The sequence below is a fragment of the Shewanella sp. M-Br genome (assembly GCF_036245925.1).
Lineage (GTDB): Bacteria > Pseudomonadota > Gammaproteobacteria > Enterobacterales > Shewanellaceae > Shewanella > Shewanella oncorhynchi.
In genome coordinates this window covers 115,344-173,014 of record NZ_BJBV01000002.1, presented here as the reverse complement: position 1 = coordinate 173,014, position 57,671 = coordinate 115,344, and the positions used below count along the sequence as shown (strand labels likewise).

The window sequence follows — 57,671 nt, the reverse complement described above, 5'->3', positions numbered from 1 at the left end:
ATTGAACGCTTTCTCAATTTCAGAAGCACGGTCAAAACCAAAGACATAGGTCACTAAGGGGAAACGCGCTAAATCTTCGATACTAATCAAGCTGCCTTGATTGCGGGTCGCAAGAGGATGGTCTTTGGGCACAACGATAGAGCGGTTCCAGTGGTAACAAGGCAACATGATCAGATCTGAATATAAATGCATTGCTTCGGTCGCAATGGCAAAATCTGCATCACCGCGAGCCGCCTGTTCGCTGATCTGCGACGGTGTCCCTTGGTGCATATGCAAGTTCACTTTAGGATAGCGATCAATAAACTGACGAATTATCGTCGGTAATGCATAGCGTGCCTGAGTATCTGTTGTGGAAATATTTAACTCACCTTGATCTGGCTTAGTATATTCTTCAGACACTTTTTTGATACTTTCAACTTTACCTAAAATATCATTGGCAATGCTGATCACTTGCAAACCCGCAGGTGTGACATGGGTTAAATGCTTACCGCTACGACCAAATATTTGGATCCCCAACTCATCTTCAAGCATACGAACTTGTTTACTGATCCCAGGTTGAGAGGTATACAAGTTTTCAGCTGTCGCCGATACATTGAGGTTATGTTTTACGACCTCAGCAATATACCTGAGTTGTTGCAGTTTCATCTTATTTCCTTGTCTCAAACACGCAAAATGCCATTAACAACTGAGCCCTCAAAGCACTCTCAGCTATAATCAATCGTTATAGTATATAGTAAAAATTAAAGCAAATAGGAATATAGAGCACAAGTCTACAGATTCATACGACAGAAATGATAACCTAGGCTAAGATAACTATGCTAGTTTATTGATTTATTGTAGCATTAGCTCAATTGGATAAATAATGGAACATCTATGTCATTCACCTTGGTTCTGATCCTCATCGGTGCGCTTTTACTGCTTGTTATCGGAATTAACGTATTACAGCAACAAAAAGAACGTGTAGAGGCTGAGCGTCGCATTGAATTTGCCCGTCAAAGAGCAATTATCGATGAAACTGAAACTGTGTTATCAAACACAGGAATGATGCCTTGTAGCACGAATATAGTGTTGGTTTTGTACCGGCGTGTACAAGATGCCTTGCAATCTGCAACAGCGATCAGTAATGGCCAACAACAGTCAGACTACCAACGCCGCTTAGCCGATATTAATAATCAAATAACAAGCTTACAGTCTGGACAACCTCAAACTCCTCCAATTGAGAATTTCAGACTACCCGATAATGACAAACAAATTTTAGCGCTTGTTCAAACCTTAAAAAAATTAAAGGCGATACTCAGAGCCGAGCATAATAAAGGTAAAGTTGATCCGAGCATTTTTGCTCAAGAAGAAAGCCGCATCGACAGTTTACAGCTCAGAATTAATGTCGATTCTATGCTTTCTCGTGCCCGCGCGGCCAGCTTTATGAAGCAATATGGCTCATCAAAACAAATGGTAACCAAAGCCCTATCAACATTACACGCCATTAAGGCACAAACGCCTAATGATCCCTTCATTGGGCGTAAAGTCGATGAGGCTAAACAATTACTTGATGAAATTATGGGTGCACAGAAACAATCTGAGCCCAGTGCGCCTAGACCTAAAAATGAAGAAGATGATATCGATATGCTGTTTCAACCTAAAAAGAAATGGTGATCAGTCTCTATTTGCTTACCGTTAAGTTGAATTAGCGACACATTTGCCACTCATGCTATCGCGTCATTGTTAGTCAGTTTGTATCTGTACGTAAAGTACTCAACATGTTTGAATTATTATCTATAGCAACAAATTAATATCGAAAAAACGCAAACAAAAAAGCCAAGTCAAATATGACTTGGCTTTTTGTTGTTCTCTTAGCGTTAAGCTAGCTTAATCCGTCGCTATGCGCCTTTCTTGGCCTTCTTGGTAGATTCACTCACCCACTTACCATTGACGTAATGCGCAGACCAACCCGTGGCTTTACCATCGACTTCAGTTGCAACGTATTGCTCTTTCGTCTTACGGCTAAACTTCACCGCAGCCTTATTGCCTTCATCATCAGTGACTGGCGCATCCGCTAAATACTGATACTTAGGCCACAGCAGCTCGCGGTATTGAACCAGCTCCTCAACCAGAGGCGCACGGGTTTCACGTGATTTAGGGAAAGTACTGGCCGCTAAGAAGATACCCGCAGCACCATCACGTAATACGAAATGGGCATCCGATTTACTGCATTTCAGTTCGGGTAAATAAATAGGATCTTCTTTTGGCGGCGCCGCCTCACCATTTTTCAGTAATTTACGGGTATTCTTACACTCTTCATTGGTACAGCCAAAGTACTTACCAAAACGACCATTTTTCAGTTCCATATCGTGACCACAGCGATCACACTCAATCAGTGGACCTTCATAGCCTTTGATCTTGAATTGGCCTTCTTCGACTTCATAGCCTTCACAGATTGGATTGTTACCGCAGACGTGTAACTTACGCTTCTCATCGATCAGATAACTGTCCATTGCCGTGCCACAAATACTACAACGGTGCTTCGCACGCAGTGCATCTGTTTCGGCATCTTCACTGTTTTCGCTAATCGCCTCAACGCCAGGCGTGAGGTTCATCGTCGTCTTACAGCGTTCTTTAGGGGGTAATTCATAACCAGAGCAACCAAGGAAAACCCCAGTCGTTCCCGTACGGATCCCCATAGGACGACCACAAGTTGGGCACTTGATATCCGTCATCACCATTTGGTTAAGACGCATGCCACCTTCTTCGGGATCCAGCTCCGCTTTTTCTAATTGCTTAGTAAAGTCAGCATAGAAACCATCGAGTACTTTTTTCCAGTCTAACTCGCCCCGAGCCACATCATCTAATGTTTGCTCCATGCTGGCGGTAAAGTCATAGCTCATCAAATCAGCAAAACTGCTCACCAATCGTTCGCTGACAATTTCACCCATTTTTTCGGCATAGAAACGACGATTCTCAACTTTTACATAACCACGATCTTGAATCGTTGAAATGATGGTTGCGTAAGTTGATGGGCGGCCAATGCCGCGTTTTTCTAATTCTTTTACTAAAGAAGCTTCGCTGTATCGTGCTGGCGGCTTAGTAAAATGTTGTTTAGGCAGCAATTCTTTTAATGCTAATACATCGCCCTGTGCCACGAATGGTAAAGTATTGTCTTCTTCGTTTTTCTTCTTAAGCGCTGTTTGTACGCGAGTCCAACCATCAAAACGTAAGGTACGTCCCGTGGCTTTGAGCTCATAATCACCCGCTTTTACGGTCAACTTAGTGGCATCATATTGTGCAGGTGTCATTTGACATGAGACAAACTGGCGCCAAATAAGCTCATATAAGCGCTGAGCATCACGCTCCATGTCAGATAAGGTCGCTGCTTGCACTTGAACGTTTGATGGGCGAATCGCTTCGTGAGCTTCTTGTGCGCCTTCTTTTGATCCGTATCGAATCGGTTCGGCGGGTAGATACTTATCACCAAATTCTTTGGCAATCATATCGCGCAAGTTTTCAACGGCTTCTTGACTCAAATTGGTCGAGTCGGTACGCATATAAGTGATATGACCGGCTTCGTAAAGTCGCTGCGCCATCATCATGGTCTTCTTCACACCAAAACCTAAGCGTGTACTCGCGGCCTGTTGCAGTGTCGACGTAATAAAAGGAGCCGATGGTTTACTTTGAGTCGCTTTATCTTCGCGGGCCAGCACAGTAAAACTTGCCGCAGATAACGCTTGAACCGCAGCCATCGCTTGCTGTTCATTGATAGGATTAAAGGCAGCATCTAAATGCTTAACCACTTCCATCCGCAAAGCTTCTTGAGCGGGCGTATTGAGCTCTGCGTGTACATCCCAAAATTCTTCAGGCACAAAGGCTTTGATTTCGCTTTCGCGTTCGACCACTAAACGCACGGCAACCGACTGCACTCGCCCAGCGGATAAACCACGAGCGACTTTTTTCCACAGCAGAGGCGACACCATAAAACCGACAACTCTGTCTAAGAAGCGGCGCGCTTGTTGGGCATTAACCATGTTAGTGTCGAGTGTCGACGGTTTACTAAAAGCATCTTGAATCGCAGACTTAGTAATTTCGTTGAAAACAACACGTTGATACCGTGAAGGATCACCACCAATCACCTCTTGCAAATGCCAGGCGATAGCTTCTCCCTCACGGTCTAAGTCGGTTGCGAGATAGATTTGGTCAGCAGAATCGGCAAGTGCCTGTAACTCTTTAACGACTTTTTCTTTACCCGGCAAAATTTGGTACTTAGCCGCCCAGCCCTTTTCAGGGTTTACGCCCATACGAGACACTAGCGCTTGCTGATCTTTCACCTTTTTATATTGAGCTTTTTCTTCTGGCGACATCTTCTTAACTTCGGCAGCGGATTTAACCTTTTCATTGCCTTCTGAAGTCGATGATGTCGGCAGATCACGGATGTGACCTACGCTCGATTTAACGATGAATTCTTTGCCAAGATATTTATTAATAGTCTTAGCTTTGGCCGGTGATTCGACAATAACTAGCGATTTACCCATAGTTTAATTTGCGCCAAAAAATCTCAAGAAGGTGGAAATTGGCACCATATATAGAGGGTTGTACTGATAGTTTCAAGTTAATCCCTCTTTTATATGTACCAGCGAGTCACTTTTTAATCAAAGTTGAAAAAATGTAAAAATATAATATGCGTAATTAAAAACTAATATTTCATTATTTGCCAGCAAGCAAGAAATAGTTATGCATTTATCGTGAAAAAGTCGCTTTGAGCACAAAACCGTCCGCTTGTGCACTCGAAAAGCTTCAGTATACTGGGTTCCCTCAGGGACCATATGAACAAATAATAACTTTCCCTATCACAAGGATAAGCAATGAAGCACTTTGAAGCGAATTTTGATGGACTCGTTGGACCAACACACAATTACGCAGGGTTGTCTTTTGGCAATGTAGCCTCACTTAGCAATGCCGCCTTAGTTTCCAACCCCAAAGCTGCAGCAAAACAAGGACTCCAAAAAGCCAAAGCACTAGCCGATATGGGCATGGTTCAAGGAATATTAGCTCCTCAAGAGCGCCCAGATCTCTATACATTGCGCCGAATTGGATTTTCTGGCTCTGATGCTAATGTATTAAAACAAGCGGCAAAAGAAGCGCCCATATTACTTAATGCCTGTTGCAGTGCTTCCAGTATGTGGACAGCCAATGCCGCTACAGTCTCACCAAGTGCAGATACTCGTGACGGCAAACTGCATTTTACCCCAGCAAATTTAGTCGATAAACTGCATCGCAGCATCGAGCCTTTGACAACGGGGCGCATATTAACAGCAACTTTCAGTGATCCCCACTATTTTCATCACCATAGTCACTTACCTGAGCATAATAGCTTCGGTGATGAAGGTGCCGCTAACCACACTCGTCTCTGCAATGAATACGGCCATGCTGGTGTTGAGCTGTTTGTTTATGGACAAGAAGCCACCAATCCCAACGCACCTAAACCGCAAAAATATCCAGCAAGACAAACCTTAGAAGCGTCGATGGCAGTCGCACGCTTACATCAGCTGGAAGACGATAATTGCGTCTTCATCCAACAGAATCCTGATGTGATTGATCAAGGTGTATTCCATAACGATGTTATCGCAGTAGGTAATCAAAATGTCCTGTTCTACCACGAACAAGCCTTCTTAAATACCCAGAATAAGATCGATGAAATTAAACGTAAACTCGACACTGAGCTGTATTTCATTGAAGTGCCAACCGCGAAAGTAGCAATTAACGACGCAGTCAAAAGCTATTTATTCAATACTCAAATTATTACGTTGCCATCCGGTGAAATGGCGATTATTGCCCCAACAGATAGCCAAGAAAATCCCGCGGTATTTGCCTATTTGAACGAATTACTCACGTTAAACACGCCGATTAAGCAAGTGCTTTATTTCGACGTAAAACAAAGCATGCAAAACGGTGGCGGTCCTGCTTGTCTTCGTTTACGTGTCGCCATGAATGAAGTGGAAGTCGCAGCGGTAAATCAACACACTCTGATGAATGATGCTTTATTTAATCGTTTAAACCTTTGGGTAGACAAACATTATCGTGACAGATTAACCACCCAAGATCTTGCAGACCCTCAGCTAATCATCGAATCTCGAACAGCTCTAGATGAACTGACACAGATCATGAAACTAGGTAGCGTTTATCAGTTCCAGCGTTAGGAATTATTCCTAACGCTGGAACTACATCATTATAAAATTCGACAGACCTACAATAGAAAAGAGCACCTTAGATGCTCTTTTTATTTGGATAAGGTCCTTAAAACTAGCTGATTCTAATCGGAATAGATAGAACCTGAGTCACTGAGCCATTAGGGGTTTCAACCTCAACAATAAGAGTACCTGCATTAGGTTGCTCTTCACCTTTCAGTGTCACACTAAACTCACGTCCCGCGTTATAGTTACTACTTGGCCAAATATATTGAGCACTACTAGCAACAGAACCTGCGCTTGCTTTAAATCTAACAATACTACCAGCAGGCATTTGTTGGTTATGTAAGTCAGATATAGTGAAATAAACAGTAGCGGCATCTTTACCTATTAAGTCAATACGTTGGTCTTTGCTGATGCTGTAACTATCGTCGATAAGCACATCAGCAATCGGAGTCGCATAAGCAGTACTTCCTGACATGACAATCACTAAACTGCCTCTCACATATAGTGATTTTGAATCTGTAATACCATCAGCACAAGCAGCATGTGCAGGCTCAGAGCAGAGTACACCGTTATATTTACTATCTTTTATATCAAAAACACCATTAGAATTAAAATCAATTAACTCTTCTAATTCCCCACCAATTTGTCCACCCACTTGCTGAGGATTAAAAATGCCATCTTCATTATAATCATTGAAAGCATCATCCAAATCAAATGGCTTACCACTTACATCCTTTTGAGTTAAAAATGCTGTTGCTTCAGAAGAATCAAAGCGACCATTGCCATTAAGATCTGGGAAGGATTCTTCGCCAATCGCAGTTGCAGTAATAGTTGCTCGACCACCATATTTCTGGCCATAATAATTACCTAAATTAGGCGCAAGTATCGCAATAGGATTGCGAATTAATGCGCCTGTTGCGTCAATAAGAGACTGCCCTTCAGGCCTAGTTAACTGACTCGTCCAAACAACACTACATGTACCTTTAACAGTCTGACAAGCATCTTCAATAGAGCCACCTTCAGTGGTAAAAGATACTGTTGTGCCATCTGGAACAGGGTTATTGAATGCATCGGCTAGGCGTGCAGTAACGGTCACTTTGGTGCCATCAACGTTCCAACCTTCAGCATTGAGTACTGTTGCAGAAAGTGAAAAACTGTCTTGATCGGGTATCCCTGTCGAGATGATGAGCTGACTTGATTGACTTGAAATAACTGGCGAAGAGCCAGCAATAGTGCCTGTTACTCTTACCGAAGTAGCAACAGTCCCTGTTCTTACAACTGTCTGAACAATGCCTTGATTGTTAGTCGTTGCACTTGATGGGTCAAGCACTATGCCTCCCGTCGTAGTGTTCAAACTAAAGTTAACTAACTGGTTACTTACCGGATTACTATTTGTGTCAAGTACCTTAAATTTAACTTCAGAAGATTCTGAGCCACCTGTACCTAAAATGGCGATATTTTGCGGTGTCGCAGACATAAATATAATGCTTCCCACGTTAGCAGGAAGTACTTTAATAGTGCCCGTAGCTGAAAGATTTAATCCACCTGCGTTAGCAGTAACATTAATAGGATCATCTCCAACGCAGCCCTTTGCAAGGTAAGTCGTTGTAGCTACGCCATTCACAGAGGGTACGGGTGAACTTATTATGGCTTCTGGTGATGATTTAGTTGAACAGGCCGATGAAAACTTAACATCCACAGGTTGGGTAAAAGGCTTACCTTGATCGTCCTGGATAACGACAGAAATAGTCGCGGTGCCACCTGCAGTTAAATCACTTGAACTAACACTTGCTTTACCAGCAACAAAAGGACTTCCACTACCCATGACTACATTTGTAGCACCAACCACCACTACTGTATTACCTTTTTCACCACTAGCTAAAGAGGCAACGATAGTTCCTGCACCTAACGTATTACCAGCATAAATATCAACACTAGCCTTTCCCTGACTATTTGTTACAGCAGTTTTGATAGGAAGGTCCCCAATATCATTGTCAAAGGTCACTATCGTGGGTTTATTAATGCCGGTGATAGTAGCAGTTAACTTACCTGGATTTAAGGATGTGATAGTTTGAATAGGTAAACCTGTAATATCAGTTAAGGCTAAATTAACTTGTGCACCGCCACCCGCTTCACCGCCATCACCTTTCATCACAAAACCGATTTTCCCAGACTCCCCAGTATCAACTTTGCCAGTGACAGTACCTGCACCCGCAATAGTTGCTGTATTTAAAACAATAGTAGCAACACCTTCGGTATTCGTTAATGCCGTTGCCGTACTAGGATCAAAAGACCCAATATTAGAATTACTCAGAGTAAAAGTAACTAATTCACCAGCCAAGGAACCGAGTTTCGAATCAACAACTTTAGCTGATACTGTGGCAGGTGCTAAAGCAGAAATATCCGTATTAGTAATACTCAGAGTGACACTAATGACACTTGGCGTCGGCGGAGTACCGGAACCATCATCAGAGATACTGCCTCCACCACCACATGCTAATAATAAAAGCGAACACAATCCTGCGAGAAAAACCTTATACGCTGACTTCATTGTCAGGCTCCCTGTTACTCTGATGATAATACCTAAGCGAGACGCTTATTACTTATAGGCTAACATTACACAATTTTCACGCAACTTTCCCATAACTATCTTATTTTATTTCGCAAATCTGATAAATACTTTAACATTAATTGTCATTTCATCTTCGCGCTTTTCTTGCTAGTCTTGTGAGCGCCAAAAAATAGAATGTATAAAAAACACACAGGACTCTCTATGGCAATTTCTATAAAAAATAAACTCGGCCTTACAAGTAAAATTCTGATCGGTATGGGAACAGGTATTGCTTTAGGCCTCTTTCTCCGCAATGCCTTTCCAGAAAGCGATATAGTAAAAGATTATATTACCGAAGGTTTCTTGCATGTTATCGGTACTATCTTCATCTCCAGCTTAAAAATGTTAGTCGTTCCTTTAGTCTTTATTTCATTAGTTTGCGGAACTTGCTCACTGAGTGAACCTTCAAAATTAGGCCGCTTAGGGGGGAAAACCCTCGCCTTCTATTTATTCACAACCGCCATTGCCTTAGTGATTGCGATTGTCAGCGCAGTCCTTATACATCCTGGAAACGCCTCACTGGCGTCAGAAAAAATGGAGTACGTCGCAAAAGAAGCCCCAAGTCTTGCTGATGTGCTGATAAACATAGTGCCCACCAATCCAATGCAGGCATTGAGCGAAGGTAATATGCTGCAAATTATTATTTTTGCAGTGATTTTTGGCTTTGCTATTGCCCATATTGGTGAGCGCGGCAAACGTATTGCGGCGTTGTTTGAAGATTTAAATGAAGTCATCATGCGTGTAGTGACACTGATAATGCAACTCGCGCCCTATGGTGTGTTTGCGCTGATGGCAAAACTTGCATTAACACTCGGTTTAGAGACCTTTGGTAGTGTGGTTCAATATTTCTTCGTGGTCTTAGGTGTATTACTGATCCATGCGTTTGTTGTTTACCCTACACTTCTAAAACTTTTCTCAGGCCTCAATCCCTTAATATTTATTCGTAAAATGCGTGATGTGCAGTTGTTTGCTTTTTCAACCGCCAGTTCAAATGCCACTTTACCCATTACCATAGAAGCGTCTGAACATAGATTAGGTGTCGATAATAAAATCGCCGCTTTTACGCTACCGTTAGGCGCTACGATTAACATGGATGGCACAGCAATCATGCAAGGCGTTGCCACTGTGTTTATTGCGCAGGTTTTTGGCATTGAGCTCTCACTAACCGATTATGCCGTTGTTGTTGTGACTGCCACGTTAGCCTCAATTGGTACAGCGGGTGTTCCAGGTGTCGGACTTATCATGCTGGCCATGGTGTTAAATCAAGTTGGCTTGCCAGTGGAAGGGATTGCCCTGATTATCGGTGTCGATCGCTTACTCGACATGGTACGCACTGCTGTAAACGTCACAGGTGATTGCGTAGCAACTGTAATTATTGCTAAATCAGAGGGCGAATTTAACGAGCAAGTGTTTAACAACACTCAAGCGGGTAAGGTTGCTAGAAGTTTTGATGAGCAAGTTCATCATTTAGATAAATCCAACTAAACCTCAGGAAGACCAAAATGACGCCCGGCTTCAGTGTTGGGCGTTTTTGTTTGAACGCAATACAGTTAACATGTCTATTGTTAGCAAAATGTGAACGCACCAATAGTACGGAAGTTTGTTTTTAGATACATTATGTTTACTATTTTAATACGTTTAATGGGAGGGTTATAAATGTGGTGGAGAAGTCTTTGGATCCTGATTGCATGCTGGCTATTGAGTGCCCACTTCGTACGTTACGAACAAATTAACTTTGCCATTCCTTTTGCACTTGCGCCTTTAGTCTTATTTTTTAACTCAGTTTACTTACTCCGTTTATTACAAATTTTATTATTTATAAGTGTCTTTGCCGTCTGGGGCGTCACAACCATTGAAGCGGTACATCTGCGATTAGCGCAAGAAATGCCTTGGTTGAGATTATCTTTTATCATGATGGCGGTGATGTTATTTACCTTAGGCGCGATTATGTGTGGCAACGGCATTTTGCGGATCAGAAAACAAAAATCGCCTTGGGGAAATTCCCCAATACGCTAACACTTTAACGGCAAAACCTTCTTATTCAACAATAAATTAGTACTTATTTTGACCACAAGTTCAACTCGGTCAGCAAAGGTTAAGTTCAACTAAGATATGCTGTTCCTCTATTTGGTTATCAGTGTGATTTTGCGTAGACTAGTTTGCTAAAGCTTAGCTCATACACTTTAAGGCATTATATTATGAGAATTTTGGTTGTTGAAGACGATCCTATTTTATCCCACCACTTAAAAGTGCAATTAAGCGATCTCGGCAATCAAGTTCAAGTGGCACTGACTGCCAAAGAAGGTTTTTATCAAGCCACTAATTATCCCATCGATGTCGCCATTGTCGATTTAGGGCTACCCGATCAAGATGGTATTAGCTTAATTCAACAACTCCGTGAAGCGGGTCTTAAAGCACCAATATTAATTCTCACGGCACGAGTTAATTGGCAGGATAAAGTTGAAGGCCTAAACGCCGGAGCCGATGACTATTTAGTGAAACCCTTTCAAAAAGAAGAGCTTGTCGCAAGGCTTGATGCCTTAGTGCGCCGTAGCGCAGGTTTTGTTAAACCCGTGATTTGCAGTGGAGAATTGAAACTCGATCTCGCCGCCAAACAAGTCACTCTGGGTGACGAAGTCATGGAGGTCACTGCCTTTGAATATTTAATCCTCGAATATTTGATGCGCCATTGTCATGAGGTTGTCGCCAAGCAACGTTTACTCGATGTGATTTATGGTGATAAGGAAGGCGATCCCAATACGATTGAAGTCATGGTCAGCCGCCTGCGTAAAAAACTGACCCGAGATGGTATCGATAACCCCATAGTGACCATCCGCGGCCAAGGATATAAATTTAACCTACCATGCAATTAAGATTAAAATTCAAGAAACGTCTGCTGACACGGATGTTTCTCACCTCACTATCAATTATTACCTTAGTGGGTTTTGGTCTCGCATGGATGGTTAATATTCTGCATGCGCAAAATAGTTATAACGAAGAAACTGCCCAACTCATTGCCGAAATTCCCCAAGTCGCCGCCGAATTACGGGAGCACGATCTTATCCCCGATACCAGTGCTTGGCTGGAAGAAAATAATAAACAAGAGCGTTATGTAATAGCGAGCTGCGATGACAAATTTAAGCAGGTTTGGACCTCATCCCTCGCAGTAGATCGTGGCTTATTTGATACCTGTGAGCGTTTTAACGAAATCCGTAACGACTCCCCGCCCTACTACCTCACCATGGCTGACGACAGAGGATATTTCGTCTATTTGCTCGCGGTAGAAATTGCCAGTGTGCATTACAACCTCCTTGTCATGAAAGATGCCGCCAAACTGGAGCAAGAATACAGTAAGTTCAGTAAACGTACTTATATTCGTTTAGCCATGGTATTGGCCTTAGCCTTAATTCTATTGGTCAGCGCCGCCTATTGGGGCATGCGTCCCTTGGTACGGATGCAAAATGAACTGCAATCAATTAACCAAGGGAAGAGTAAATCACTTTCTGAGGGCTATCCTGTTGAACTTGAAGGCGTAACGCAAGCACTCAACCAGATGTTGCAACAATCGAGTGCCCAACAACAGCGCTATCAAAATGCGATGAATGACTTGGCACACAGTCTTAAAACCCGCTTAGCCGCCGTGCATGCCATTACAGATGACGCCAGTTTGAGTAAACAATCGGCAAGCGAAAAGATCATGGAACAAGTCAGCCAGATGGATCAGCTGGTCAAATACCAATTAAAACGGGCTATGTTGGGTCGCCAAGGCCTGAAGCAAGAACAAACTGTTATTGCGCCCTTAGTCGATCAATTAGCACAAATGTTGTTTAAAATTTATCGAGAAAAACAAGTACAGTTCTCGGCCAACATCTCCCCTTCCTTGATGTTCCCCGGCAACAAGGGTGACTTAATGGAGCTGTGTGGCAACCTTATGGAAAATGCTTTCCGCCTGTGTATCAGCCAAGTGCATGTATCGGCTAAAATTAACTCACAAGGTGAGTTTGAACTTATTGTCGAAGATGATGGCCCTGGTGTTGAAGAAAGCTTAAGACAAAAGATTATCCAACGTGGCGTGCGTGCCGATACTCAGTCCCCAGGGCAAGGGATCGGATTAGCTGTCTGTGATGAAATCGTTCACAGCTACGGTGGCAGCTTAAAAATTGAAGAAAGTCGCTTAGAAGGGGCGCTCTTTAGGATCCGTATCCCAGTGTAAGAAACTGGGATACTATCAGGCAATCACCGCATATAACTGTTCGGCTCGATTAAACATGATCCAAGAAGTGGCAATATATTTGTCACCACTCACAGGTTTATTTCCCCGATGTGAATGAGTAAATCCCGCAGGCGCGATCACCATAGTGCCTTTTTTGGGGGAGATTTTACGCTGTTGATAATAAAATTCGGTTTCGCCGCCCTCTTCCACATCATTTAAATAAAACATATAGAGCACGACGCGATGCAGAGCTTCATTGTGGCCATTCTGCGGGAATTGCTCCGAATGCCAATGGGGATAACCGCCTTTATTTTGCTGATACTTTTGAATATTAATACTGCCACTGCGATACAAATACTTCACTAAGCCATCGGCCCTAGGCGCACCCAGCGTCGCAAAATTAGTCGGAGTTAGCGTTACAGGTTGGCCCTGCTCATCACTCACTGACACAGCAACCGCACCCATTAATGCCATTGAATATTTTGTAAAATAATCTACCGCGCCCTTTAAGGTATAACCTAAGAGTTCGTTTCTAATGGGCTGCAGGTCGACGAAACTATCTAAGGTCAAATCGCGGCTGATCTTCTTCTCCAGATCGACGCCATTGCCCGTGTGTCCATCAACAACGCCAGCATGTTGCTCAAATGCCAGAATGAGACGGTCACACAAGTCATTCGGCAACGCATTAGGGTATACTTCAATAAAGTCCATACTTCCTCAATGGAGTGGCTACTTTCTAGGCTTACTATGCTGACATGTTAGTTAAGTAATTGTAAAGCAGCATCATTGAGATAAAATAACCCACATTACGCTTCACGATAACAAGAATATGAAAAAAAGCTGTAAAGTTTCAGTCCATCAACTTCAAGTCGGCAACTTTGTGCGTTTGCCCGTGGCTTGGAAAGATCATCCCTTTTTATTCAGTAGCTTTCATATTAAACAAGCTGCGCAAATCGAGTTGATTAAAAATCTGGGCATCGAACATGTCATCGTCGATTTAGAACGCAGCGACGTCGCCCCGATACATGCTGATGCGGTCAACCCTATCAAATTGCCGCCAAGTGCTGAAATCAATGTGCTTAAAAACGACATGGATCAATACAAGGCTGAGCAAATCGAAGTACAAAAAAAATTACGCCGTGACATTAATAAAACTGAGCAAAATTTTACCCGCTCAGTAGCCATGATGCGCAGCCTCATCTCTAAGCTACGTAATCGCCCCTTAAATGCGGTCGATGACGCTAAAGATTTGGTCCACACCATAGTCGAACAGCTGCTCAACTCAGATAACTTAGTGCTGCATTTGATGAGTGATGCTAAGCAGGATGAAAGCATTTACTACCACTCCTTGAATGTTGCGATCCTCTCTATGCTGATCGCCAAAGAAATGGAATGGGATAGAAGTGAAATCGAAACGGTCGGTCTCAGTGCCCTTTTCCACGACGTGGGTAAATTAAAAATCCCACCACAAATTCTAAAAAAATCGGCACCTTGGTCAGCACCAGAGCTTAATTTTATCAAACAGCATCCATTACTTGGGATTGAACTGCTCAAATTAGCCGATAATTTTCCCCAAGCAGCCTTACCTGCAATCACCAATCACCACGAGTTTCTCGATGGCAGTGGTTATCCCAAAGGCCTAAAGGAAGAGGCTCTCGATAAGGTATCGCAACTGATTGCGGTAGTGAACGAATATGACTCCTTGTGTTACCCAAGCCAACAGGGCAAAGCCAGAATGCCCTACGCCGCACTGGGGCATTTGTATAAGCAATACAAAACTAAGCTAAATCAAGAGTATATTGGCAAGATGATCAAGATGCTGGGCATTTATCCCCCCGGCAGTGTGGTGGAATTATCCAGCGGTCAATATGCCATGGTGATGTCGGTTAACTTAACTAAACTGCTATGCCCTAAGATATTGGTTTACGATGCGTTAGTTCCTAAAGACCAAGCACCTATCGTTGATTTAGAGATTGAAGGGATCAGCATAGTGCGCTGCTTACCACCTGCGGCGCTTCCTGAAAAAGTCCACGAGTATTTGAATCCGCGCGAGCGAGTGAGTTACTACTTTGCCGGCGATAGTCGTAAGTAATTGATTAAGAAACTGGCTTAACGATTATGCCTAACGAGCTTCACTCATTTAAGCAAAGTCATCGAGTCTCACTCATTGAATAAAAGTCATTGAATGAACGTAGTTAAATGGCAGTGATAAAAATAAGGGTCGAATATTGCATTCGACCCTTATTTTAAATTCGAGAAAACCAACACAGCTAGCGCCAGACTTATAACCAATGCTTACGTTTAAAGAAGAAGTAAGTACCTGCGGCACTGGCTAACATCATCACAATCGCCATAGGGTAACCGTATTGCCACTCAAGCTCAGGCATGCTGGTAAAGTTCATCCCATAACTACTGGCAATCAAGGTCGGTGGTAGAAACACCACAGCGGCAACCGAGAAGATTTTAATGATTTTGTTCTGCTGCAGACCACTGAAACCCATGGCCGCATCGAGCAGAAAGTTTAACTTATCGAAAATAAACTGACTGTGGGGCATCAGCGACTCGATATCCGACAACATTTCCCGCAAGTCCTTTAAATGTTCATCGGATAACTGGCCACGATAATAACGCTGCATATAACGCAGTGAGCGCTGAGTATCGAGCAAACTTAATCGGATTTTACCATTAGAGTCTTCTTGCAGAGTGATGAGTTTAAATACATCGTCAAGTTCATCGTTATCAAATACTTGCTCACCGACATTTTCAAGTACAGTGTAAACGTCTTCAATTAAGTCAGATAAATAATCCACTTTCAGATTAAATAATTCGAGAAACAATTCCTGCGGTGTCGATACTTCTAACCGCCCTAAACGCAAATAGTTACGCAGCAAACGGATAAGACCTACGTCTTCTTCACGAATTGTCAGTAAAAAATTGCTACGAAGGTTGAAGGACACGTTAACGCCGCGCACATCTTGGCCGACACGCTGTGGGAATAACGAATTAATATGCAAGCCGTCACTGTTTTGATAAAAACGTGCAGAGGCCTCAATTTCATTGATATCTTCTTCGTCAGGCACTTCTTCAACGGAAAAATGACTTAACCACTCTCGCTCCTCATCATCGGGTTTATACAGATCTAACCAAATGGTCGACGCGGGAATACTGTCCAGTATGCCGAGCTCTGTCACAGTAAGGTGACGATTATCATAGACATAAGCAGTAATCATTTGTCCTCCTGAAAAAAAACTTAAGTTAACGATTCCACTTAAGTGCAGGCTAAAAAATTGTCGCTAGTTTACCGCATAAGTTGGCAATGAAAAGGCGTGCAAGGTAATTTAGTAAAATAAATATGCCTTAATCGGTTTCGATAATTGCCAACCGTTCTTGGGTCGAAAAGCGAATATGGATGCCATCGATAGTGACCATTTTCGAGTCTGAGATATCCCCTTTTCGCACACGATACTCGCCGTTATTGTCGGCATTCGGTGACACAATTCTCACAGTGACAATTCTATGCTGATCGCGCCAATACCAAACACTGTAACTCAGCAGGCTAAATCCAATCACTACAAACACACCCGTCAACAGGTATCGACGCCACAGCGGTTCACTAAAACGCTTTGAACTGAGATTAACAGCCTGAGGTTCAATCTGACGCTTGCGTTTCACCAGCAAAAACCAAGCGCCAGCAATAACTAAGACTGTTAGTAAAATTTTAATGAGCATGGCTCTTTCCTCTGATAAACGTCCGCTTGTGCTTAATGGTCTCGATCAAGTCAGCAGCAATCTTGCATTAGCCCTTCAATGCCACACAAGTTAGCGCATTATACGCAGACTTATGTGGATAAACTGTCTTTGGGATCAAGCTTAAAGTACACAGTCAAATAGATAAGGCGAATGTAAGAGCCACACACATGCACATAGACAAAGCAGAACGTTAAACAGAGTACAACAGACTTATGACAGGGCGAAAACACTGCGGGACCCATGCCTAAAATTGATAGCTACAGATCACAATACTCAACATAAGTAAGTACCTGACATTAAAAATCTTCAAATCCCTTCGCCATCCGCTGAATTTGTGCCAAAGGAACGCCGTGGCGATTACGTTTGGCGCATTCCTGCTGATGAGCCAGACTGTTTGGTTCACCCACAAGCACAATTCTAACTTGATAACCTAAGGCTTTTGCCGCCGCTTCATAGGCCATGTATTCCCAGTGGCACAGATTGGTATTATCACAAATCACCACAGGCTCGCTTGAAGAAAGTGCCTGAATAAACCCCGTCAAATTACATTGATGAAACTCAGGTAATTTCTTGGCATCGAAACGGTATTCATCTTCATGGTAGAAAAAACTATCAGTCGAAAATACGCCACGTTGCCGCACGCCAATGGCTTTTTCTAAAGGAAGGGAAAGAATGTAAGTTTCAACCCAGTGTGACTTACCACTGCCCGGTAAGCCACGCATTATAATCGCAACTTTTTCGCTCATGTGTTCGACTCACTGCCAATCACTCGACCCGCTAAAATGGTATCAACCAACTGAGGCACTAACTCCCCCGCTTTTCCTGTGAGGTGATATTGAAACTGACTGTGTCTATCGGGTGCCATCATATTCACTTCGACTGTTTGAGCCCCATGATGGTTAGCTGTATCCACAAAGCCCGCGGCAGGATACACAGTGCCAGAGGTGCCAATGGCGATAAACAAGTCACAGTTATCGAGCGCATCGTGAATTCGATCCATCCCTAAGGGCATTTCACCAAACCACACCACATGGGGGCGTAAACGCTGAGCCGGAATACAACAAGTACAGCAATTATCGATACCAAAGGGCTCACGTAAAATAAAGGTCTGACGTGAGCGCGGACAACGGCCTTTGGATAATTCACCGTGCATATGCAATAGACGGCGCGAGCCCGCACGCTCATGCAGATCATCAATATTTTGTGTGATGATAAGTAATTGACCTTTAAACTCCGCTTCCAACTTTGCCAAGGCCACATGCGCTGTATTGGGTTCAACCGTGCCACTGTGCAGTTGCAACCAACGACTATTGTAAAATCGCTCTACCAATTCAGCATCACGTTCATACCCTTCTGGTGTAGCAACGTCTTCAATATGATGCTCTTCCCACAGACCATCTTGATCGCGAAAGGTGCGTAAACCCGACTCAGCTGAGATCCCTGCGCCGGTTAACACCACAATTTGCTGGTACATGCCGATTCCTTATTATTTTATTTATTTGAATTATTCTCACTGACTTTGGCAGCCGTGAATATTATTCCTTGGTATAACCATACAAAAACTATGCTTGAATTGCCGCAAAATATTGTGATTTAACGCCTATTGACACAATTTATCTGCATATCGCCCTAGAAAGCCAGAACAAAGGTTTAAGTTTTCAACCTGAGCACCTATAATGGCAAACACTATCCACGGATGAACCTATTGGTTCTGCAATCAAGAGATTAGCAATGACAGATGGAAATCAAGCGCTAAAAAAAGCGGGTTTGAAAATTACCCTGCCACGAGTCAAGATCCTAGAACTGATGCAAGGACCTGAAAACCAACATATCAGTGCAGAAGATTTGTACAAGAAGCTGCTCGATATCGGTGAAGAAATTGGTCTAGCCACCGTCTACCGTGTGTTAAACCAATTTGATGATGCAGGTATTGTCAGTCGCCATCATTTTGAGAGCGGTAAAGCCGTTTTCGAACTATCGACTCAGCATCATCATGATCACTTAGTTTGCCTCTCGTGTGGCAAAGTGATTGAGTTTTCAGATGAAGTCATCGAACGTCGTCAAGATGAAATTGCCATGAAACACAATATTAAGCTGACTAATCACAGCTTATATTTGTACGGCACTTGCACCAACGATACCTGTGAGCATAACGACGCCTAAGTCGGCCATTGTGTTTATAAAGAATTAAGCAAAAAACCAGCCTAAGGCTGGTTTTTTATTGGATGATGTTTACGGGCAAACCGCTATAACACCTTGGCGTAGATATTCACTTTATGGCCCATAAACTCATTTTGCTCACGCCAATGCATGCCCACACGCTTAGCCACGCCTTCAGAACCGAGATTCCCTGCTAAGATAAGTGCAATCGTCTGATCAATACCAAAACGTTTAAATTCGGCTAATGCAGCAAATGCGGCCTCAGTACCAATTCCTGTTCCCCAATACTCAGGGAAATAACGATAACCCAGTTCGACTTCGCTGAATTCTGGAATAAATTTCGGACCACAAAAACCAATCACCCGCTTATCAGCTTTATGCTCTACCGCCCAACGACCAAAACCATGTTGCAGATAATCGACTTGGATCACTTTGTGAAACAACTCAACCGCCTGCTCGCGAGCTGTAAATGCCGCGGTGGGAATGTATTTCAGCATCGCGGGATTACTGTTCATCAAATAAAGCGCTTCACAATCTTGCTCAGTAAATGGTCGAATAATTAACCGTTCAGTTTGGGTTATCATCTTTGCTCCTTCAAAAATGGCACTTAAAAATCAACCAATGGTTCGCTTAAAGTGCACTGGCGTAACGTCAACGACACTACGCCAATACCTCAAGCTTAACGGTGGAAATCACCACTGCGTTCAGGTTGATACAGGATTTCCTCAATACGCACTTTTACCATAGAACCACCCGGACCTGGCCATTCAATTTCATCACCTTGAGAGAGCCCTAATAATGCGCTGCCCACCGGCGCCAAAATAGAAATCGTGCCCGCGCCGTTCACGTCTTTTGGATACACTAAACGTAAACAGAAAGTCTCATTACTGGATGAAACGCTAAACTTCACTTCTGAATTCATGGTCACCACATTCGCGGGCACCTGTGATGCAGGCACAATATCGGCTCTGTCTAATTCAGCCTCCAATGCCGCTTTGCCCGGAAACGCATTTGCCGGCAGTGACTCCAATAATCGCTCTAGTCTTTCTAAGTCGATTTCCGAAATAATGATTTTAGGTGTTTTCACAGTTTTTCCCTCGTAAAAAATGTGATGTTTAAGCCGTTACTGTGGCTAACATCGACTCTGTTGCTTACCCTCCCCCAATGCGGTAAGCCCCATAAAACAAATACGCTCGCAACGATAGACTGCAACCGTGTTAAATAAATTTGAGTTCAAGATTTTTTTGCAGAACAGCACTGAAGCCATAAGCACTTAGCTCATGGTTAATGGCTCTACTCACATTATCCTCGCCAATGACACAAACGAGCGCGTAGTAGAGAAGCATCAATCTAACCCGTAGAAGCAAAAATATCTAGTCTTCATGGTGTTAGCTCAATCCCATTCCTGTCATTTACTGCGATTCGCTGCCGAAACTACAGCCAATAAAAAAGGCGCCTTAGGCGCCTTTTATATTCGAAAGGTTAGCTTACCAACCTGTACGAATACGCAGCGCTTTGCCGATATCAGCAAGCGAGCGGACAGTTGTCACGCCCGCTGCTTCTAATGCAGCAAATTTGTCTTCTGCAGTACCTTTACCGCCAGCGATAATCGCGCCAGCATGGCCCATACGCTTACCTGCAGGTGCAGTGACACCCGCAATATAAGACACAACAGGCTTAGTCACGTGTGCTTTAATGAAAGCCGCCGCATCTTCCTCAGCGTTACCACCGATTTCACCGATCATAACGATCGCTTCAGTCTGTGGATCGTTTTGGAACATTTCCAGTACATCAATGAAGCTAGTACCTGGAATTGGGTCACCACCAATACCTACGCAAGTAGATTGGCCGAAACCTTCATCCGTTGTTTGCTTAACCGCTTCATAAGTCAGAGTACCTGAACGAGAAACGATGCCCACTTTGCCTTTTAAGTGGATGTGACCTGGCATAATGCCGATCTTACATTCACCTGGGGTGATAACACCTGGGCAGTTAGGGCCGATCATGCGAACGCCAGTTTCTTCAAGCTTCACTTTAACTTGCAGCATGTCCAGTGTAGGAATGCCTTCAGTGATACAAACGATAAGCTCGATTCCACCGTCGATAGCTTCAAGAATGGCATCCTTACAGAACGGAGCCGGAACATAGATCACAGAAGCAGTCGCACCAGTCGCAGCCACAGCGTCTTTCACAGTGTTGAACACTGGCAGACCTAAGTGAGTTTGACCACCTTTACCAGGAGACACACCGCCCACCATTTGCGTACCGTAATCGATAGCTTGTTGTGAGTGGAATGTACCTTGACCGCCAGTGAAACCTTGGCAAATTACCTTGGTATCTTTATTGATTAAGACAGACATTATTTGCCCTCCGCAGCTTTAACTACTTGCTCAGCCGCGTCAGTTAGACTGGTAGCTGCAATGATATCTAGACCTGATTTAGCTAATACTTCACGGCCAAGTTCAGCGTTAGTACCTTCTAAACGAACCACAACAGGTACTTTAACGCCCACTTCTTTAACAGCGCCGATAATACCTTCTGCGATCATGTCACAACGTACGATACCGCCGAAAATGTTAACCAGAACCGCTTTCACATTGCTGTCAGACAGAATGATTTTGAATGCTTCTGCTACACGTTCTTTCGTCGCGCCGCCGCCTACGTCTAAGAAGTTCGCTGGCTTGCCACCGTGCAAGTTAACGATATCCATAGTACCCATCGCAAGACCAGCACCGTTCACCATACAGCCAACGTTACCGTCTAATGCAACATAGTTCAGCTCGAACTTAGCAGCGTGAGCTTCGCGGGCATCATCCTGTGATGGATCGTGCATGCCTTTGATTTTTGGTTGACGGTAAAGTGCGTTACCGTCGATACCGATTTTACCGTCTAGACAGTGTAGGTTGCCTTCAGTGGTAATAACCAGTGGGTTGATTTCAAGCAATGCGAAATCATGATCAACGAACATAGTCGCCAGACCCATGAAAATCTTAGTGAACTGCTTCATTTGAGTTGGGTTTAAACCTAACTTGAAGCCAAGATCACGTGCTTGATAACCTTGTGGGCCAGTCAAAGGATCTATGATTGCAGTGTGGATGAGTTCTGGCGTTTCTTCTGCCACTTTCTCAATTTCAACACCACCTTCAGTCGACGCCATGAACACAACGCGACGAGTCGCGCGGTCAACAACGGCACCTAAGTACAGTTCGTTAGCGATGTCGGTACAGCTTTCTACTAAAATTTTAGCAACCGGCTGGCCTTTCTCATCAGTTTGATAAGTCACCAGATTTTTGCCTAACCAGTGTTCGGCAAAGGCTCTGATTTCTTCTTTATCGCCAGTGACTTTAACGCCACCTGCTTTACCGCGGCCGCCTGCGTGTACTTGACACTTAACAACCCATAAATTTCCGCCAATATGGCCTGCCGCTTCTACAGCTTCTTGGGCTGTATCACATGCAAAACCTTCTGACACTGGTAAACCATATTCGGCAAATAAGGATTTTGCCTGATACTCATGCAAATTCATGATGATCTATCCGTATACTTCTAATCAAATCCAACTGGCCCGTTTGGGCCAGTCACGAGGGTATGTCTGGCTATTTCTTTAAGCGCAATCTCTTATCGAGTTGTGTTACAGATCAAGCAGCAGACGAGTTGGGTCTTCTAGGAAGTCTTTAATCGCAACCAAGAAACCAACAGACTCACGGCCATCAACAATACGATGGTCATATGAGAGTGCTAGGTACATCATGGGCAGGATTTCAACCTGACCATTGACTGCCATTGGGCGATCTTTAATGGCATGCATGCCTAAAATCGCACTTTGTGGCAGGTTAAGGATCGGTGTAGACATCAGTGAACCGAAAACACCACCGTTAGTCACAGTGAAGTTACCGCCAGTCATGTCAGCCACAGTCAGCTTACCGTCACGGCCTTTAAGGGCTAAGTCACGAACTGCTTTTTCGATTTCAGCTAAGTTCATGGTATCAGTGTCACGTAACACTGGTGTTACCAGACCACGTGGTGTTGATACTGCGATGCTGATGTCGAAATAGTTGTGATAGACGATATCATCGCCATCAATAGACGCGTTGACTTCTGGGAAACGTTTCAGCGCTTCAGTCACGGCTTTGATGTAGAAAGACATAAAGCCTAAACGGATACCGTGGCGCTTTTCAAAGATATCTTGGTATTGCTTACGGATATCCATGATTGGCTTCATGTTCACTTCGTTAAACGTCGTGAGCATAGCGGTAGAGTTTTTCGCTTCTAACAAGCGGTTTGCGATTGTCTTACGCAGACGTGTCATTGGCACGCGCTTCTCGCTACGGCCAGCCGCTAACGGAGCTACAGCAGGTGCTGCTGGCGCCGCAGCTTTAGGGGCAGACTTAACAAAGGCTTCAACGTCTTCTTTCGTAATACGACCACCCACACCAGTGCCTTTTACTTTGCTGGCATCAACATTGTGCTCTGCCAGTAAACGGCGAACAGATGGGCTTAACGCATCACTGCTTTCATCGCTGGTTTCAGCTGCAGGCGTTGCCGCTTCAGCTTGTGCTTTAGTGACTTCTTTGCCCGATACAGCACCGGCGATAAATTTAGCGATCACTTGTTCACCCAGAACAGTGGCGCCTTCTTCAAATAAGAACTCGCCAATGTGGCCATCTTCTGGCGCAACCACTTCAAGAACCACTTTATCGGTTTCAATATCAACCAGGTTTTGATCACGAGAAACTTGCTCGCCCACTTTCACATGCCAAGTGGCAATCGTGGCATCGGCAACAGATTCTGGTAGTACGGGTACCTTGATTTCGATACTCATGAAAAACTATCCTTTTATAAAATGTCTATTACTACAGTGTGATTGTAAGTTTCAGGGCACTGTTCACTAAAGATTCTTGCTGATGTGTGTGCAACTCAGGGTAACCACACGCTGGTGCAGCTGACGCTTCACGACCAGCATAAGTTAACTGTGCACCTGCAGGAACCGCGGCCCAGAAATGGTGTTGACTAGAGTACCAAGCACCTTGGTTCTGTGGCTCTTCCTGACACCAAACAAAATCTTTCACATGTTGGTAATCAGCCAAAGCAACGATCATTTCATCATGTGGGAACGGATATAACTGTTCGACACGGATTAACGCTACGTTAGTGATATTTTCTTTACGACGTTTTTCCAGCAGTTCGAAGTAAACCTTACCACTGCAGAAGACAACTCGGTCAACCTTGCTTGCTTCCAACGTATCGATTTCACCGATCACATTTTGGAAACTGCCATTGGCTAATTCTTCCAAGCTTGAAACCGCTAATGGATGACGTAGTAATGACTTAGGCGACATAACGATAAGTGGACGACGCATAGGACGCACCACTTGGCGGCGCAACATATGGTAGACCTGTGCAGGTGTTGAAGGCACACACACTTGCATATTGTGGTTAGCACACATCTGCAAGAAACGCTCTAAACGGGCGCTTGAATGCTCAGGGCCTTGACCTTCATAGCCATGGGGTAACAGCATAGTCAGACCACATAAACGGCCCCACTTCTGCTCACCCGATGACAAGAACTGATCGATTACCACTTGGGCACAGTTAGCAAAGTCACCAAACTGCGCTTCCCAAATAGTCAATCCGCCGGGTTCTGCTGTGGCATAACCATACTCAAACGCCAGTACTGAGGCTTCAGATAATACTGAGTCAGTAATATCAATTGGGCCTTGTTCATCAGCAATATTGCGCAGTGGCATGTATGTCGTGCCATCGTTTTGATTGTGCAATACAGCATGACGATGGAAGAAAGTACCGCGGCCAGAATCCTGACCCGTAATACGTACACGCTTGTTGTCTTCCAGAATTGAGGCATAAGCCAGCGTTTCTGCAAAACCCCAATCGAGTGGCTTCTCGCCTTTTGCCATCGCTAAACGGTCGCTATAAATCTTAGCAACCCGTGATTGCAATGGATGACTTTCAGGTACATAGCTCAGTTTGTCAGCCAGACTTTGTAAACGCTCAGCCGACATAGAGGCTTGATACGCTTCGTCCCACTCACGACCGATATACGGAGTCCAGTCAACAGAATGCAGCGTCATTGGGCGCCATTCTTTAACCACACAATCACCTTGATCTAATGCATCACGGTAATTATTGATAAGACCAGTCACATCATCAGCAGCGATCACGTTTTCAGCGATTAGCTTGTCTGCATAAATCTTACGTGGCGTTGGGTGTTTCTTGATCTTGGCATACATCAGCGGCTGAGTTGCACTTGGCTCATCGGCTTCGTTATGACCATGACGGCGATAACACACCAATTCAACCACCACATCACGTTTGAACTCGTTACGATAATCAACGGCTAACTGCGACACAAAAGCAACGGCTTCGGGATCATCAGAGTTAACGTGGAAAATCGGTGCCTGAACCATCTTAGCGATGTCAGTACAGTATTCAGTCGAACGAGTATCCGCATGGTTAGAGGTCGTGAAGCCCACTTGGTTGTTCACTACGATGCGAATACTGCCGCCGACTTTAAAGCCACGGGTTTGAGACATGTTGAATGTCTCTTGTACTATCCCTTGACCTGCAATTGCAGAGTCACCGTGGATAGTAATAGGCATGACTTGTAAGCCATCCTTACAACCGCGACGGTCTTGACGGGCACGTACAGAACCAATGACCACAGGGTTAACGATTTCAAGGTGCGATGGGTTGAAGGCCAGTGCTAAATGCACATTGCCGCCCGGCGTTTCGAAATCAGAGGAGAAACCTTGGTGGTACTTAACGTCACCCGAACCGTGGGTATCAGCATGCTTACCTGCGAACTCGTCAAACAGTTCAGCTGGACGCTTACCTAATACGTTCACTAACACGTTCAGACGACCACGGTGAGCCATACCGACGACGATTTCTTTCGTACCTGCTTCACCTGCACGATAAATAATTTCGCGCATCATAGGCACTAACGCATCACCGCCTTCTAACGAGAAACGTTTCGCACCAGGGAATTTAGCACCTAAGTATTTTTCAATACCTTCTGCGGCGTTAAGGCCTTCAAGAATGCGTGTCTTAACACTTTTATCGTAGTTAGCTTTACCTAAGGAAGGTTCGAGACGTTGTTGGATCCAGCGTTTCTCATCGGTATCGGTAATGTGCATATATTCAGCACCGATAGAACCACAGTAGGTGGCTTTCAGCGCTTTTACCAAATCCGCGAGCTTCATGGTTTCGCCACCATGAGCAAAAGAACCTGTATTAAACTCACGTTCCATGTCTTCTTTAGTCAAGCCGTGGAAGGCAGGATCTAAATCAGCTACGGGTTCACGTTTCCACAGTTCGAGGGGATCAAGATTAGCACCTTGGTGACCACGGAAACGATGGGCGTTAATTAATTGCAGGACTTTAACTTGTTTAGCATCCATTTCAGGATCCGTCACACGAGCTGAGCTCTTATGGCGACCTTCTAACGCTAAACTGCGAAAATAATCACGTACTTTTGAGTGAGCAGCTTCAGGCGCATCAACAGAGGCACCGTTCACAGGAGGGAGATTATCAAATACCGCACGCCAATCATCAGCGACTGACTGTGGGTCTTCTTGATAGGCTTCATACATCTCTTCTACGTAGGTCGAATTTGCACCACTTAAGTGAGATGATTCGAGCCAGGCTTTCATGATGCCTTGGTGCATTTCTATTCCTTTCAAACTTTATACACGTGCTTAGCCATAGTATTAAATATGCAGTCTGTAGAGATTACCTTCGACGCATAATTTCTGCCGCCCCTAGATGTCCAGATATACGGCGCGTTGTCTTCCATTACATACGCAAAAGAGTCACCTTCTGCTACCAGAAAGTGACTCTTCAAGAGCTATATTATTATTGGTTTCAGCTCGGGTTCTCGCATTACACTGCTCGCTTCAACAGCATGGACTTAATATGACCAATTGCTTTAGTCGGATTAAGACCTTTTGGACACACGTCAACGCAGTTCATGATGCCATGGCAACGGAACACGCTATAGGCGTCGTCCAGCTCAGATAAACGTTCTTCTGTAGCTGTATCGCGACTGTCGATCAAGAAACGATATGCGTGAAGCAGACCGCTTGGACCGATAAACTTATCAGGATTCCACCAGAATGATGGGCAAGCCGTAGAACAACAGGCACACATGATACATTCGTACAAACCATCTAAATGAGCACGCTCTTCAGGGGATTGTAAGTGTTCACGAGCAGGTTGTTTCTCATCATTGATGAGGTAAGGCTTGATCTTCTCATACTGCTTATAGAACTGAGTTAAATCAACAACTAAGTCACGAACAACTGGCATACCTGGTAATGGACGTATTTCTAATTTCTTGCCTTTAAAGGTTGAAATTGGGGTAATACACGCCAGACCATTCTTACCATTCATGTTCACGCCGTCTGAACCACACACGCCTTCACGGCATGAGCGACGGAATGACAAAGTCGGATCTTGCTCTTTCAACTTGATCAGTGCATCGAGCACCATCATGTCAGAGCCTTCAGCCACTTCTAAGCTGTAATCCTGCATATACGGTTTAGTATCTACGTCAGGATTGTAGCGATAAACTGCAAATGTCAATTTCATCTTTGCAACTCCTAGTAGGTACGTTTCTTCGGTGGGAATGCTTCACGTAACTTAGGTGCCATGTTCACTGCACGACGATCCATCGTTTCAGTGATTGGGTCAAATAAGCTGTGGCATAACCAGTTCTCATCATCACGCTCTAAATAATCTTCACGTGAGTGAGCACCGCGACTTTCGGTACGGAAGTTAGCCGCATAAGCCGTGGCGATTGCCGTTGCCATCAAGTTATCTAACTCTAAACATTCAATACGTTGAGTATTGAATTCACGAGAGTTATCAGACAATTTAGCATTTGCAAGACGTTCACGAATCACTTTCAACTGCTCTAACCCTTCAGCCATAGCATCGCCACGACGGAATACAGAGAAGTTTAATTGCATACACAGTTGCAAATCCTTACGGATTTGCGCTGGATCTTCGCCATCTTTGTTGCTTTCCCAACGATTCAGACGAGCCAGAGAGGCTTGAATATCCGCATCGCTAGCATCTTTTGGATCGTCAGTCTCATCCAAAGCTTTACCTAAATGCTGACCCGCTGCGCGACCAAAGACCACTAAGTCAAGCAGTGAGTTACCACCTAAACGGTTTGCACCATGTACAGATACACAGGCAATCTCACCCACAGCGAACAGACCAATAACATCTTGTTCAGTGCCGTCTTCATTCTTACGAATAACTTGACCACTGACCTTAGTTGGCAGACCACCCATCATATAGTGACACGTTGGTAGTACTGGAATTGGACCATCGGCTGGATCGATATGGGCAAAGGTACGAGACAATTCACACACGCCTGGTAAACGTGCTTCTAATGTTTCTTTACCTAAGTGATCAAGCTTCAGTAAACAGTGTGGGCCTAATGGACCGTCTAAACCACGACCTTCGCGGATTTCAGTCATCATTGAACGTGCTACCACGTCACGTGATGCCAAATCTTTCGCGTTAGGGGCATAACGCTCCATGAAACGCTCGCCGTCTTTGTTCAGCAGATAACCGCCTTCACCACGACAACCTTCAGTCACAAGTACACCCGCGCCGGCGATGCCAGTTGGGTGGAATTGCCACATTTCCATGTCTTGCATTTGCACGCCAGCACGCATTGCCATACCGACGCCGTCACCGGTGTTGATATGCGCGTTAGTGGTCGAAGCGTAAATACGCCCTGCTCCACCTGTCGCTAGAATCGTTGCCTTGGCTTTGAAATAAACGATATCGCCTGTTTCAATTTCAATCGCAGTACAACCCACAACGGCGCCATCATCGTTTTTAACGAGATCTAATGCATACCATTCTGAGAAGACTTGCGTCTTATGCTTAACGTTTTGTTGGTATAAACAGTGAAGCAAAGCATGACCAGTACGGTCGGCAGCTGCCGCAGTACGCGCAGCCTGCTCGCCACCAAAGTTCTTAGATTGACCACCAAATGGACGTTGGTAAATCGTACCATTTTCGAAACGAGAGAAAGGCAAACCCATTTGCTCAAGTTCAATCACGGCTTCAGGACCGGTTTTACACATGAACTCGATCGCTTCTTGGTCACCGATAAAATCGGAACCTTTCACGGTATCGTACATGTGTTGTTCCCAATGATCTTCATGGGCGTTACCTAACGCAACAGTGATACCACCCTGCGCAGATACGGTATGAGAACGAGTTGGAAATACTTTTGATAAAAGCGCACAGCTTTTACCTTCTTTGGAAATCTGCAGCGCTGCACGCATACCAGCGCCACCGGCACCGATCACTACAGCATCAAATTCGCGTACTGGAATACTCACTTAGACACCCCACACAATAACAATGCCGGCCGCTAAATAACAAAAAACGGTAACGACAAAGGTGAACTGTAAAACACCACGTAACGACGTGCACTTGACGTAATCTGTCAGCACTTGCCATACACCAATCCAAGCATGTACTAATAAGGCTACCAGCGTCAGAAGTGTAAACACTTTCATTGGCAGAGCACTAAATAGGCCATGCCAGACGTCGTAGGTGAGAGGGGAACTACATGCAATAAAGCCAACCAAGAAAATGGTGTAACAGGCGAGGATCACTGCACTAGCGCGTAGTAGAATATAGTCATGAACACCACTGCGTCCAAAACTTGCTGCATTGGTTACCATACCCAGATCCCCGCTATGATTGAAAAGGCTACCGTTAAGGCAAATACAGCTTTCGCTGATGCGGCACCCGATGACAATTCTTCCCAACGACCGGTATCCATTACTAAGTGGCGCAGGCCACCAAACAAGTGATACGCCAGTGCAGTCATAATGCCCCACAGGATAAACTTCATCACGAAGTTATCGAATAGAGACTGTACGCCAGCGAAACTTTCAGCTGATGCTAAAGATGAATTTAGCAACCAAATGAGAATGCCAACTGCGAACAGCATGATGACACCGGAAACACGGTGAAGAATTGACACAATCGCTGTTGCAGGAAAGCGAATGGTCTGCAGATCTAAATGGACAGGTCTTTGCTTTTTCACGTTCTGCTCACTCAGCTCCATTGAGCATTTTTTTTGTTATGTGAACCGCTTTTGTACAAACTTTAAACTGGGATGTGAATCACGGCAAAAGTAAACACAAAAGCAAAGTTTAAACAAACAGTTAACTATCTGAGCACGCACTCATTTAACATGTAAACAGAGGGTGCTTTATAATCGTTGTTTGCGGCCCTTATTGGGCGAGGCAAGTATACTCGCGGCAAATGTCAAATACAAACATCACAGAATGCAAATTATGTTTTTTTGACGAATTTTTACTGTAAGTGCCAGTTCCGCATGGGAAAGTAAAGGCATTTATACCATGGTCTAACAAATTTAAACGCTTATTTAAATTGAAATGTGATCTAGAATGGCTGTAAAGTAATGGCGGTTTGACATGCCGCACTCACAGATAAGAACTAAGTAAGGAGAACGGGGTATGGCTGATTTAAAAGCCAAATTAGAATTACCAGGGAACGACTCGATAGAATTGCCAGTAAAGCAGGGAACCGCTGGTTTTGACGTAATCGACATCAGTAAACTTGGCAGCAAAGGTTACTTTACTTTTGATCCAGGTTTTCTTGCGACTGCCTCCTGTGAATCTGCAATTACCTATATTGATGGTGATCTGGGTATATTGTTACACCGTGGCTATCCAATCGATCAACTAGCCGTTGACTCCGATTACCTAGACCTGTGTTATCTGCTGCTTTACGGTGAACTGCCGACGAAAGCGCAATATACTGAGTTTGTACATACAGTTAAAACCCACACTATGGTTCACGAGCAGCTAGCCTTCTTCTTTAGAGGTTTCCGTCGTGATGCTCATCCTATGGCCATGTTATGTGGTGTGACGGGTGCATTATCTGCATTTTACCAAGACTCTCTGGATGTTAACGATCCACGTCACCGCGAAATCGCCGCTTATCGCTTAGTCTCAAAAATGCCTACGATAGCAGCCATGTGCTACAAGTATTCTTCAGGCCAGCCATTCGTGTATCCACGTAATGACTTAAGCTATGCGGGCAACTTCTTAAGCATGATGTTTGCTGTACCATGTGAAGAATACATAGTTAACCCTATTGTTGAACGTGCAATGGACAGGATCTTCATTTTACATGCTGATCATGAACAAAACGCATCGACTTCAACAGTACGTTTAGCCGGTTCTTCAGGTGCAAACCCATTTGCGTGTATCGCAGCGGGTATCGCATCTCTTTGGGGCCCTGCACACGGCGGCGCTAACGAAGCCTGTTTGCAAATGTTAGAAGAAATCGGTTCAGTAGACCGTATTCCTGAATTCATTGAACGCGCTAAAGATAAAAATGATCCTTTCCGTCTGATGGGCTTTGGACACCGTGTTTACAAAAACTTTGACCCACGAGCCAAAGTGATGCGTGAAACTTGTCATGAAGTGCTGAAAGAACTGAAAGTACAAGATCCACTCTTGGATGTGGCAATGGAGCTTGAGCGCATTGCACTTGAAGACGAATACTTCATTTCTAAAAAGCTGTATCCAAACGTCGACTTCTACTCTGGCATCATCATGAAAGCCATTGGTATTCCAACCAGTATGTTCACTGTGCTATTCGCACTGGCACGTACTGTAGGCTGGATTGCACACTGGAAAGAAATGTTAGATCAACCAGGCCACAAAATCAGCCGTCCACGTCAGTTATACACTGGCGAAACTGCGCGTGATTTCGTCGCACAAGACAAACGCTAAGTCCCCACGACTTATGCATTAAAAAGCGCCTGAGGGCGCTTTTTTCATATCAAACAATCGCCTTTTACACTCCCTTTGTTAGACAAAATACATTGTTGCAATTGCCTACTTGCATAACCGCTGTTAACCGCCTTTAGTTATTCTCATCACTTTTTAAACTTTTTAGCTACATTTAGTGAAATTCGCACATTAGCCTTAACTTAAATATAGCTTAACTATATGAAATTAAGCTATATTTAATGTTGGCACGGTTTCTGCTCTCAAATGGCATCACAATAAAGACAACAGGTAACATTCTTATGGAAAAGTCAAAAATTGCTCAATTCACCCTCCCACTGCTAATGATTTCGATGCTAGCAGCCTGTGGTGAGGAAGAAGTGGTCAAAAAAGAAGAAAAATATGCCATTCCCGTCGAAACCACTACAGTGATGCAAGGAAACGTTTCTTCTTTTTACAGTACAACTGCCACCTTAGAAGCGCCACAGGAAGCCAATGTAGTGAGTCGTATATCAGGGCTCATTGAATCTCTCGCTGTTGAAGAAGGTGACCGCGTTCAAAAGGGCCAAGTGCTGGCTGTTATTGATGCCAAGAGGCAGCAATATGATTTAGACCGCTCAGAAGCCGAAGTCAAAATCATCGAGCAGGAATTGAATCGTCTGAAGAAAATGAGCAACAGAGAATTTATCAGCGCGGATTCAATGGCCAAACTTGAATATAACTTGCAAGCCGCTATCGCTAAAAAAGATCTCGCCGAACTGCAAGTAAAAGAAAGCCGCGTACTGTCCCCTATTAGCGGCGTCGTAGCTAAACGTTATGTGAAAGCTGGCAATATGGCGAAGGAATTTGGCGACTTGTTTTATATAGTCAACCAAGATGAACTCCACGGTATAGTTCATTTGCCAGAGCAACAGCTTGCGAGCTTAAAACTCGGCCAAGAAGCACAAGTGTTTAGTAATCAACATAGCAAGAATGCTATCCACGCCAAAGTGTTGCGCATAAGCCCGATTGTCGACCCACAAAGTGGCACCTTTAAGGTGACACTTGCTGTGCCGAATCAAGAGGCGCGCCTTAAAGCTGGCATGTTTACCCGGGTTGAGCTCAAATACGATACCCACGAGAACGTGATTACTGTTCCCTACAGCGCCTTGATCAACCAAGACAACAAACAAGCGCTTTATGTTATTGATGGTACCAATGCGAACCGTCGTGAAGTCGAAATTGGCTACCGTGAAGGTGATTCGGTAGAAGTGATTACAGGTATTAACCCCGGTGAGCAAGTCGTTACCCGTGGCCAGCAAAACTTGAAAGACCAATCCTTAGTCGAAGTGATCACCCCACTCGATCTTGCTTCCGCTAAGAACTGATAGGAGCCTTTCATGTCAATTATCAGCACTTCCGTTAAACGGCCAGTCACGGTATGGATGTTCATGCTGGCAGTGATTTTATTCGGTATGGTGGGATTTTCCCGCCTAGCGGTGAAGTTACTGCCAGACTTAAGCTATCCCACATTAACCATTCGCACTATGTATGACGGCGCGGCGCCAGTTGAAGTCGAACAGCTCGTCTCTAAACCAATTGAAGAAGCCGTTGGCGTGGTCAAAGGCTTACGTAAAATCAGTTCTATTTCGCGCTCAGGCATGTCGGATGTGGTGCTTGAGTTTGAATGGGGCACAACAATGGATATGGCGAGTTTAGATGTACGTGAAAAACTCGACACTATCGCTCTGCCGCTCGATGTAAAAAAGCCCTTATTACTGCGTTTTAACCCCAACCTTGACCCTATTATGCGTCTCGCGCTGTCTGTGCCCAATGCCTCTGAAGCCGATCTCAAACAAATGCGCACCTATGCAGAGGAAGAACTTAAGCGTCGTTTAGAGGCGCTATCTGGGGTCGCCGCCGTGCGTTTATCTGGCGGCCTAGAGCAAGAAGTGCATATTCAGCTCAATCAAGAAAAACTGTCGCAGCTCAATCTCAATGCCGATGATATTAAACGTCGTATTAATGAGGAAAACATCAACCTCTCTGCGGGTAAAGTGATCCAAGGTGATCGCGAATACTTAGTACGAACGCTAAACCAATTCAACTCATTAGATGAACTCGGCCAAGTGATCGTCTATCGCGACGAGCAAGCTTTAGTCCGTTTATTCGAAGTTGCTACCATCACAGATGCTTACAAAGAGCGTAGTGATATCACCCGCATCGGCAGTCAAGAATCGATTGAACTGGCCATTTATAAAGAAGGTGATGCAAATACTGTCGCTGTCGCCAAAAAACTGCGCGATGAACTCGTCAAAATCAATCAAGACCCTAAGCAAAATAAGCTCGAAGTGATTTACGATCAGTCTGAGTTTATCGAAAGTGCGGTCAGCGAAGTCACCTCTTCTGCGCTGATGGGCAGCTTGTTATCTATGCTAGTGATTTACCTGTTCTTGCGTAATATCATCCCGACACTGATTATTTCTATCTCGATTCCCTTCTCAGTGATCGCCACCTTTAACATGATGTATTTTGCCGATATCAGCTTAAACATCATGTCATTAGGTGGTATTGCCCTTGCCATAGGTCTCTTGGTCGATAACGCCATTGTGGTATTAGAGAACATTGACCGCTGCCGTAGCGAAGGCATGAGTAAATTAGAAGCCGCAGTGACGGGAACTAAAGAAGTGGCAGGCGCGATTTTTGCCTCAACACTCACCACTCTTGCGGTGTTTGTGCCGCTAGTATTTGTGGATGGGATTGCTGGCGCCCTCTTCTCAGACCAAGCGCTAACGGTCACTTTTGCGCTGTTAGCATCGCTATTAGTCGCATTAACGTCCATTCCAATGCTGGCATCACGTGAAGGCTTTAAAACCTTACCCGCGCTGATAAAAACGACACCTAAGGATAAACCCACCACTAAAATGGGCAAGCTTAAACACTATAGTGCGACTGTGTTTTCTTTTCCTATTCTATTAATTGTTAGTTACTTACCTAGTGCACTACTGAGCTTAGTGTTGATTTTAGGCCGCTTTTTCTCATGGCTTATTGGTCTAGTGATGCGCCCGTTAAGCTCAGCATTTAACTTTGTCTACCACAGTATTGAGAAGGTTTATTACAAGCTTCTGGCCTCGGCGCTGCGCCAACAGAAAGCAACGCTGTTACTCACGATTGCAATAACAGGCGCTTGTATTAGTTTGTTACCGCGACTTGGTACGGAGCTTATTCCGCCAATGAATCAGGGCGAGTTTTACGTGGAGATCTTACTGCCGCCGGGTACGGCTGTGAGCGAAACCGACAAGATATTACAGCAACTTGCACTGTCAATTAAAGACAGAGCCGAAGTTAAACATGCTTATAGTCAAGCCGGTAGTGGCGGTTTGATGACTTCGGATACTGCCCGCGGGGGTGAAAACTGGGGCCGCTTGCAAGTGGTGCTTAACGACCACAGTGCCTATAACGCAGTCACTCAAGTATTACGTGATACTGCGCGCCGTATTCCTGAACTTGAAGCGAAAATTGAGCAACCTGAGTTATTCAGCTTTAAAACGCCACTAGAGATTGAGCTCACAGGTTACGATTTAAACTTACTCAAACGCAGCGCAGATAGTCTCGTCAAAGCATTATCCGCATCGGAGCGTTTTGCCGACGTGAACACCAGTCTACGTGATGGTCAACCTGAGCTAAGTATCCGTTTCGATCATGCAAGGTTAGCGGCTCTAGGAATGGATGCGCCAACGGTTGCAAACCGTATTGCCCAACGTGTTGGTGGTACTGTTGCCAGTCAATACACAGTGCGTGACCGTAAGATTGATATTCTGGTGCGCAGTGAACTCGCGGAGCGGGATCAAATCAGCGATATCGATGCCTTAATCATCAATCCGAATAGCAGTCAACCTATTGCATTAAGCGCAGTTGCAGAAGTTTCATTGCAATTAGGCCCATCTGCGATTAACCGCATCAGCCAACAACGTGTGGCTCTCGTATCAGCTAACCTCGCCTATGGTGATTTAAGCGATGCGGTTGCACAGGCGCAGCAGATACTATCGCAACAAGTGTTACCCGCATCGGTTCAGGCCCGTTTTGGTGGTCAAAATGAGGAAATGGAGCACTCATTCCAATCACTCAAAATTGCCCTTATCTTAGCGATTTTCTTAGTGTATTTAGTCATGGCGAGTCAGTTTGAATCACTATTACATCCCTTGCTTATTCTCTTTGCCGTACCTATGGCATTAGGTGGCAGTGTACTTGGGCTTTATATCACCCAAACTCATTTGAGTGTGGTGGTATTTATTGGCCTTATCATGTTGGCGGGGATCGTCGTGAACAACGCGATTGTGCTTGTGGATCGGATCAATCAACTGCGTAGCGAAGGTGCTCAAAAACTTGATGCTATTCGCGATGCAGCTAAATCGCGCCTACGCCCGATTATGATGACAACCCTCACCACGACCTTAGGCTTATTGCCGATGGCGCTAGGTCTAGGTGATGGCTCAGAGGTGCGCGCACCGATGGCGATTACGGTGATCTTTGGTCTGAGTTTATCAACACTACTGACCTTAGTAGTGCTCCCAGTGCTCTATGCCCTATTCGACCGTAAAGAATACGCAGTAACTGGCTCACATGTAAACGTAGAGGAGGCTCGCCCATGAACCTCACCCGTTTAGCCATTAAGCGCCCCGTAACCACCAGCATGTTCTTCTTTGCTATCTTGCTGTTTGGTCTCGCCTCGAGTCGCCTATTACCGCTGGAAATGTTCCCCGGTATCGATATCCCACAGATAGTGGTGGAAGTGCCTTACAAAGGCTCGACCCCTGCTGAAGTGGAGCGCGATATTACCAAAGTGCTGGAGGAATCCCTCGCGACTATGGGTGGGATTGATGAGCTTGAATCAGAGTCCTCCCAAGAAGGCGCCGAAATCGAAATCAACATGAAGTGGGGGGAAAACGTTGCCACTAAGAGCTTAGAAGCGCGGGAAAAAATCGATGCTGTGCGGCATTTACTGCCCAAGGATGTGGAGCGGGTCTTTATCCGCCAATTCTCCACCGCCGACATGCCTGTGCTCACCATACGCATCTCAAGTGATCGTGAGCTTTCAGGTGCATTCGATCTACTCGATAAACAGCTCAAGCGTCCACTTGAACGTGTTGAAGGTGTCTCTAAGGTCAGCTTGTACGGCGTTGAGCAAAAGCAAATTGAGGTACGCATCAATGCCGACCGCCTTGCCGCCAGTGGATTTTCAGCCACAGATTTGCAACAACGTCTCGGCAGAGAGAACTTTGTGCTGAGCGCAGGTACACTCAGGGCCAGTAGTATCGTTTATCAAGTTTCACCTAAGGGTGAGTTCAGAAACCTTGAAGATATCAAAGCACTAGTACTGATCCCCGGATTGACCTTAGGCGATATCGCCGATGTACAATTTGCCCTACCTGAACGTATCGAAGGTCGACATTTAGATAAGCACTATGCCGTGGGTTTGGATGTGTTTAAGGAATCTGGCGCTAACTTAGTCGAAGTGTCAGACCGTGTCATGAAGGTGATTGAGCTTGCGAAGCAGGACCAACAGTTCCAAGGTATTCGCCTATTTATCATGGAGGATCAAGCCTCTGGAGTAAAATCTTCACTAATGGATTTGCTGCTTTCAGGGTTAATCGGTGCACTGCTATCCTTTGTAGTGCTGTACTTATTCCTGCGTAATTTGAAAATGACTTTAGTGGTTGTGTCATCCGTACCTATTTCAATTGGTATGACGCTCGCCGCTATGTATCTACTCGGTTACAGCTTGAATATTCTGTCTATGATGGGGCTCCTGCTCGCCGTCGGTATGTTGATTGATAACGCTGTGGTTGTCACTGAGAGCGTACTGCAGGAAAAACAAGGTAAACACCCTAAAGACAATGAAGAGTCAGTCATGACGGGGGTCGATAAAGTGTCTCTGGCGGTATTGGCAGGCACAATGACAACCGCCATTGTATTTTTACCTAATATTTTTGGCGTAAAAGTCGAGATCACCATTTTTCTAGAGCATGTTGCTATTGCGATTTGTATCTCACTCGCCGCGTCGCTATTGGTCGCAAAAACCTTAATCCCTTTGATGTTGACTAAGTTCCACTTTGACATCGCACCCGAAAAGGATGCGGGTAAATTACAACGTTTCTACAATAATACCCTAGATTGGGTATTGCTCAGACCTTGGCGTTCAGGCGTGATTGCTGTAGCGATACTCGCATCCACCGCCCTGCCGCTATCTATGGTTAAACAGGATCAAGAAGACAGCGAGAGCAATGAACGAATCTACATTAACTACCAAGTAGAAGGTCGACATAATCTCAATGTTACTGAGGCAATGATCAACCAAATGGAAGAGTATCTTTATAACAATAAAGAGGAATTCCATATTGATTCTGTCTACAGCTATTATGCCTCTGACGATGGCTCATCGGTGATCCTCCTAAAGAAAGATTTGCCTATATCAGTGGATGAGTTAAAAAAGAAAATCCGTAGCGGCTTTCCTAAGTATTCCATCGCCAAACCACAATTTGGCTGGGGTAATGACAACTCTGGCGTGCGAGTCACACTCACAGGGCGCTCAACCTCTGAGCTGATTAATTTGAGCGAGCAAGTTATTCCTTTGTTGCAAAACATCAAAGGATTGCAAGATGTTCGCTCCGAGCTTAATGGCGCTCAGCAAGAAGTGATTATCCGCATTGATAGACAAATGGCGGCGCGGTTAGATTTAAAACTCAATGAAATTGCCTCAAGTATCTCCATGGCACTGCGCGGTTCACCGCTACGATCCTTCCGCCACGATCCTAATGGCGAGCTGCGCATCGAAATGGCCTACGAGAAAGAATGGCAAAAGTCACTTGAGAAACTCAAGCAGTTACCCATAGTACGCCTCGACCAAAGAGTGTACACCTTAGATAATCTGGCGAAGATTGAGATCCAACCCCGCTTCGATACTATCAAACACTTCAATCGCCAAACCTCGCTGTCGATTGGAGCTAACTTAGAAAACCTCACCACAGAAGAGGCGCAAACTAAGATCAAGCAAGTGATGGAAAATATCCGTTTCCCCGATGGTTACGACTATTCACTCCGTGGTGGCTTCGAGCGCCAAGATGAAGATCAGAACGTGATGGTGACTAATATGCTCTTGGCTGTCGCGATGATTTATATTGTGATGGCGGCGTTGTTTGAATCTCTACTGTTACCGACGGCGATTATTACCTCGATCCTATTTTCCATCACAGGTGTATTCTGGGCGCTGTTTATCACAGGCACCCCTATTTCTGTGATGGCAATGATAGGTATCTTGATTTTAATGGGGATAGTGGTGAACAACGGTATCGTTCTGGTGGATCAAATCAATCAGATGACACCGGATCTCGACAAATTGTCTGACACCATTCGGGAGGTGTGTATCACCCGTTTGCGGCCAGTGTTAATGACAGTAGGTACAACAGTACTGGGATTAGTCCCACTGGCGATGGGTGATACCCAAATCGGTGGCGGCGGCCCGCCATATTACCCCATGGCAATCGCCATTATCGGTGGCTTATCGTTCTCTACAGTGACTAGCTTGTACTTAGTCCCCCTGTGCTATCAAGCATTTTATCGGATGCGTCACCGCGCAGCGATTCGCTTAGGCCAAGCCGATCACTTTGCCAAAAAACTGTTACCTTGGACGGTTTAGTTGTCTTGGATAGCTGATGTTCTTGAACAGTTCAGCAATCTTTGACAACTTAATATGCCATTGAATTTGTAATAAAAAGGCTGCTGTGCGGCCTTTTTTATTTTACGAATTACGCTCTATACTTTTACTGCGGTAAAACCCTAAACTGGATCATAAACAATTGCTCAAGACCGGGATAAATTTCTGCAATCACATCACGTAGCTGCGGCAACGTCATATTCTCTTGCTTAGCATGAATGTCTGAGAGCTCAGTTAAGGTCACTGGCACGACATCAATAATATGGATATCACAAAACCAGCGGTCGGTTTCGAAGGTTGAAACGGGAAGCGTTTGACCTGCAATCACATGGGATTCCGTTTCATCACGCAATGTAATGGTTTTAGTGCCACTTAATAAATCGTGCTCAAAGCGCTCAAAAAAAGTGATTTTAGTTAATAACACACATCTTCCTCGGCTCAGGATATGAGCAATAAAATAACAGTAGAGTCAATTTTTCAAACTCATAATGCTAGGCAATATAATGGCTTTTGATCCACACTGACAGTCTACACCGCAGAATTTGCAGCATTTGTCGTGTGAAATACTAACAGCGCCGTTTAAGTCAAATAGTTATGCTAACGCCATTTAGCAAAACTAGTTCCCAAAGAGTAGCCGTTGTTTTCGACAAAATTCAGCAAAACATGGTCAGTTCGCTCAGATTGAGTTAGAATCCCGCCTCAATTGAGCCCTTGGCCTCATATTCCTGCGCGTAGCGGGTGCGAAACGAAATTAGAGACGTCATGAACAAGAAACAAAAGATCATCAAGAAAATAGCTAAACGCGCTAAGGCCAGACTGAATAAAGTCGACCCAGTGACTATCGGCTCACCTGCAAAATCAGGTTACATCTCTAAGGCTGATCGCGCAAAAATGGCGGCATCAGAAGCCGCGACTAAACAAGTCGAAGGCCAACAAGACACGCCAAGTATTGAAGAATAAACAGTAACGAAGAATAAGAAGCTCAGCAGAATAGTCTTTTAGCGGCGTATTTTGGCATTGTTAGCTTAACTAAATGAAGTGCAAACGCCGTTTCAAACAAAATGCCACAAGCAATCTTGTGGCATTTTGTTTTTCAGCATTCACATCATTAGCAGCTTTCTGACTGCTCCTCGTTATTAAGAGCTCATTTTTATCTGCATTCTTGCCCACAGCTTCTACATGGCGCAGCTAAGCCACATAACGTCAATTAGGCTTTTTCCCCTCGTCTAAATAGGGTAATACGGGCTCATTCTCTTGCTCCTCCGTTAATTGCGCCATCTGCACGCAAGAGGATGAAAGTGGATTGGTCGCACTCGGTAAGTTCTGTGCAACACAATTAGCGATTTCCTCTTCCTCACTCAGTACGACATTGCAGGGGATAGCATTCGCAGCATCAAGATTAGGCGCAGCTGAAAACTGTGCCTGCGCCGCCACTTTATCCACTAAACGATAGGCAACCCACACACCTAATGTACCAAACAAAATAGACCCTAAAATTTGCCCAATCAATACACCGTAAACACCGCCCCAAAGTGCACCAAAATACACAAAGGGCACAGTGCCTAAAGTGGCTTTACCTACGTTAAATAGCGTGGAATATTTGGCCTTGCCAAGATTATTAAAGGACGCATTCGCCACGAATAAAATCCCAGAAAAGATAAAGAATACCGCAATATAACTGCAGAAAAAGTGAATAAGATCAGCGCTGTCACCCTTCATATCGAACACACTGACCAAATGTGACTTAAGCATAAACAGCAACAAAGACATTACCAGCACATATACAGTACAAAACTGAATCGCCCGCGTTAAACTCTCACGTACTCGGTCAAACTGACCTGCCCCAAAGTTTTGCCCAACAATAGGTCCAATCGCGCCGGACAGTGCAAAGATCATCCCAAAGGCCACAGGGATTAAACGTCCTAATACTGCCCAACCTGCCACATAAGCGTCACCGAAATCGGCGATCGCTCGGGTCACAAAGGCATTTCCGATGGGAGTTGCCACATTGGTTAACATCGCAGGGCCTGCAATGGCAAAGATGGGCTTAAGATCGGCGATAAAATGTGCCTTATCGAAATGGCCTAACAATTTATGCTTAACCACCACACCGCGAGCTGCAATCACAAATACCGCCACCCGCGCTAAAACGGATGCCAATGCAGCGCCTTCAATTCCCATGGCGAACATGAAGATAAAAATCGGATCGAGTACCGCATTAACGCCGCCCCCCGCTAAGGTCGACATCATAGATAACTTTGCATCACCCACGGCGCGCAAAGCCCCGCCGAGCGCCATTGCAAGACAGATAAAAGGCAAGGAAGGCACGAGAATATACAAATAGCTCGCAGCAAGTTCTGCCGTATGACCACTCGCGCCTACTAAGGCAACTAGCTCAGGAATGAAGGTGGTGACCACAGCCGCCACCAGCACACTGATCAGTGTCGTCACAACCGCGCTATTGAGTAATAAGCGCTTTGCCAACACCACCTCTTTTGCGCCAATCGAGCGAGACACTAAAGCGCCTAAAGCAATTGATAAGCCTATCCCAATGGACGTAGTGAAAAAGGAGATACTGCCCGCATAACCTACAGCAGCAGCAAGCTCATGCTCCCCCAATAAACTCAGGAAAAAGATATCCAGTAAATCCACGACAAATAAGGCAGAAATCCCTACCGCTGCGGTCGAACTCATCACTAAGATATGGCGTAATATGGGGCCTTCAACAAACTTGGCTTGCGTCATACGTGTCTTTTACCTACAAAAAATAAAAAGTGTTCGCCGAAGTCATCATGAAACGCCTTTATCGACGGGCACATCTAGGCTATCTAACTCACATCCACAACGACTACAATACATGGCATCAATATCATGACCTGTCTTATGGCATTGATTACACGAGCGTAAATCTCGATGACGCCCTACTTCTTGGGATATCTCGGCGGTTAAAATCCCCGTTGGGATTGCAATAATCGAGTAACCAATCAGCATAGTAAAAGCCGCAATCGCCTGACCTAACCCAGTTTTCGGGGTAATGTCACCGTAACCGACTGTAGTAATAGTCACAATTGTCCAGTACACAGATTTAGGGATTGAACTGAAACCATTATCAGGCCCTTCAACCACATACATTACTGAACTCAGTACCATAACGATCAAACTGACCGAGAAGAAAAACAAAAAAACCTTACGACTCGACTGCATCATCGCCCTAAGCAGCACATTTCCTTCACTCAAATAACGCAGTAATTTGAGTACGCGGAAAATCCTAAACAGCCTAAGTATCCGGATGACTAAGGTAAAGTTAGCGCCAGGGATCAGCAACGCCAGATAACTTGGCAATACCGATAACAAATCCACTAAACCATAAAAGCTGCGAGCATATAACACAGGATGAGTCGCGCAGTACAAACGTAGGCCATATTCAATCGTAAAAATAATGGTAAATACCCATTCCAACACAGAAATAAGCTGGCCGTATTCGCGATGGAATATCTCTACTGTGTCGAGGAACACTAAGCCGACACTCAACACAATACACACCATGAGGGCGATATCAAAATAGCGGCCAGCGGGAGTATCAGTGCCAAAAATAATGGTACGTAATTGACGTTTTAACGGACTTTCGGATTCGATATTCTCAGACATAAAAGCTTTTACTTCCTTGCAACAAAATGACTAACACAGGGATTACAGTATAAATATGCCACGAGTCTGCCATGCAATTGCACCTAGCTCAAAATTATCTACTCACAGTAGGATAAAATTGCGGTATGATGCCGAAAAAAGCCAACAACCTGTGTTTATTTTCGAGGACTCCATGCGCGCCACCCTACTTTCCACATTGACATCTCTCACTGTGACTATCGCGGCTCTCGTTTCACCCGAATTACATGCCTCTGGCATGGGTAAAGTGGATCTGGTGGTGATCACTAAATCCGAATCCAGTATGGCTTTATTACGCGATGGCAAAGTGCTCAAACAATATCGCATCGCCATGGGTGACCTACCCGCTGGACACAAATTAAAGGAAGGCGATCAACGCACACCACAGGGGCGTTATACCCTAGATTATAAAAAGCCTGATAGTGCTTATTATAAATCGATCCATATTTCCTATCCTAATGAAGAGGATAAACTCAGAGCCAAAGCCTTAGGCATTAGACCCGGAGGCATGATCATGATCCACGGCCAAAACCCTAAGTCTTCATTGCCGCCAGAACAAGCCCAGCAATACAACTGGACTGACGGCTGTATCGCGATTACCAACGCCGAAATGGATGAAGTGTGGAAAGTGGTCGATGAAGGAACACCAATTGAGATTTGGCCGTAATCTTAGCCAATATCCAGATGGCAAAATGCCAAATAGATAATTGAACGATATCAAACACGCCCAGCTTAATGGGCGTTTTTATTTAACCTTTTAAAGCATGATGTTAGTTGTAATAGTCTCGGTCATTTACTTAAGGGATAAAACTAACGCCAATAGAAATGCCTTGGAGTATTTATGCCTAAATTCAACGAGCCTGTTGCGCCGCACAGTGCAAACCTCAGCTATGAGCAATTAATCCAAGGCTGGCCCGCCTTCGAAGCACAGATTTTAGCCTTGCTTGAAACCTTAGACTTAGCAGATAAAGCACTGGTTTGCGACCATGTCGCGCTGCGCGTCAATTCCATCGCCAGTGCCGATGCCCTGCGCGACGCCTTTAGCCGCATAGGTAAAATCATTTCAGACAACATCATCAATGGCCGTACGATTCTGATCATCGAGCTAGACACGCCACTCACACTCGGTCAATTTAGCATTGCCTGCGTCGAGCTTCCCTATCCTAGTGATAAAGTTTATCCACAGGAAGGCTGGGAGCACATAGAATTAGTTATTGATTCTAAAGCTAAAGATTGCGATACCTTGAGCCAAGATTTACTGGTCTTATGTCCAACACTCCGCCCTTTACTCAACCTAGGACTGAGTCCATTGCCGCAATCTGAGCAGACAGCTGAATCAGAGCAGTCAAGATTACCAGACTTGCCATCCCTTGCTGAGATTAAGGTCAAGATGAGCTCGCCAAAAGGCGATAAAGAACGTTTAGCCAATCCAACTATCGCCTTTAAACGCGGCAATGTGTGCATTAAAGTGCATCCCCATGGCATAAAAGCGGTCATCGCGAGCGAACAAGTATCTGAATGTTAAGTCAGACTTAAACTCAAGCAGATAAAACTGAGCTTAGATTTTCATCGGCACTTGCCTTAGCTAAAACCTACGACAGTACCTGAGTTAACATCTGAGTTGATGACAATTTAATCAGATTCAATATTCTCGTTATTTTTAGGTCAGTTTTTTGGTAGTTTTGTCAAAAATCGCCAAAATTAAATCTAAAAAACAGCATATTTAGCGTAACTTAGGACGTATAACTCGCAGATGCCATCAGGCACAAATTATCGTGTCCAGTAGATGGATGCTATGTGCAAACAGAGGATCGCCAATGAAGCCACACAAGAACGAAGCACAAATATTGAAGTTCGCCATGGAAATCGGCGTGGGCTATGCCAAAAAACGCGGATATGCGGACTTTGACAAAGGCATCTCACCTAAAGACAAAGTGGAATGTATTTACCGTTTATTGGTCACCGACAACTTGATTCAGCCACTGGCCAAAGATAAAGAAGATGGGCCAAACATGAAACACAAACTGATTTTATGGATCACCCGCCAACTGCCAGCTGATCATCCACTGTTGAAGTAATCTTTTTAGACGACTCGGTTAAAAATGATTATTGGCAAGCAGACATTTGAAGCTAGCCTAAAAAGAAGCCAACTCACTAAGTGTTCACGATAAGGAACACCATTAAATGGCGCATCATTGCGCCATTTAAGTGAGCCAGAACTGGATATCGAACCTAGCCCTTTTTGGCCGCTTTGTTGGCTTTCTCATTCGCTAGCACTGTTGCCATTGGCGGCACTATGGTTGTAGGGTCGAGGCGCATTTGATACCAGTTCACTCGCCAATCTAAGTGTGGGCCATTTGCACGGCCTGTTGCGCCCACCTCTGCAACAGCTTGGCCTTGCTTAACCGCTTCACCCGCGTTGACGTACAGCTTACTCAAGTGCAAAAAACTCGAACTCACGCCATAACCATGGTCGATCACCATAGTCCCGCCCGAATAAAACATGTCAGGCACAGAAAGACTAATAACACCATCGGCAGGGGCGACCACTACAGTGCCGGTTTTCGCCGCCACATCCACCCCAAAGTGTGGATTACCGGGTACATCGTTATAAATACGTTGGCTACCATAAACCCCTGAAATACGCCCCGTCAGCGGCCAAATAAACGCCTGTAAAAATGCAGTTTGCTCACTAAATGTTGCCCGTGCCGCTTTCACCTGCGCCGTGTCTTTCGCCGCTCTTTCCTGCGCGACGGGATCGGGCTTCATAATCTTCGAGCTAATGCCCTTTACACTTTGAATATCGTACTCTCGCTTGGTTAAGGTTAAAGGCTTAACCTCAGTCAAACCATCGGGATAAACCAAGGTTAGCTGCTGGCTCAATTCACCGTCGCGATCAAAACCAAAGGCAAAATGACCGTCAGGCGTGACCTTGATGGCTTCACCATTTAAGCTAATCTGAGTGCCCGCTGGCGCTTGACCCCGCATTAATGCGCCTTGCTCTAACTTACCCTGTAAACTCACCTCAGCTTGTACCTGAGGCGCAATGAGCACTAGGCCCAAAGTGAATAATGCCGATAAGCAGCGCACTGGATTTGAACTTAGGGGGGCTCCACCGTGAGATAAAAATTGCGATACTTTATTTCCCAACATCTTATTATTTTCCAGCATCTTAGTTTCCAATATCCTAGTTTCCAACATCTTCAAAAAATCCTTATCGAGGGGCAATAGGGATCAAGACCCACTCAATACATTCATCGCGACACAAAACGCAGCCGAATTCAATCAATGCCACGTTAACCTAACGCACCATAAAAATCGATTCTGCAAACCCACATCCCTGTCGTAATCTCAGTTCAGCCTATGCTAAAAACAAACAAAAAAGCCCCGATAATCTACCGAGGCCTATTAAATCCGTGATTAAAAGGTGAATAGTTTAAGTCCATTCACTTATATCAGCTCGTAGTGCCTATCCCTTAACGACAATCGCGCCCTTGCCAACACCTTCAAACGCCACCACTTTAAACTGACTTCCTGGCACTTTAGCGACTAATGTCGTGGCAATATAATCGGCTAACAACTCAACCGTCGTGTCGTGGGGAATTAAATCACAGCATTCCTTTGGCATTGCCAATTGGAAATCCCCTTGAGGGGCTTGGTAATGAAAGCCATAGTGGCTGTCATCGGTTATCCGCGTTTGCGGCGAAAGATTAAGGGTCTTAACTGAAACCAAGTCCTCTTCACTGCCTAAATAAATATCGTGCCAACGTTTGGCCCAATACTCATCCCACTTAGGTGCTGGACTGCCATTTTCATAAACGTGAATAGGACTACGATGCCCATGGGCGATACGCTGACAATTACCATCGTGTTTACGTAAACCATGGCTGTAATGGTAATAAGGCGTATCGAGAATTTCGTGTCTCAAGGTGAGCGTGATCCCTTCGACATTCTTAGGTAAAGCTTCGCGCAATGCTTTCTGTAAAAAGGCATTCACGCTGGGAATATCAATCTCTTCGGTCGGCACTAAGGCAAAGGCTTGTGAAGGACAGGCCAAATGAATTTCACCTAACTGACTATCAAAATCCATCCATACTCTATCGCCCTGCTGTTGCCATCGCACACTGCTGCAGGCCGTAGGCACTAATAAACGATGATCGGCCACCGCATCTATGGTTTGCTTGATCGTGCGTTTGACTTTAGCAAAATCGAGTACCATGTTTTGCTCGTCTAATCCGCCCTCTAGCAGAACATCAACAATCCAACTCTCCCCCACCATGCCGCGCTTTGGGCACAAATAGGAAAAATCGATCACAGTTAAATCTTTGACAAACAATTGCATTAACGCTCCTCGGCAGAAAAACAGTCCACCTATATAATTTTATAGCACCGCTTGGCGATGGCCGAGCATGCTAACTTGAGGCACTCAACACGAGTTAACTCAACATGAATGGAGATTCTAATCAATTCCGTCTGTTGTCGCGACAAATGAATCCACTCAGCCCAATATTTTGTATCAGATGTTTGTATCAGATGTGTGTATCAGGTAGTCGAAAATCCAGCAATTCGACTCATTGCAACCATCAGGTACCGATAGGCAGAAAGCAACAATACATCGACTTTGCCGATTAACAGATACAACCTTAACAGAAACATCACTCAACCTAGCAAAATAACAACGTAAAAACAGCGAATTAGATCGCAAAAGCTTAATCCGCAACAGCGATAGACCCAATCGAAACAAAGCATTATCACTCAGCATTATTAACCGCTAGCATCCCTGTTAAACCATACAAAAACCAAGGTTATACAGGGAGAAATAAGATGACCAAACTTACATCTATCGCCATTTTCATCGCAGGTATGTTAGCCAGTACCCATGCTATCAGTGCAGAACCCATCGAAGTCATTACAGCAGCCAAGATCACTGAGCCTGAAAAAGTTGAATTAGGTAAAATGCTGTTCTTCGAACCCAGACTGTCTAAATCTGGCTTTATCTCTTGTAACTCTTGCCATAATTTATCCACTGGTGGTGTCGATGCACTGCCAACGTCTATTGGTCACCATTGGCAGGAAGGCCCAATTAACTCACCCACAGTGCTTAATGCCGACTTTATGCTGGCTCAATTTTGGGACGGTCGTGCCAGTGATTTGAAAGAACAAGCCGCGGGGCCTATCGCCAACCCGAAAGAGATGGGCTTTACCCATGAACTCGCAACTGAAACTATCGCCTCTATGCCCGCCTACCGAGCGCACTTCGCCAAGGTATATGGCGATGAAAAAGTCACAATTGACCGTTTAACCGATGCGATTGCCACCTTTGAAAAAACCTTAGTCACCCCTAATAGCCCCTTCGATCAATATCTTCTGGGCAAGCAAGATGCCATCAGCGCAAATGCCAAAGCGGGTTACCAACTCTTCAAGGATAAAGGCTGCGTGAGTTGCCATAACGGCCCCGCTGTCGGTGGAACCATGTATATGAAAATGGGACTCATCAAACCGTTCCACACCAATAACCCAGCAGAAGGTCGTAAGGGCGTCACAGGTAAAGAAGCTGATAAATTTGTGTTTAAAGTGCCGACACTTCGCAATATTGAGCTCACCTATCCCTACTTCCATGATGGCAGCGTCTGGACCTTGGAAGAAGCGGTGAATACCATGGCAGACATTCAATTAGGGCAAAAACTCTCTGACCAAGAAGTGAAAGAAATGGTCGCCTTCCTTGAGTCCTTAACGGGCGATCAGCCGCAAATCACGCTACCTATTTTGCCACCATCGAATAAAGATACGCCACGTCCAGTGCCATTTAGTTCCAATAACTAACATAGGCAACGAGTCACTGACTAAGAAGTACTCACTTAGCTGTACTCACTTAGCATAGACACTAAGTCAGCGCGACTTAGTTAGCAAAAAGGCCGAGAGTAAAAACTCTTGGCCTTTGGTTATTCTTTCGCTTAAAAACGATGGATTAATTAAGTACTATTCGCCTTTAAGACGACGATCAAGCTGATCTTTTAAGTTTGCTGGCACACCTTTGATTAAAATCGTGTCCGAGATGGGATCGTAAATCACCCGTTGACCTAAGTGGCCGCCATCAAAACTTAACGTTACGCCGCCACCTGTACCAGAAAACTTCTTCAATTGGCGCAGGGTCGATTTATCGGCCGGAAACTCTTCATCGAGATCATAACTGCCGCCACGGGCAAAATCATAGAAGGAGTCCATGCCTTGATCGGCTAACTCATCGGCCAAGTCTTTGATCTCAATGTCAGCGCCTTCATCGAAACGCTCACTACAGTATTCAAACACTTTATTGCGGCACTGCTGACGCTCGTCTTTCGTCAACTCACTGCTGGCAACAAAATCTTCAACCGCATTCATTAAGGTTTTGTTTTGCGCCTTAGTGTTGACGCCTTCTACGCAGCCCATAAAGTCGAGGAAAAAGTCAGCGACTTTACGTCCCGCACGGCCACGGATAAAGGAGATGTACTTGCGAGAATCCTTATCGGCTTGCCACTCAGTTAAATCAATACGCGCCGCGAGTTGGATGTTATTTAAATCCAAATGGTTATTTTGCGACAGTTCCATATCATCTAATACTGTCATTGACGACTTAGCACTTAATAAAGCCACAAACAAATAATCGCTGGTGATGCTGGTATAGCAAGACATCAACAGGAAACCGCCTTGACTGAAGTCGTATTTCGACAATTCTTCTTGCAGTAATTTACTGGCTTGACCGGAAAATTCCACAAACCCTAGCTCGCCGCCACGGTATTGAGTTAGCGCATTGGCAAAGGCGGGATTCGCCTCACCGTCGTCACCATGGATACCAAAATAGCCAAAACCTTTACCGGCCTTTCCCGTATATGTCTGATGCAACTCGTCGAGCATCACCTCGACCGCCTGACCGTTCAGCAGAGGTTGAGGACGCAAACGGCAGCGTAATTGCCCCTGACTGTCCTGAGAAATCTCGTGAATAATTGCGTGTTCGATGTTAATACTCATAAGCCCTGATAGTGATACTGGGATAAATCCGCTATTATATGCCGCTAATCCATTCCAAAGTGAAACATTTTTTGATTATGGCAATCCAATCGAAATACTCAAACACCCAAGTTGAATCATTAATCGCCGAAATATTGGCTGTGTTAGAAAAGCATAAAGCACCGACTGACCTGAGCCTGATGGCATTGGGTAACTGCGTGACTAACCTGCTAGAACGTAAAGTGCCCAGCGAATCGCGCCAAGCCGTGGCCGAACAATTTGCAAAAGCACTCGCACAATCGGTTAAATCCCAGTAAGTTAACTGGGTAATAATCATCAAAAGAATATAAGATACAAGGCCTTTTAGGAATAAGCGGATCACTATGGTCGAGCGAAAAAAGCAAATGAGCCGCGATCGGGTTTCCCGGCTCATCAACTGGGGACATTGGTTCGCCTTCTTCAATGGCTTATTAGCCATGATAGTCGGCAGCCGATATCTTGGCAGCGTGGGTTATCCAGAAACTTGGTATGGCTGGGTTTATCTGAGCGTCAGCACTATTGGTCAGTTTAGCTTTCTCGCCTTTATCGCCTATTTGATCTGCCTATTTCCACTAACCTTGATATTGCCCTATTCAAAAATATTAAGAGGTGTCGCGGCGGTGATCGCGACCCTAAGTCTTTGTATCTTACTGTACGATACCATTGTTTACGCCGATTACGGCATGCACTTGAGCCCCTTCGCCTTCGATTTAGCTTGGGCGGATCTCAATGCCCTGCTCCGTGGTACTTCTTATATCGTCACCCCGCTGGCCATCATCGCCATTGAACTGACCATGGCCAATTTTTTGTGGAAACGCATAGAGAAAATCCAAAAACTCAATTTAGGCAATAAAGTTATCACCTTAGTGTGTATCTGTTTTATCAGCAGCCACTTGATCCACATTTGGGCCGATGCCGCCGATATCACCGAAATTACCCGTTTCGACGATACTTATCCTTTATCTTATCCCGCGACTGCTCGCTCCTTTATGGAAAGTCACGGTATCGATGGTTCATACCAAGGCGATGACGTCAATCACAACACTAGTGTACTCAGTTATCCAGAGCAGCCACTCACCTGCCAGGCCGACACGAAAATCAACGTGTTGATGATTACTATCGACAGTTTGCGGGCGGATATGGTCGATGGTAAAAGCATGCCATTCCTACAACAATACACTGAAAATAATCAATCTTTTACCCAGCATTTCAGCGGCGGCAACCAATTTAGAACGGGCATGTTTTCGCTACTCTATGGCCTGCAAGGCAGTTATGGCGATGCGCGAATTTTTAATAGCACCAGTCCTTTACTGACCAGAAGCTTTCAACAAGCAGGCTATGAATTGGGGCTTTTCCTCCCTGAAACCAATCTCAATTTGCGTTCATCACAGGCGATGTTTAATGACTTTAATCCTGTCATAGCCAAAGAAACCAATGGCAGCGCCGATGCCGATTTGCACACAGTGGCCAGTTTTAACGAGTGGCACAGCATCCAAAATAAACCTTGGTTTGCGCTCGTTAACTTAAAAGCGCCAGAAAATTTTGATACTCCCGTGGGTTTTCTGGGTATCGAAACAGTGAAAGCCAATACCGACCTGATGCCAGCACAAAAAGTACTGTTTAATCAATATCGCCAATCTCTGTATTTTGTCGATCAACAACTCAAGGCGATGCTGGCCAATGTGTCCAACGACACCTTAGTGATTATCACTGGGGTCAATGGCAAAATGTTCACCAGCAATAGTGATGAAGCGAATCGCAACCTGTCACCACAGAGTGTCAAAGTGCCATTAGTGATCCACTGGCCGAATACGGGTGCTTCTAAGGTCAAATACCGCACCAGCCATTACGGCATTGCGCCGACTTTAATGACCCACGTGCTAGGTTGCACCAATAACACGACAGATTACAGCGCTGGCCGCAGCCTATTACAACCTGACAAAGAAACGTGGATCTATATAGGTGATAGCCGTATTTTTGCTATCTATCAAGAAGCAGAAGTGACAGTGATTGACCGCCACGGTAAATATCGTATTTACGATGAAAACTATGAACATAGGCTCAATAAAAAAATGAGCGCGCCTGAATTGATTGAAGTGATGCGTGAAGGTCGACGTTTCTATAACCACTGAGCTTCATCATCTTAGTTAAGAAAGCCCCATTCCTACAGGATTGGGGCTTTTTTATTCCCTGGCGACTGGATGAATACGAAATGCACGAAGCTTGGATTTAACTGCGTGGGGCTGCGTGGCCATTATCTTGAAGCTAGTCTCTTGTAGCTAGTCTCTTATGATGGACCTTACCTGCCACTAAAGCCAAAAGCCGCTATCGCTAGATAACGGCTTTTTAAGGCTTAGGTTTAAATCAACTCAAGTCACTCTACAATCAATCGGCTTTAACCGTAGAGTAGCGTGCTAACCAATGGGCGTAAGAAGCGGGTAATACCCAAGATGGGCGCGCAATTTTCAAGGTTTGCGCCGCTTGATATGGCCAATGTGGATTCGCTAAAAACGCTTTACCTATCATCACTAAATCCATTTGTTCATCTTCAATGGCCGCATTGGCTTGATGTGGATCATCCATACCCCAAGAAGTCGCAACGGGGAACCCCACTTCTTGACGAACCCGCGCTGCAATAGGCGCCAAAAATGCAGGACTCCATGGAATATTTGCCGTTGGGGTCGAGAAGCAAATGCTGACGTTTAACATATCGAGCCCCGCTTGCTTAAATTGCTTCACCAAGGTTATCGATTCCGTCAGTGTTTCTTCATCTTTATGGTCGAATTCAATCACGCCAAATCGCGCCGTTAAGGGTAAATGCGATGGCCAAACGTCTCTTACCGCGGCAATGGTTTCTAACAAAAAGCGCCCCCGCCCTTCGGCACTGCCACCGTATTGGTCGGTGCGTTGATTAGCATAGGTTGAAAAGAAGCTTTGGGCTAAATAACCGTGGGCGAAATGCAGTTCTAACCATTCAAATCCTGCGGCTAAAGCACGCTTTGCTGCCGCCACAAAGTCGGCTTTAACCCGCTCAATGTCCTCAATCGTCATAGCGGTAGGCACTTTAGGTAAGTTTGCGCCAAATGCGACAGCTGATGGTGCAATCGGTTGCCAACCTCGCGCGTCATTATCGGCAATATGGTCATCCCCTTCCCACGGGATATTGGCACTCGCTTTACGGCCTGCATGACCAATCTGAATGCCTGCAACAGCACCCGCATTTTTAATCACACTAGCCACTTTTGCTAAGCCTTGGGCTTGTTCGTCATTCCATAACCCAAGGCATTTGGGGGTAATACGTCCTTCAGGAGAAACCGCTGTGGCTTCAACCACAACAAGACCCGCTCCGCCACGGGCAAGGCTAGTGTAATGCACCTGATGCCAGTCATTGATGAGTCCATCTGTGGCTTGATATTGGCACATGGGCGCAACGGCAATACGGTTTTTGAGGGTGATGTCTTTAAGTTTGAAGGATGAAAATAGATCGGCCATGGTGTTTCCTGTGTCTATTAAGATCAAAAGGTATTTGAATACTGAATGACGACAGACTAGTCTTATCGTGCCATAATTAAAAGCACATACAGATTATAGATTTGATAAATTTTTCTTATGACAAATCCACAGTGGTTACACACCTTTAGCGTGCTAGTCGAGAAAGGGAATTTCACCCGTACCGCCGAAGCTATAGGTATCACCCAAGCGGCTGTGAGCCAGCATATCAGTCGCTTAGAAGAAACATACGGCACACTGTTTTTACGCCGCCCCCGCCAGCTTGAAATCACTCCCATAGGGGAAAACCTGCTGACCTACGTTAAAGAAGTTGAATGCGCGCAGAAACGCCTACAACAAAAACTTATCCATGATGACGCCAATGCCGGTGATATTAGCCTTATCACTCCAGGTAGCATTGGTTTAACGCTTTTTCCATTATTAATCGAATTACAACAAGCCTGTCCGGCGTTAAGCATTCGCCACCGTTTTGCACCTGATAGTGAGATAGTGGCCTCAGTGTTGGCCAATGAACATGAAATCGGCATGGTCACCTTAAAACCTTCCGATCCTCGTATTCACAGCACACATTTTACCGAAGAGCCGCTTGAACTTGTAGTACCGGCGAGCCATAAACAACATGAATGGACTGATTTACAACGGCTAGGGTTTATCTCCCATCCCGATGGTGAGGCCATGGCGACTCGGCTGCTTAGCCGTAAATATCCAACTCACCCCGGTATTCAAGAGATCCCCTGCAAGGGATTTACCAACCAAATCAGCCTTATTCTCGAGCCTGTCGCAAAAGGGCTAGGATTTACGGTTATACCGCAATACGCCCGCAAAGCCTTTGAACGACAAGAAGATATCTATGTTGTGGAATGTGGCAGCCAAGTTGTAGACACCATTTGGCTTATCCACCGCGCGGAATGGCCCTTGTCACGCAGGGCCCAAAAAGCGATCACATTTTTAAAGGGGAAAATATAAAACCCCATTAAAAAATGGGGTTCGACACACAAGTTGCGACACAGGAATAGTCAGCGTTAGCAACGGATACATAAGACTCAGAGACTATTGATTAATATCCAATTCATTATGGATCAATACCACGCACTGTGAAGCAAACAACATCTTAGGCCCTAGGCTAATCTTTTGCGCGCCAAGTCGTTTCAAGGTATTAAAACTTTTCTTCGGCATAGGAATATGATCGGTCAGCAAAAAGCACGGATTCCCCACAAATTCTTGCTCACGGATTGAAGTGCCCTTCCTATCCATCATAAACAATTGATAATCCACCGCGAGGTCCTGTACCAACTTTTCAAAACTGATAGTGCTAACACTGATGCCCTCGTCAACAACACGGGTTTGCTCCTTCGTCATGCCCCGAGAAATATCTAAGGCTTTGGCAATTTTAGTGAGCAAAGCTTGCTCGTGAAAACCACCAATATGGCAAATATTTCGAGTATCGAAGCAAATAGTGCGAGAAAAATCATGGGTACTTTCTAGCACCAAATAAACGACAACATCGTTTCGATGGGACTGAGCCACAAAAATAGTGTTCATCAGGGTATGAGCTAAAATCTCGGTATGCGCCTCTTGGCCGACAGAAGCCAAAAACAACTGACTGTCAGTAGGTGCTGATCTTGCTCGTAAAACAAACGCGCGCATAGGTAAATGTCCTACTCAATAATGTCTTAAATGCTAAATGGCGGATGCATATAATTTGTGAAATTAACGATTTCACCTTAAAAATTTTTGCCTTTTGCCTTTTGCCTTTTGCCTTTTGCTGTGCCAAAGCCAGCCTAATCACTCGAACTTGAACCTTAGTCGCAAGCAGCGTTAGTCATATCAGCAGCGAAAAGGTATAAAAAACAAAACCCGTATAGCAATGCTAACACGGGGTTTTGTTTAACTTAACTGCTGGTTATTTTAATGATTAAAACAAACTAAACTTAAGCATCTAATTTGGTCGGTATGAGAGGATTCTAACCTCCACCCCCTGACACTCTATAACAGTGAACCGTTTAATCATAACCTGCTAAATTTAAACATAAATAATGTAATTTTGCACGTTTTAATTACCTCAACAATTTATGTACACTTACACGCAAATGCGATATCAAGGCTACAAGTACAACAAATTAAGCGTATTCAAACAAAATAACATCCCATTAGTTGTAATCAATATCGGATAACAACCAAAGGGATCTAGGGAATACCTACAATCCCTGCATTTTCCCGATTCAGCAATGTACTCTAGCGTGGTGACCATACGTGCAGGAATCACTAAGCACGTCACCGTTCATATAGATAACTCCAGTATCAGGACATAGTTAAGGGGAGCCTTAACTTGCCTTAACAGGCCAAGACAGAACGAATATTGTTCCTCCATGGCCCGATGGCTGGCAGACCACGTGGCCGCCGTGAGCTTCAGCAATTGTTTTAACCACTGCGAGGCCGAGCCCACTGCCACCACTTTTTCGAGAGCGAGACGGATCAATTCGGCGAAATGCCTCGAATATGTAGCTTGCTGCTTCATCAGGAATACCAGGGCCTTCATCTTCTACGGTTAGATAACAACTTGCTCCCACGCTGTAAAGTCTTACAGTCAAAGTGCCAGGATCAGCATGCTGGCGTGCATTTTCCAGCAGCGCCATCAGCGCCTGACATATTCGTATAGCATCACAGTAAACTTTAAGTCTTGTATCGAGTTCCTGCTTCAGTATGAGTCCCCTAGCGTCTAACACCGCCGCGAAAGTCTCAATCACCGCACTAAGTTCCTCGGCTAAACAGACCTCATCCCGCTGTAACTCTAGATGACCACTGTCATTAAGGCTCAGCACTCGTAAATCTTCGATCAGGTGATTAAGGCCTTCTACCTGGCGTAACAGTCCCTCGAAGAGCTCACTGCTGGGGCTAAAAACACCTTCCGCTAATCCCTGCAACCGACCACGCAGAATGGTGACTGGGGTACGGAGTTCGTGAGCGATTGCCGCGTTCCAAAACTCCCGTTCGCGAGTCATATACTCTAGGCGCTCGGCCATAGCATTAAAGTCACTCACCAGTTGCGCCGTCTCCCCCATCGCATGTTGGTCCATTCGCGCACGCGCGTTGAGCTTGCCTTGGGCGACTTCGCGTAGGCTATATGCCACAGAGTTAAGAGGAGTAAGAATGCGCCGTGACAGGCGAATGGCAACAAATAGCGCCATCCCCAATGCGGCTATGATAGTGCAAACTATCCATAGCATTTCCATCTGAGAAGGCATCCAGGTTTCAGATATACTGCCTGGCAGGTAGGCCACTGCAATGGCATAGAATACATAGGAGCCAAACACTGACAGGAAAATGATGCCTAATGTCATTACCGCTAGGGACTGGATAATTTGCCTGCGCAAACCCGGTGTTTGCCTCATACTTCACCACCAAAGCGATAGCCAATCCCCCAGACACTGAGCGGCACTCCTTGAATATCGAGGGCTTCAAGCTTTTTACGTAGCTTACTGATATGACTGTCTACCGTTCGTTCCTGAGTATCGCCCTCAGGCAAGCAATTAATTAACAGCTCCTCACGACTAAAAGCACGTTTCGGTGTACGCATCAAGCAAGCGAGCAGTTTGAACTCGGTCAAGGTCAGATCCAGTGCCTGCTGCTGACCGTTACAGATTACGCTAGCCTCGTGGCTGTCTAAGTCGATTTGGAACTGGCCGACGCGCAACATTTGGGTATTTATAGGCGTGTTAGTGCGGGCGCGTCGCAGTACTGCCTGCACCCTAGCCACCACCTCGGCGGGATTGAATGGTTTAACCACGTAGTCGTCAGCACCGAGGCGTAACCCCATTAATTTATCGATATCCTGATCAAGTGCGGTAAGCATGATCACCGGCGTGTCACCACGGGAGCGAATTTCATTCAGTACATTCCAGCCATCGAGATTCGGCATCTGTACATCGAGCAGTAATAGATCGGGCTTAAATATTTGGTGCATGGCTAGCGCTTGGATACCATCGATAGCATGTTGAGTTCGCAGCCCACTACGCTGCAAATAAGCGATAAGGATATCGGC

48 protein-coding genes (2 of these 48 cut by a window edge) are annotated in these 57,671 nt (G+C 45.0%); 20 read left to right on the top strand and 28 right to left on the bottom strand.

The annotated features are described in order from the left end of the window. Positions 1 to 645, bottom strand: the 5' portion of a protein-coding gene (gene cysB / locus AAA952_RS02710) for an HTH-type transcriptional regulator CysB (protein WP_028759721.1). The gene continues 339 nt to the left of window position 1, outside the view; only the first 645 of its 984 coding nucleotides appear in the window; its start codon is at positions 643 to 645; its stop codon lies off the left edge, out of view. 228 nt (positions 646 to 873) lie between these two features. Between cysB and zomB the strand changes: the two genes are divergently transcribed. Beyond that, complete coding sequence (zomB, locus tag AAA952_RS02705; protein WP_028759720.1) at positions 874 to 1,653, top strand: flagellar motor control protein ZomB; 780 nt, start codon at positions 874 to 876, stop codon at positions 1,651 to 1,653. Between the two features lie 224 nt (positions 1,654 to 1,877). Here zomB and topA read toward each other — a convergent pair whose 3' ends face one another. Further along, complete coding sequence (gene topA / locus AAA952_RS02700) at positions 1,878 to 4,520, bottom strand: type I DNA topoisomerase (protein ID WP_173244486.1); 2,643 nt, start codon at positions 4,518 to 4,520, stop codon at positions 1,878 to 1,880. A 330-nt stretch (positions 4,521 to 4,850) separates the two neighbouring features. On the opposite strand from topA, the gene astB reads away from it, so the two are divergent. Then, complete coding sequence (gene astB / locus AAA952_RS02695; RefSeq protein ID WP_338254160.1) at positions 4,851 to 6,185, top strand: N-succinylarginine dihydrolase; 1,335 nt, start codon at positions 4,851 to 4,853, stop codon at positions 6,183 to 6,185. 103 nt (positions 6,186 to 6,288) lie between these two features. Here astB and AAA952_RS02690 read toward each other — a convergent pair whose 3' ends face one another. Next, the gene (locus AAA952_RS02690; RefSeq protein WP_338254158.1) at positions 6,289 to 8,730 is read right to left on the bottom strand and encodes a hypothetical protein; all 2,442 of its coding nucleotides are present in this window, start codon (positions 8,728 to 8,730) and stop codon (positions 6,289 to 6,291) included. A gap of 222 nt (positions 8,731 to 8,952) precedes the next feature. On the opposite strand from AAA952_RS02690, the gene AAA952_RS02685 reads away from it, so the two are divergent. From AAA952_RS02685 to AAA952_RS02670, 4 genes are all read left to right on the top strand, one after another. After that, a complete protein-coding gene (locus AAA952_RS02685) occupies positions 8,953 to 10,275 on the top strand; it encodes a dicarboxylate/amino acid:cation symporter (RefSeq protein ID WP_338254157.1) in 1,323 nt (440 codons plus the stop codon). 171 nt (positions 10,276 to 10,446) lie between these two features. Then, the gene (locus tag AAA952_RS02680) at positions 10,447 to 10,806 is read left to right on the top strand and encodes a hypothetical protein (RefSeq protein ID WP_028759715.1); all 360 of its coding nucleotides are present in this window, start codon (positions 10,447 to 10,449) and stop codon (positions 10,804 to 10,806) included. A 182-nt stretch (positions 10,807 to 10,988) separates the two neighbouring features. Beyond that, positions 10,989 to 11,663 (top strand): response regulator, encoded by a 675-nt coding sequence (locus AAA952_RS02675; RefSeq protein WP_028759714.1) that lies wholly within the window; start codon positions 10,989 to 10,991, stop codon positions 11,661 to 11,663. Beyond that, entirely contained in the window at positions 11,654 to 13,003 is a 1,350-nt protein-coding gene (locus AAA952_RS02670) for an ATP-binding protein (protein WP_028759713.1), read from the top strand. Before AAA952_RS02675 ends, AAA952_RS02670 begins: the two co-directional genes overlap by 10 nt. 15 nt (positions 13,004 to 13,018) lie before the next feature. On the opposite strand, the gene AAA952_RS02665 is transcribed toward AAA952_RS02670, so the two are convergent. Then, positions 13,019 to 13,714, bottom strand: a complete 696-nt coding sequence (locus AAA952_RS02665; protein ID WP_131523317.1) for a 2OG-Fe(II) oxygenase — start codon at positions 13,712 to 13,714, stop codon at positions 13,019 to 13,021. Positions 13,715 to 13,832: 118 nt separating this feature from the next. On the opposite strand from AAA952_RS02665, the gene AAA952_RS02660 reads away from it, so the two are divergent. Beyond that, positions 13,833 to 15,095 (top strand): HD-GYP domain-containing protein, encoded by a 1,263-nt coding sequence (locus tag AAA952_RS02660; protein ID WP_338254151.1) that lies wholly within the window; start codon positions 13,833 to 13,835, stop codon positions 15,093 to 15,095. A 190-nt stretch (positions 15,096 to 15,285) separates the two neighbouring features. Here the strand turns inward: AAA952_RS02660 and corA are convergent, their stop codons facing one another. The 4 genes from corA to cobB form a co-directional block, all read right to left on the bottom strand. Further along, positions 15,286 to 16,233, bottom strand: a complete 948-nt coding sequence (gene corA / locus AAA952_RS02655; RefSeq protein ID WP_028759710.1) for a magnesium/cobalt transporter CorA — start codon at positions 16,231 to 16,233, stop codon at positions 15,286 to 15,288. Positions 16,234 to 16,360: 127 nt separating this feature from the next. After that, positions 16,361 to 16,732: a hypothetical protein gene (locus AAA952_RS02650; RefSeq protein ID WP_028759709.1), complete on the bottom strand. Its 372-nt coding sequence runs from the start codon at positions 16,730 to 16,732 to the stop codon at positions 16,361 to 16,363. Between the two features lie 317 nt (positions 16,733 to 17,049). Then, positions 17,050 to 17,499, bottom strand: coding sequence for an ATP-binding protein (locus AAA952_RS02645; protein WP_263177227.1), 450 nt, complete (start codon positions 17,497 to 17,499; stop codon positions 17,050 to 17,052). Beyond that, positions 17,496 to 18,227: a Sir2 family NAD+-dependent deacetylase gene (cobB, locus tag AAA952_RS02640; protein ID WP_338254145.1), complete on the bottom strand. Its 732-nt coding sequence runs from the start codon at positions 18,225 to 18,227 to the stop codon at positions 17,496 to 17,498. Before cobB ends, AAA952_RS02645 begins: the two co-directional genes overlap by 4 nt. A 257-nt stretch (positions 18,228 to 18,484) precedes the next feature. On the opposite strand from cobB, the gene fur reads away from it, so the two are divergent. Next, complete coding sequence (gene fur, locus AAA952_RS02635; protein WP_028759706.1) at positions 18,485 to 18,916, top strand: ferric iron uptake transcriptional regulator; 432 nt, start codon at positions 18,485 to 18,487, stop codon at positions 18,914 to 18,916. Positions 18,917 to 18,999: 83 nt separating this feature from the next. Here the strand turns inward: fur and AAA952_RS02630 are convergent, their stop codons facing one another. The 10 genes from AAA952_RS02630 to sdhC form a co-directional block, all read right to left on the bottom strand. Then, the gene (locus AAA952_RS02630) at positions 19,000 to 19,497 is read right to left on the bottom strand and encodes a GNAT family N-acetyltransferase (RefSeq protein ID WP_198572330.1); all 498 of its coding nucleotides are present in this window, start codon (positions 19,495 to 19,497) and stop codon (positions 19,000 to 19,002) included. Positions 19,498 to 19,592: 95 nt separating this feature from the next. After that, positions 19,593 to 20,000 (bottom strand): nucleoside diphosphate kinase regulator, encoded by a 408-nt coding sequence (gene rnk / locus AAA952_RS02625; protein ID WP_028759704.1) that lies wholly within the window; start codon positions 19,998 to 20,000, stop codon positions 19,593 to 19,595. A gap of 400 nt (positions 20,001 to 20,400) precedes the next feature. Beyond that, positions 20,401 to 21,273, bottom strand: a complete 873-nt coding sequence (gene sucD / locus AAA952_RS02620; protein ID WP_028759703.1) for a succinate--CoA ligase subunit alpha — start codon at positions 21,271 to 21,273, stop codon at positions 20,401 to 20,403. Beyond that, positions 21,273 to 22,439, bottom strand: a complete 1,167-nt coding sequence (gene sucC / locus AAA952_RS02615; protein WP_006081976.1) for an ADP-forming succinate--CoA ligase subunit beta — start codon at positions 22,437 to 22,439, stop codon at positions 21,273 to 21,275. The genes sucD and sucC overlap by 1 nt, the downstream gene beginning before the upstream one ends. 105 nt (positions 22,440 to 22,544) lie before the next feature. Beyond that, entirely contained in the window at positions 22,545 to 23,735 is a 1,191-nt protein-coding gene (odhB, locus tag AAA952_RS02610) for a 2-oxoglutarate dehydrogenase complex dihydrolipoyllysine-residue succinyltransferase (RefSeq protein WP_006081977.1), read from the bottom strand. A 31-nt stretch (positions 23,736 to 23,766) separates the two neighbouring features. Next, complete coding sequence (sucA, locus tag AAA952_RS02605) at positions 23,767 to 26,598, bottom strand: 2-oxoglutarate dehydrogenase E1 component (RefSeq protein WP_263171970.1); 2,832 nt, start codon at positions 26,596 to 26,598, stop codon at positions 23,767 to 23,769. A 214-nt stretch (positions 26,599 to 26,812) separates the two neighbouring features. After that, positions 26,813 to 27,520, bottom strand: a complete 708-nt coding sequence (locus AAA952_RS02600; RefSeq protein ID WP_028759701.1) for a succinate dehydrogenase iron-sulfur subunit — start codon at positions 27,518 to 27,520, stop codon at positions 26,813 to 26,815. Positions 27,521 to 27,531: 11 nt separating this feature from the next. Next, positions 27,532 to 29,298 carry a succinate dehydrogenase flavoprotein subunit gene (gene sdhA / locus AAA952_RS02595; RefSeq protein WP_011847025.1) on the bottom strand — a complete coding sequence of 589 codons (1,767 nt, stop codon included), beginning with the start codon at positions 29,296 to 29,298 and terminating at the stop codon, positions 27,532 to 27,534. Then, a complete protein-coding gene (gene sdhD, locus AAA952_RS02590; RefSeq protein WP_028759700.1) occupies positions 29,299 to 29,646 on the bottom strand; it encodes a succinate dehydrogenase, hydrophobic membrane anchor protein in 348 nt (115 codons plus the stop codon). Further along, positions 29,640 to 30,035 carry a succinate dehydrogenase, cytochrome b556 subunit gene (sdhC, locus tag AAA952_RS02585; protein WP_012089416.1) on the bottom strand — a complete coding sequence of 132 codons (396 nt, stop codon included), beginning with the start codon at positions 30,033 to 30,035 and terminating at the stop codon, positions 29,640 to 29,642. Before sdhC ends, sdhD begins: the two co-directional genes overlap by 7 nt. A gap of 415 nt (positions 30,036 to 30,450) precedes the next feature. Here sdhC and AAA952_RS02580 point away from each other — a divergent pair, with 415 nt between their 5' ends. From AAA952_RS02580 to AAA952_RS02565, 4 genes are all read left to right on the top strand, one after another. Then, on the top strand, positions 30,451 to 31,737 hold the full coding sequence (locus AAA952_RS02580; protein ID WP_028759699.1) for a citrate synthase: 1,287 nt from the start codon (positions 30,451 to 30,453) through the stop codon (positions 31,735 to 31,737). A 299-nt stretch (positions 31,738 to 32,036) separates the two neighbouring features. Next, positions 32,037 to 33,101: an efflux RND transporter periplasmic adaptor subunit gene (locus AAA952_RS02575; protein ID WP_105252698.1), complete on the top strand. Its 1,065-nt coding sequence runs from the start codon at positions 32,037 to 32,039 to the stop codon at positions 33,099 to 33,101. A gap of 12 nt (positions 33,102 to 33,113) precedes the next feature. Beyond that, positions 33,114 to 36,365, top strand: a complete 3,252-nt coding sequence (locus AAA952_RS02570; protein WP_263169825.1) for an efflux RND transporter permease subunit — start codon at positions 33,114 to 33,116, stop codon at positions 36,363 to 36,365. Next, on the top strand, positions 36,362 to 39,409 hold the full coding sequence (locus AAA952_RS02565) for an efflux RND transporter permease subunit (protein ID WP_263179869.1): 3,048 nt from the start codon (positions 36,362 to 36,364) through the stop codon (positions 39,407 to 39,409). The genes AAA952_RS02570 and AAA952_RS02565 overlap by 4 nt, the downstream gene beginning before the upstream one ends. A gap of 124 nt (positions 39,410 to 39,533) precedes the next feature. Here the strand turns inward: AAA952_RS02565 and yqfB are convergent, their stop codons facing one another. Next, entirely contained in the window at positions 39,534 to 39,851 is a 318-nt protein-coding gene (gene yqfB / locus AAA952_RS02560) for a N(4)-acetylcytidine aminohydrolase (protein WP_338254126.1), read from the bottom strand. A gap of 338 nt (positions 39,852 to 40,189) precedes the next feature. Here yqfB and AAA952_RS02555 point away from each other — a divergent pair, with 338 nt between their 5' ends. After that, the gene (locus tag AAA952_RS02555) at positions 40,190 to 40,387 is read left to right on the top strand and encodes a DUF2986 domain-containing protein (protein WP_131523309.1); all 198 of its coding nucleotides are present in this window, start codon (positions 40,190 to 40,192) and stop codon (positions 40,385 to 40,387) included. Positions 40,388 to 40,630: 243 nt separating this feature from the next. Here AAA952_RS02555 and AAA952_RS02550 read toward each other — a convergent pair whose 3' ends face one another. Both AAA952_RS02550 and AAA952_RS02545 read right to left on the bottom strand, forming a co-directional pair. Further along, complete coding sequence (locus tag AAA952_RS02550) at positions 40,631 to 42,172, bottom strand: MATE family efflux transporter (RefSeq protein WP_131523308.1); 1,542 nt, start codon at positions 42,170 to 42,172, stop codon at positions 40,631 to 40,633. Positions 42,173 to 42,217: 45 nt separating this feature from the next. Next, positions 42,218 to 43,075, bottom strand: a complete 858-nt coding sequence (locus AAA952_RS02545; RefSeq protein WP_028759691.1) for an ion transporter — start codon at positions 43,073 to 43,075, stop codon at positions 42,218 to 42,220. 172 nt (positions 43,076 to 43,247) lie between these two features. On the opposite strand from AAA952_RS02545, the gene AAA952_RS02540 reads away from it, so the two are divergent. The 3 genes from AAA952_RS02540 (at position 43,248) to AAA952_RS02530 (ending at position 45,171) form a co-directional block, all read left to right on the top strand. Next, a complete protein-coding gene (locus AAA952_RS02540; protein ID WP_028759690.1) occupies positions 43,248 to 43,760 on the top strand; it encodes a L,D-transpeptidase family protein in 513 nt (170 codons plus the stop codon). A gap of 174 nt (positions 43,761 to 43,934) precedes the next feature. Beyond that, positions 43,935 to 44,618: a VOC family protein gene (locus tag AAA952_RS02535; RefSeq protein ID WP_263169818.1), complete on the top strand. Its 684-nt coding sequence runs from the start codon at positions 43,935 to 43,937 to the stop codon at positions 44,616 to 44,618. Positions 44,619 to 44,910: 292 nt separating this feature from the next. After that, positions 44,911 to 45,171 (top strand): DUF5062 family protein, encoded by a 261-nt coding sequence (locus AAA952_RS02530; RefSeq protein ID WP_006081993.1) that lies wholly within the window; start codon positions 44,911 to 44,913, stop codon positions 45,169 to 45,171. 154 nt (positions 45,172 to 45,325) lie between these two features. Here AAA952_RS02530 and AAA952_RS02525 read toward each other — a convergent pair whose 3' ends face one another. Next, on the bottom strand, positions 45,326 to 46,264 hold the full coding sequence (locus AAA952_RS02525) for a M23 family metallopeptidase (protein WP_409437983.1): 939 nt from the start codon (positions 46,262 to 46,264) through the stop codon (positions 45,326 to 45,328). Between the two features lie 298 nt (positions 46,265 to 46,562). Then, positions 46,563 to 47,435 (bottom strand): 6-carboxytetrahydropterin synthase, encoded by an 873-nt coding sequence (locus tag AAA952_RS02520; protein ID WP_028759687.1) that lies wholly within the window; start codon positions 47,433 to 47,435, stop codon positions 46,563 to 46,565. Positions 47,436 to 47,917: 482 nt separating this feature from the next. On the opposite strand from AAA952_RS02520, the gene AAA952_RS02515 reads away from it, so the two are divergent. Next, positions 47,918 to 48,916, top strand: a complete 999-nt coding sequence (locus AAA952_RS02515; RefSeq protein WP_263199638.1) for a cytochrome-c peroxidase — start codon at positions 47,918 to 47,920, stop codon at positions 48,914 to 48,916. 156 nt (positions 48,917 to 49,072) lie between these two features. On the opposite strand, the gene yejK is transcribed toward AAA952_RS02515, so the two are convergent. Next, a complete protein-coding gene (gene yejK, locus AAA952_RS02510) occupies positions 49,073 to 50,101 on the bottom strand; it encodes a nucleoid-associated protein YejK (protein ID WP_263138485.1) in 1,029 nt (342 codons plus the stop codon). 77 nt (positions 50,102 to 50,178) lie between these two features. Between yejK and AAA952_RS02505 the strand changes: the two genes are divergently transcribed. Together AAA952_RS02505 and AAA952_RS02500 are read left to right on the top strand one after the other, a co-directional pair. Then, positions 50,179 to 50,397, top strand: a complete 219-nt coding sequence (locus AAA952_RS02505) for a YejL family protein (protein ID WP_011847036.1) — start codon at positions 50,179 to 50,181, stop codon at positions 50,395 to 50,397. A gap of 66 nt (positions 50,398 to 50,463) precedes the next feature. Beyond that, a complete protein-coding gene (locus AAA952_RS02500) occupies positions 50,464 to 52,251 on the top strand; it encodes a DUF3413 domain-containing protein (RefSeq protein WP_263148933.1) in 1,788 nt (595 codons plus the stop codon). Between the two features lie 253 nt (positions 52,252 to 52,504). On the opposite strand, the gene AAA952_RS02495 is transcribed toward AAA952_RS02500, so the two are convergent. Continuing rightward, entirely contained in the window at positions 52,505 to 53,611 is a 1,107-nt protein-coding gene (locus tag AAA952_RS02495; protein WP_338254102.1) for an NADH:flavin oxidoreductase/NADH oxidase, read from the bottom strand. Positions 53,612 to 53,728: 117 nt separating this feature from the next. Here AAA952_RS02495 and AAA952_RS02490 point away from each other — a divergent pair, with 117 nt between their 5' ends. Further along, positions 53,729 to 54,595, top strand: coding sequence for a LysR family transcriptional regulator (locus AAA952_RS02490; protein WP_338254100.1), 867 nt, complete (start codon positions 53,729 to 53,731; stop codon positions 54,593 to 54,595). A gap of 84 nt (positions 54,596 to 54,679) precedes the next feature. On the opposite strand, the gene trmY is transcribed toward AAA952_RS02490, so the two are convergent. The 3 genes from trmY to AAA952_RS02475 form a co-directional block, all read right to left on the bottom strand. Further along, the gene (gene trmY, locus AAA952_RS02485; RefSeq protein ID WP_338254098.1) at positions 54,680 to 55,276 is read right to left on the bottom strand and encodes a tRNA (pseudouridine(54)-N(1))-methyltransferase TrmY; all 597 of its coding nucleotides are present in this window, start codon (positions 55,274 to 55,276) and stop codon (positions 54,680 to 54,682) included. Between the two features lie 677 nt (positions 55,277 to 55,953). Then, positions 55,954 to 57,021 (bottom strand): ATP-binding protein, encoded by a 1,068-nt coding sequence (locus AAA952_RS02480; protein WP_338254096.1) that lies wholly within the window; start codon positions 57,019 to 57,021, stop codon positions 55,954 to 55,956. Then, positions 57,018 to 57,671, bottom strand: the 3' portion of a protein-coding gene (locus AAA952_RS02475; RefSeq protein WP_338254094.1) for a response regulator. It continues 75 nt past the right edge of the window; 654 of the gene's 729 nt are visible here — the last part of the coding sequence; its start codon lies beyond the right edge, outside the window; it ends in the stop codon at positions 57,018 to 57,020. Before AAA952_RS02475 ends, AAA952_RS02480 begins: the two co-directional genes overlap by 4 nt.

What these genes read in the sequence shown, in the direction of transcription:
- AAA952_RS02525 (WP_409437983.1), bottom strand. Translation starts at nt 46,264, where the DNA reads ATGCTGGAAAATAATAAGATGTTGGGAAATAAAGTATCGCAATTTTTA.
- AAA952_RS02570 (WP_263169825.1), top strand. Translation starts at nt 33,114, where the DNA reads ATGTCAATTATCAGCACTTCCGTTAAACGGCCAGTCACGGTATGGATG.
- AAA952_RS02630 (WP_198572330.1), bottom strand. Translation starts at nt 19,497, where the DNA reads ATGATAACCCAAACTGAACGGTTAATTATTCGACCATTTACTGAGCAA.
- AAA952_RS02565 (WP_263179869.1), top strand. Translation starts at nt 36,362, where the DNA reads ATGAACCTCACCCGTTTAGCCATTAAGCGCCCCGTAACCACCAGCATG.
- yejK (WP_263138485.1), bottom strand. Translation starts at nt 50,101, where the DNA reads ATGAGTATTAACATCGAACACGCAATTATTCACGAGATTTCTCAGGAC.
- trmY (WP_338254098.1), bottom strand. Translation starts at nt 55,276, where the DNA reads ATGCGCGCGTTTGTTTTACGAGCAAGATCAGCACCTACTGACAGTCAG.
- AAA952_RS02480 (WP_338254096.1), bottom strand. Translation starts at nt 57,021, where the DNA reads ATGAGGCAAACACCGGGTTTGCGCAGGCAAATTATCCAGTCCCTAGCG.
- AAA952_RS02670 (WP_028759713.1), top strand. Translation starts at nt 11,654, where the DNA reads ATGCAATTAAGATTAAAATTCAAGAAACGTCTGCTGACACGGATGTTT.
- AAA952_RS02540 (WP_028759690.1), top strand. Translation starts at nt 43,248, where the DNA reads ATGCGCGCCACCCTACTTTCCACATTGACATCTCTCACTGTGACTATC.
- AAA952_RS02500 (WP_263148933.1), top strand. Translation starts at nt 50,464, where the DNA reads ATGGTCGAGCGAAAAAAGCAAATGAGCCGCGATCGGGTTTCCCGGCTC.
- AAA952_RS02680 (WP_028759715.1), top strand. Translation starts at nt 10,447, where the DNA reads ATGTGGTGGAGAAGTCTTTGGATCCTGATTGCATGCTGGCTATTGAGT.
- sdhD (WP_028759700.1), bottom strand. Translation starts at nt 29,646, where the DNA reads ATGGTAACCAATGCAGCAAGTTTTGGACGCAGTGGTGTTCATGACTAT.
- cobB (WP_338254145.1), bottom strand. Translation starts at nt 18,227, where the DNA reads ATGTACCAGCAAATTGTGGTGTTAACCGGCGCAGGGATCTCAGCTGAG.
- AAA952_RS02675 (WP_028759714.1), top strand. Translation starts at nt 10,989, where the DNA reads ATGAGAATTTTGGTTGTTGAAGACGATCCTATTTTATCCCACCACTTA.
- AAA952_RS02550 (WP_131523308.1), bottom strand. Translation starts at nt 42,172, where the DNA reads ATGACGCAAGCCAAGTTTGTTGAAGGCCCCATATTACGCCATATCTTA.
- AAA952_RS02505 (WP_011847036.1), top strand. Translation starts at nt 50,179, where the DNA reads ATGGCAATCCAATCGAAATACTCAAACACCCAAGTTGAATCATTAATC.
- AAA952_RS02520 (WP_028759687.1), bottom strand. Translation starts at nt 47,435, where the DNA reads ATGCAATTGTTTGTCAAAGATTTAACTGTGATCGATTTTTCCTATTTG.
- AAA952_RS02665 (WP_131523317.1), bottom strand. Translation starts at nt 13,714, where the DNA reads ATGGACTTTATTGAAGTATACCCTAATGCGTTGCCGAATGACTTGTGT.
- sucD (WP_028759703.1), bottom strand. Translation starts at nt 21,273, where the DNA reads ATGTCTGTCTTAATCAATAAAGATACCAAGGTAATTTGCCAAGGTTTC.
- AAA952_RS02580 (WP_028759699.1), top strand. Translation starts at nt 30,451, where the DNA reads ATGGCTGATTTAAAAGCCAAATTAGAATTACCAGGGAACGACTCGATA.
- AAA952_RS02690 (WP_338254158.1), bottom strand. Translation starts at nt 8,730, where the DNA reads ATGAAGTCAGCGTATAAGGTTTTTCTCGCAGGATTGTGTTCGCTTTTA.
- AAA952_RS02490 (WP_338254100.1), top strand. Translation starts at nt 53,729, where the DNA reads ATGACAAATCCACAGTGGTTACACACCTTTAGCGTGCTAGTCGAGAAA.
- AAA952_RS02515 (WP_263199638.1), top strand. Translation starts at nt 47,918, where the DNA reads ATGACCAAACTTACATCTATCGCCATTTTCATCGCAGGTATGTTAGCC.
- sdhC (WP_012089416.1), bottom strand. Translation starts at nt 30,035, where the DNA reads ATGGAGCTGAGTGAGCAGAACGTGAAAAAGCAAAGACCTGTCCATTTA.
- corA (WP_028759710.1), bottom strand. Translation starts at nt 16,233, where the DNA reads ATGATTACTGCTTATGTCTATGATAATCGTCACCTTACTGTGACAGAG.
- AAA952_RS02650 (WP_028759709.1), bottom strand. Translation starts at nt 16,732, where the DNA reads ATGCTCATTAAAATTTTACTAACAGTCTTAGTTATTGCTGGCGCTTGG.
- sucA (WP_263171970.1), bottom strand. Translation starts at nt 26,598, where the DNA reads ATGCACCAAGGCATCATGAAAGCCTGGCTCGAATCATCTCACTTAAGT.
- zomB (WP_028759720.1), top strand. Translation starts at nt 874, where the DNA reads ATGTCATTCACCTTGGTTCTGATCCTCATCGGTGCGCTTTTACTGCTT.
- AAA952_RS02530 (WP_006081993.1), top strand. Translation starts at nt 44,911, where the DNA reads ATGAAGCCACACAAGAACGAAGCACAAATATTGAAGTTCGCCATGGAA.
- fur (WP_028759706.1), top strand. Translation starts at nt 18,485, where the DNA reads ATGACAGATGGAAATCAAGCGCTAAAAAAAGCGGGTTTGAAAATTACC.
- AAA952_RS02535 (WP_263169818.1), top strand. Translation starts at nt 43,935, where the DNA reads ATGCCTAAATTCAACGAGCCTGTTGCGCCGCACAGTGCAAACCTCAGC.
- AAA952_RS02555 (WP_131523309.1), top strand. Translation starts at nt 40,190, where the DNA reads ATGAACAAGAAACAAAAGATCATCAAGAAAATAGCTAAACGCGCTAAG.
- sucC (WP_006081976.1), bottom strand. Translation starts at nt 22,439, where the DNA reads ATGAATTTGCATGAGTATCAGGCAAAATCCTTATTTGCCGAATATGGT.
- odhB (WP_006081977.1), bottom strand. Translation starts at nt 23,735, where the DNA reads ATGAGTATCGAAATCAAGGTACCCGTACTACCAGAATCTGTTGCCGAT.
- AAA952_RS02575 (WP_105252698.1), top strand. Translation starts at nt 32,037, where the DNA reads ATGGAAAAGTCAAAAATTGCTCAATTCACCCTCCCACTGCTAATGATT.
- AAA952_RS02545 (WP_028759691.1), bottom strand. Translation starts at nt 43,075, where the DNA reads ATGTCTGAGAATATCGAATCCGAAAGTCCGTTAAAACGTCAATTACGT.
- AAA952_RS02660 (WP_338254151.1), top strand. Translation starts at nt 13,833, where the DNA reads ATGAAAAAAAGCTGTAAAGTTTCAGTCCATCAACTTCAAGTCGGCAAC.
- topA (WP_173244486.1), bottom strand. Translation starts at nt 4,520, where the DNA reads ATGGGTAAATCGCTAGTTATTGTCGAATCACCGGCCAAAGCTAAGACT.
- AAA952_RS02685 (WP_338254157.1), top strand. Translation starts at nt 8,953, where the DNA reads ATGGCAATTTCTATAAAAAATAAACTCGGCCTTACAAGTAAAATTCTG.
- AAA952_RS02600 (WP_028759701.1), bottom strand. Translation starts at nt 27,520, where the DNA reads ATGAAATTGACATTTGCAGTTTATCGCTACAATCCTGACGTAGATACT.
- astB (WP_338254160.1), top strand. Translation starts at nt 4,851, where the DNA reads ATGAAGCACTTTGAAGCGAATTTTGATGGACTCGTTGGACCAACACAC.
- AAA952_RS02645 (WP_263177227.1), bottom strand. Translation starts at nt 17,499, where the DNA reads ATGAGCGAAAAAGTTGCGATTATAATGCGTGGCTTACCGGGCAGTGGT.
- AAA952_RS02495 (WP_338254102.1), bottom strand. Translation starts at nt 53,611, where the DNA reads ATGGCCGATCTATTTTCATCCTTCAAACTTAAAGACATCACCCTCAAA.